Below are 55,579 nucleotides of genomic sequence, written 5' to 3'. Positions count from 1 at the left end.
CACTAAAATGACGAAGACGTCTTTGTGACACACTTTGAAGATACAACTTTTTGTTGGCCATAATTAATAGATTTTAAGTTTAAAATTTTACTTTTAAACGGTCAACCTATTTCAGGCATTGACAAATTATAATCTATAACCTATAATCTATAATTCTCTACTTGCTTGCTTCAAAGCTCAAAGAAACCGAATTGACACAATAACGTAAACCAGTTTCGGTGGGGCCATCGTCGAAAACGTGCCCTAAATGCCCTCCACATTTTCCACAGGTTATTTCTATGCGACGCATGCCTAAGGAATTATCCACGGTCTCTTTAATTACTCCAGCTTTGATTTCTTTGTCAAAACTAGGCCAACCACAGTGCGCATCAAATTTTGAATTGGAAGAGAATAAATGAGCGCCACAACCTCTACAGGTATACACTCCTTTTTCGCTGTGCATCAAAAACTTCCCAGTAAAAGGCCTCTCTGTACCTTTTTGACGTAAAATATAATATTCGTCTGGAGTTAATTTGGCCTTCCATTCGGCCTCTGAATGAGGTAGATCTTTCATAGGTATATTCGCTTGAGCAGCATCCTTGGGTCTTTGACCACAAGCTTGAAAACATAAAAAAACGATGCAAGAAATAAATAGAGATTTCATAAATGTTTTTTTTACAAATAACGAGAAAAAAAGAAGATTGTTTCAATTATACTGACAAAGTAGTCTTTGAAGAATGGCAAATGATAAATGCTGAATGATAAATTGTAAATGATTAATGGTGAATTGTGAAATAAAAAATATGAATAGAAAGAAACATTAAAAAATGAAAGAATAAAGAGTGATATATTTCAATTGGAAGAGTCTGCTTAATAAACTGTGTCAATTACTAACTTAATTAATAATTGACACAATCCATGGAAAAAGAGAAATTTGATTTTGAGGCCTTTGTCAAGCAAGCCGCAGAACAATTAAAACAAAAAAAGCCTTTCACGGGCAAGGATGGGGTATTCACACCTTTGATCAAAAAAATTCTAGAAGCCGCCCTTGAGGGAGAGCTAGATTCTCATCTTGAACAAACGCGTAAACCCGAAAAGAATCGTAGAAATGGTCGTATCTCGAAGAACGTTCAAAGTAGTTTAGGAGGTTTTGAAATCTTCTCACCACGAGACCGAAATGCCACTTTCGAGCCTCTTACGGTAGAAAAGCGTCAGACCAGTATTAGTAGTGATATCGACAAACAAATTATCAGCTTGTTTGGTATGGGCAATAGCTACTCAGATATACAGAAACATTTGTCTGATATGTATGGTGTAGACATCTCTGATGGCACCTTAACAGCGATTACAAATCTAATCATCCCCGAGATCAAAGAGTGGCAAAATAGGCCTTTAGAGAATGTTTATCCAGTCATCTGGCTGGATGCGATGTATTTTAAAGTCAGGGAAAACGGGATAGTTAAGACCAAAACCATTTACTCCATACTTGCTGTATCTTTAGAGGGTCAAAAGGAAGTGATCGGTATCTATTTTGGTGATAGTGAAAGTTCAGCCTTTTGGCGTCAAATATTGAACGAACTTCAATCTAGAGGTGTGCATGATATCTGTGTGGCTTGTATTGATAACCTGAAAGGTTTTGGAGATGCTATTGAAGATATGTTTCCCAATACGGATGTTCAGCTTTGTATCGTTCATCAAATGCGCAATAGTTTAAAATACATGAGCTGGAAGGATCAAAGAGCGCTAACTGCCGATTTAAAGAAAATATATCAAGCCAATTCATTAGACCTTGGATTACATTATTTGAATCAAGCAGAAGAAAAATGGGGAGCAAAATACCCCGTAATCTTTCGAAGTTGGCGAAATAACTGGGATAGGCTATCGAATTTTTACAAGTATCCAGCCACACTCAAAAAGATTATCTACACGACAAATCCCATTGAAAGCTTTCATCGGATGGTAAGAAAAGTAACCAAAACTAAGGGGGCATTTTCCAATGAGGATGCCATTATCAAACAGATTTACCTAGCTACCATCAATGCTAATACCAAATGGTCAGGAAAAATGTTTGGTTGGAATACGGTTAGAAACGAATTAAATATTTACTTCGCAGATAGATTATTAAACAATGACACAGTTCATTGAGCACTCCCAATTGGAATTAACAACTAAAAGATACTAAATTGAAAAACAATTTATCATTCATCATTTATCCTTTATAATTTGCTCAAATGTGCTACTACACCGACCAAACCAGCTCCAATAAGGCCTTGGAAATTAGGTTCAAAGCACAAGCTAAATACGAAGAATCATTGGCAAAAAAGGGCAAAATATCAGGCTTCACACGAGCTGGCTTGCCCATCATTACACAAGCCAAACCAGAACTCATCCAATTATTTCCTTGGGGCCTGATTCCAGCCTGGGCCAATGAAGAGCAAGCCAAAGAATTACCTAAAAATACCTTAAACGCTAAATCAGAAAGTATTTTTGAGAAAGCATCCTTTGAACCATCCATTTTAAAACAACGCTGTCTCGTGCTTGTGGATGGATTCTACGAATGGCAACATGTGGGTAAAGAAAAAATTGAATACCACATTCATCTAAAAACAAAAGGTCCATTCGCTTTGGCTGGAATCTATGCAATTTGGCATAATCCCAGAACAAAAAACCTAGAACCTTCATTTTCCATCATTACCACTCCCGCCAATGACCTAATGGAAACGATACACAATACAAAAAAACGAATGCCCTTAATTCTTTCCGCTGATCAAGAAAGAAATTGGTTAGCACCTATGTCTAGCGAGGAGATTAAAACCTTTTTCAAGCCTTTTGACAGCGCTAGTATGCAGGCTCAAAAGGTGAAAAATTTAGGTGAGCAAACTCAACTTTTCGCATAAAATTTCGCATTTTCCTCCAACACGTCTTCATTCACACAATTTTGCCATTGTAAAATCCTTTAAACTTCATCTTATGCTTACCGATATCCATCCTAAATTACCCATGAGAAGTAAAAAGGCTACCAGGGATTATTATATTCTTCAGCTAGGCTTTCAAGAAGTGGGGCAAGTTGATTATGAGGGATATTTGATGATACAAAAAGATCGAATTCAACTCCATTTTTTCGAGTTCAAAGACTTGAATCCTCTGGAAAATTATGGACAGGTATACATCCGAACTCAGGATATTAGCGGTTTTTATCAATCTTTATTGGATAATCAAGTAAAAATTCATCCCAATGGGTCTTTAGAATTAAAACCTTGGGGGCAAAAAGAGTTTTCTTTGCTTGACCCGGATCACAATTTGCTGACATTTGGGGAAGCGATGTAGGCGATGGAATCGATCAAGCTGATGACATGCTATTTTTTTGTAAATTAACTCCATTAAAAAAATAGGAACTATTCTAATAACTAATGACGATGAAAAAATTACTAATTGCTCTATTGGGATTACTTTCTTGGACTGCTCAAGCGCAACATACCTTAGAAAAAGTTTGGGAAAGTGATACGACACTCGCTGTACCGGAGTCGGTTTTATACCACCAAGGTGGACTTTATGTCGCCCTAATTGATGGACAACCTTGGGATGTGGATGGCAAAGGAGAAATTGCCAAACTAGATAAAAATGGTAAAATTCTGAATGCCTCTTGGGTCACAGGCTTAAATGCACCTAAGGGAATGGGTATTTGGAAGCAACAATTATATGTAGCGGATGTTTCTGAAGTAGTCGTTGTCCAATTGGCTACTGGAAAAATAACAGCTAAAATTGCCGTGGAAGGGGCAACTGGCTTGAACGATATCACCATTGACAAGCAAGGAATTGTTTATGTTTCTGATTCCAAATTAGGCAAGGTTCATCGCATTGAAAATGGCAAAGCAGCACTTTATTTAAGTGACCTCAAAGGGGTTAATGGACTTAAAGCGGTTGGTGATGATTTGTACATGTTGACTGCCAATGTGGTGTTCAAAGCTGGTGTAGATAAAAAACTGGTGCCTGTTGCTACGACAGAAATTGGTGGAGATGGCATTGAGCCAATTGGCAATGGAGATTTTGTGGTTTCTTGCTGGCCAGGCTTAATTTACTACATGGACCAAGCAGGGAAATTAACCACCATGCTGGATACGCGTGAAAAAAAATACAATACGGCAGACATTGGCTATAACCCAGAGCAGCGCATGGTCTACGTCCCTACTTTTTTCAAAAAGTCGATTGTGGCGTATAGGTTGAGGTAGAGTTATTAGGAGTTAGGGTTTAGTTATTAGGGTTTAGGGATTAGTTATTAGGAGTTAGGGGGTTAGAGGGCAATTGAAAATATCCCCGCTGTTTGACATATGCTATGTCGAATAGTGAATGAAAATGCTTGGATCTCAGTCAAGTGTATTGATGTCTTTATTTCATATTTGTCATTGGGTCCATTCTATTTTGCCTCTGAGTATATATCTAACTTTGCGATTTGTACCCTAAACTCTAATAACTAAACTCTAATAACTAATCCCTAATAACTAACTAATACCGTGGATCCGCTTTCCAACCCAGCTTGCGCATCTGTAAAACCCGCAAAGAGCGGTGACCAAATTCCTCCATAACTTGCCCCTGCATCCAGTAAACGCCTCCGCCCTTAAAAGTATATTTCTTTAAATCCGAAGGAAAATGTACCGTATCAAAAAAGGCACCTTGCGCATCCAAAAAATAGCCAAAATACATCCGCTCACCTTTTTTCGTCCAGGTAGGTTTTAAGGTTACCAGATAACCTAAAATATCGCCTCGATCGGCCAACAAGTGTGCATTCAAACTCGTAACAGGCCATTCTTCCAATAAGTCGAAAGGCGAACAAAGCGGAAAACCCAAGATTTCCCACTCATCAAAAGCATCTTCTAGCGGCTCATGTACCAGGGTGGGTAAAACACCAATCTCCGTACTATCCTCAAACATTTCCATAGCCACCACCTCGGACACTTTCCCCTGAAAACGAGCATGAGCCTCCCACATCAAATTCTTTTTTCCTGTTCCTAATCGCCGAAAAGCTCCCACGCGAATCAGAATGATGGCTTGTTCCAAACCTAAACTCACCCGCCGACCAAAATCCTCCCAAGATACAAAAGGGCCCTGCTTTCTGGCTTCCAACAATTCCCGTATCAATCCTTTCTCCAGACCTTTGACATGTACCCAACCCAAATACACCACTTGACCATCTAAGCGTGTCAAATACTCGCTTTCATTAATCTCAGGCGCCTCTATCCATCCTCCCGACCTACGCGCCTCATGCACATAAAACTCCGTCCGATAAAAACCACCAAAATTATTAATCACTGCCACCATGAATTCCAAAGGAAAATAGGCCTTCAAATACAAACTTTGATAGCTCTCTACCGCAAAACTAGCCGAATGCGCCTTGCTGAATGAATACCCACTGAAACTCTCCATTTGTCGCCATACCTCCTTCGCCACCGCCTCCTCATAGCCTTTTTCAGCACAATTCAGAAAAAACTGCTCCCTAATGCGCTCAAACTCTCCTCGTGAACGGTATTTACCCGACATCCCTCGACGTAAGACATCCGCCTCCGCCAAGCTCAAACCAGCAAAATAATGTGCCACTTTAATCACATCTTCTTGATACACCATCACGCCATAAGTCTCCTGCATCAACTCCCCCATCAATGGATGGACAGGCTGATACGAATGAGGCGCATGATGCCTTTCGATGTAGGCCTTCATCATGCCCGAACTAGCCACACCTGGGCGAATGATGGAACTTGCCGCTACTAAAGTCAGGTAATCCGAACAATGTAACTTCTTGATTAACTGCTGCATGGCCGGAGATTCTACATAAAAACAGCCCATAGTTTCATGACTTTCTAGCTGGATTTTGATTCGCTCATCCCGCTTAAAATCCGCCACCCGATGTATATCGATGTCGACCCCACGGTTTTGACGAATAATCTCCACGGCCTCTTTGATATGCCCCAAACCTCGTTGAGATAAAATATCAAACTTCGCAAAACCGATTTCCTCGGCTACATACATATCAAATTGACAAATAGGAAAACCCTTGGGCATAGGTTCTAAGGCGGTATATTCCGACAATGGTCTATCCGAAATCAATATTCCCCCTGCATGAATGCTCAGGTAATTGGGGAAATCAATCAATAGATTTCCGTATTTAATGATCCATTGATGAATTTGGGAATTCGACTGCCGCAATTCGGCCGTTGGGGCTATCCACGCATCAATCTCTGCCTTGGGTAAACCAAAGACCTTCGCCAGTTCTCGGTAAATTGAGCGATCCCGAAAAGTCACATAAGTCGCCAATAGGCAAACGTATTGCGCCCCATATCGTTTGAAGATATAATCAATAATCTCATCACGCTCATCCCAAGAAAAATCAATGTCAAAATCAGGAGGACTCGTTCGGTGGGGGTTAATGAAACGCTCAAAATACAAATCCAGCTCAATGGGATCCACATCCGTAATACCCAAACAATAAGCCACAATGGAATTGGCCCCACTTCCCCTCCCTACATGGAAATACCCCCTCGACCGCGCATAGCGAATGATGTCCCAAGTAATCAAAAAATAGGACTCAAAAGAAAGGTCATGAATCACCTGAAGTTCTTTTTTGATCCGCTCTTTCGCCTCTCTAGAGGAATGGGGATAACGATAAAGCATCCCCTCATAGGCCAATTTAGCCAGTAAAGCCTGATCGTCTTCCGGACTAGCACTAAATAATTTGCGGTTTTTGGAGGACCTAAACTCAAAAGAGAATTCACAACTCTCCAAGATACGGTCTGCTTCTTCCAGCAAGCTCGGGAAGTCCGCACAAAAATCCGTTAATTCCGCTGGACTATACAAACGTTCGTCGTCCTGGGCTTGTGCCTCCAATGGCAACTTACTCAATAAGACATTGTGGTCAATAGCCCGCAACAAACGGTGCATGGAGAATGCCCTTTTATCCAAAAAAGTAACAGGGTGACACCAAACCAAAGAAGCCCAGTCCTGCTCTTTCCACAATTTGTTTCGGTCACTGGCTCTGACTCCCCAGCGCTCCTGAGGACCTAAACTTTTTATTTGTTCTCGACGTGCCAAAGGAAAGATGGTCCATACATCTGGTGAACTAGGCGGCCTCTCTGGCCAAGGGGCAGAAGACAATAGATATTGACTCGCAAAAGCATTGATTTGAGCCAATCCTGAGGCATTTTTAGCCAAACAAATATAATAACAAGCATCTCCCTGCCGAAACTCCATACCCACCACCGGCTTAATGTTGGCCACTCGACAAGCCTGAAAAAAATCATAGATTCCCGATATGCGGTGTATGTCAGTCAATGCCAAGGCCTTAATACCCTGCGCAGCAGCAGCCTCCACCAGAGCCTCTGGCGACAGCGTTCCGTAACGTAAGCTATAATAGGAATGACAGTTGAGATACATTAATCTTCTGATTTAGGTAAGATATTTCGACGTTCATGGCGACCCATTAAACCACTAGCACGTACAATAGAGAATTCTCCAAATCTATTTTTCAAGCCATCCATGGCATGGTAGAGAGGTGCCAAACGAGCACCATCATCAAATAGATTCAACTGCTCCTGCCCTTGTAATAATTTTGAGAAACGCACGCCAATCAAACGTATCAACAAACGGCGATCATAGAGCTTTTCAAATAAGTCCACCACCGCTGGAATCAAGCGATGATCACTCGCCGTAGCAGGCAAGGTGATTTGACGGGTATGCGTATCAAAATTGGAATAGCGCAACTTCACCGTAACACAAGAAGTACATTGTCCCAAAGTCCGTAAATCATAGGTCAACTGCTCCGTCAATGAACCTAATATCCGTCTCAACAAAACCACATCCGTACTATCTTGATCAAAAGTCATTTCCTTCGACAAAGACTTTTGTTCTGAATAAGGCACCACAGGGCGTAAATCAATTCCATTAGCGCGCTCCCAAAGCATCACGCCCGACTTACCAAAACTACGCTCCAGGACTTTCAGGGGCATTTGACTCAAAGTTCCTACATGAACAATTCCCATATTCCGTAATGTCTGAGCCGTCACCGAGCCAATCATCGGGATTTTACCCACCGGCATAGGTGCCAAAAAAGCCTTTTCCTCTCCCGCCAACACCTGGTATTGACCCGCAGGTTTGACATGATTCGTGGCTACTTTAGATACGGTCTTATTGACCGACAAACCAAAGGAAATCTGCAAGCCTGTTTGTTTTTGAATTCGTTCACGTAAATCGGTGGCAAAACGATAAGCCCCAAAAAAGCGCTCCATACCCGTCATATCCAAATAAAACTCATCAATGGAAGCCTTTTCTACCAAAGGCGCACGCTCCATAATCAAAGATGTTACCGCTTCTGAATATTGAGAATAGGCTTCAAGATCGCCTCGTAGCACAATAGCATCCGGACAAAGCCGCATGGCCATCCGCATGGGCATAGCAGATCTTACCCCAAAAGCACGAGTTTCATAACTGCAGGCCGCCACGACACCTCGATCAGATAAGCCCCCAACAATGACAGGCTTACCCACCAAAGCACTATCTCGTAGTCTTTCGACAGAGACAAAGAAACTGTCCAAATCCATGTGAACAATGGCACGCTCTTGCATAAAATTGATAGATATTTGGGTATTCTGAATACCTTTTGTAATTTCGATACAAATGGTATCCATAAATGGATACGAATTTTATTCATTTTACATTAATAAGCAACATACATGAGCACTTTTTTTAGCCAGAATTTACGATTCTTACGCAGCAAAATGTCGGAGAAAACTTCCCAAGAAAAACTGGCTGAAATCTTACAAATAAAAAAACCTACTTTGGGCTCTTATGAGTCGGGAAGAGCAGAACCCAAATATGCGGATTTGATCTTATTGGCCAACTTTTTCGAGGTGGAAGTAGACGAATTACTCAAGGAAGATTTATCCAAAAGAATCCCTGGCCTATCCAATAAACCTAAGCTACGTATTTTAGCCACCACGGTTAACGACGATAATGAAGAGAACATTGAGATGGTACCGGTGAAGGCTTTGGCAGGATATACCACCTCTTATGACGACCTGGATTTTATCAAAGAATTACCGACTTTTCAAGTTCCATTTTTAACCAAAGACCGTAAATACCGTGTATTCCCCATCAAAGGAGATTCTATGTTGCCCTTACAATCCGGCTCTTTGGTATTTGCCGAATATGTAGAAGATTGGAAAGACATCAAAGATGGCACCATCTGTATTGTCGTGACCCGCGAAGACGGGGTGGTTTTGAAAAAAGTCATCAACCACTTACAAGAGAAAAATGTATTGATTCTGAAGTCGACCAACAAACTATACGACCCCTATCCTATCCTAGGCACTGAAATCCAAGAAATCTGGAAATTCGCAGGGTATTTCTACAATGAATTCCCTGAAACTAACGAATAAATTAAGGCCTTTCTCTTATTTCATTTATGTCCATTCCTTTTCAAAAAATAGCCGCTAGCTTACAGCTGAGCGAAAATGCCGTTCGTAAAACCATTGCCCTATTAGAAGAAGGCGCTACCATCCCTTTCATTGCCCGTTATCGAAAAGAGATGACAGGTAGTTTGGATGAAGTTCAAATCCGCGACATTCGGGATGCCATGGAGCTTTCCATCGAACTAGAAAAACGCCGAGAAGCCATTTTAAAGTCGTTGAAAGAACTGGATAAACTTAGTCCAGAACTAGAAAGAGCTGTTCGTGCAGCCGAAACCTTGGCGAAGCTAGAGGACCTATACCTGCCGTATAAACCTAAACGTAAGACCCGCGCCATGGCTGCTCGAGAAAAAGGTTTACAGGAATTAGCCAATACCCTATTTCAGCAAAGAAATCTTTCGCCAGAGGATTTAGCCGAGAAATTTTTAGATGAAGAAAAAGGTGTCCTCTCTTTGGATATGGCTCTTGCAGGTGCGCGGGATATTTTGGCGGAAGAAATGATGGAAAAAGCAGAAGCCCGAGAAGATGCGCGTCAGCTTTTTGCTCGTAAAACCCAAGTGAAATCCAAAGTCAGCAAAGGCAAACAAGAAGCTGGCATTAAATACAAAGATTATTTTGATTGGTCCGAATCCTTGGCTCAAGCTCCTTCTCATCGGATATTAGCTTTATTTCGCGGAGAAAATGAGGGTATTTTGACGCTATCTTTGGAAGGACCTGACCATGATGTAGTAGACCGATTGGAACGGCGATTCCTAACGGGTCGTAATGCCTGTGCCGATCAGGTGGAATTAGCCATACAAGATGGATATAAAAGACTCCTGCAACCTGCCATGGAAACGGAAATGCGAGCAGAGGCTAAAAAACGAGCCGACGAAGAAGCGATTCGGGTATTTGCTGAGAATGTACGTCAATTACTATTGGCTGCTCCCTTGGGACAAAAGCGTATTCTTTCCTTAGACCCAGGCTTTAGAACAGGTTGTAAATTGGTCTATTTAGATGAACAAGGTAACTTGATAGAGAATACCACCATTTACCCACATACTGGCCCTGGGCAGGCTCAAGAAGCCGAACAAACGCTACGTTCTTGGGTTAAGAAATATCAAATTGAGGCCATCGCCATTGGTAATGGTACAGCAGGTAGAGAGAGTGAAAGCTTTGTGAAAAACCTACGACTAGATGGCATCAGTATCATCATGGTCAATGAAAGTGGAGCTTCCATTTATTCCGCTTCCGAAGTAGCCAGAGAAGAGTTTCCTGATAAAGACATCACCGTTCGTGGAGCAGTGTCCATCGGTCGCCGACTCATGGATCCTTTAGCCGAATTAGTGAAGATTGACCCTAAGTCGATTGGCGTAGGGCAATATCAGCATGATGTAGATCAAAAGAAACTACAAGCATCTTTGGATGATACCGTTATTTCGTGTGTTAACTCAGTGGGTGTTGAATTGAATACCGCTTCCAAACAAATCCTATCCTACATTTCAGGTTTAGGACCGCAGTTGGCACAAAATATCATTGATTACCGACAAAAAAATGGCCCATTTTTACGTCGATCCGATTTAAAAAAAGTCCCTCGATTAGGGGAAAAAGCCTTTGAGCAAGCTGCCGCATTTTTACGTATTCGAAAAGCGAGTAATCCTTTGGATGCGAGTGCTGTTCACCCGGAACGCTATCCCATTGTGGAGCAAATGGCGAAGGATTTACAATGCAAAGTGTCCGATCTTCTTCAAAATGAAGCATTAAGAAAGGAAATACAAATTAGTAAATACGTAAGTTCGGAAGTCGGAATCCCTACCCTGACCGACATCGTTCAGGAATTGGCGAAACCCGGACGTGACCCTAGGGAGCAGTTTGAGGCTTTTGAATTTACGGAGGGAGTCAACTCCATCAAGGACTTACGCGTGGGAATGAAGCTTGCAGGTATTGTGACCAACATTACCAATTTTGGTGCTTTTGTGGACATTGGAGTACACCAAGATGGTTTGGTACATGTGAGTCAACTGGCTGACAAATTCGTGAAAGATCCCAATGAGGTGGTGAAAGTTCAACAAAAAGTAATGGTCACTGTTACCGAAGTAGACGAAGCGCGTAAGCGAATTGCCTTGAGCATGAAAGCTCGTTAATCCAACATTATCAAGTTATTGGACAACAAAATTGATTTGAAAAACGTTACAACGCTCAACGCTGTCAAGGTTTGGAACCTTGCCAGCGTTAGAAAAAGAGCGTTGATGTTGAGTTTTTTACTCGAATTAATGAGCTGATGCAGCAGCACCTTTCTTGCAACAAGAAGGTAATTTTTCATAGCTTTTGCTATCTGCTACAACTTCATCAGCATCATATCCCACTTCAGCAATGGCACGCTTGATAGCCGCCACATCTGTCTTTTTAGGGTTGTATTCTACCGAAATGGTCTTGTCTTTCAAATCCAAGTCTGATTTAGAAATCACTTTGCTCAATGCTAAATTCTTCTCAATGCGCTCTTTGCACATTTCACAAATAGCTGAGGTCTTGATTTTAACCGTTTGTTTAGGCCCCGCCAATGTAACAAAAGGCAAAGCCAATAAGGCTGCTAAAATTAACTTTTTCATTAGGCTGCTTTTTTAACTGCTTTTAATTCCATCGTGCAAGCTGGACACTTCCCTTTTTTAGCATAGGTCTTATTTCCCTCGCATTTCATCGGACATTGATAAACTTCTTTTTTATCCGCACCTGCTTTGCTGGTGTCGTGCTTATGCTCTTGCTTTTCTTGTGCCATCAAGCCATATGTTCCCAACATAAGACCTGCCATCATGATTACATTTTTCATTGTTTTTCTATTTATTGAATTTTATAACGCATTCCAGTATAAACCATTCGACCTACAATAGGCCCCCATACCATGGTAGCATCAAATCCCCGACTGAACGGATCTTTGGCAGACATGATTGGATTAGTTTGAGTAAAATTAAACAGATTTTCAGCACCTACATATATTTCCCACTTTTTGAATTGACGAGTTACCTGCGCATATACCGTAGAAAATGCGGTGGCTGACAAAGTTGGACTACCCACGTCATGCACATGTGTTATACTTCCGTTAGGAATTCTCCTACTGCCATTCCATTGCCAAGTTAAGTCATATTTCCACTTTTCATAAGGTGTGGAATAGGCGATATTCACCAATACCCGATCCTTATTTAAATAGGCCTTGGATAGGCGATTTATTGTCCCCTTCATTGTCAAATAATCAGCTTGCACATCTTGATAACGATAAGCAGCTTTCAGCTCCAATCGTTTCGCTGGACTATAATTTAATTCTGCTTGCCAGCTGTTTGCAAAGGAAACCCCAGGATTACTATACATACGAATCTCACCTCCATTTTCCATATCTACTATCCATTGCTTTTCAAAATCAGTACGGAAAGCATCCAATACTAGACTTCCTTTTCTAGTACCAATTTGGAAATTCTTTGTCAAAGTAGCCCCGAAATTCCAGGCTTTTTCCATGGGATTCAAATCACCTAAAAGCACCAATCTTCTTCCATTAGCCAAGAATCCCATATTTTCTGCCAAAGGATTTACTCGTCGCCAACCTTTTCCAGCTGATAAGCGCACAATCCAATCCTCCGCTGCATCCCACTTCAAATGCCATCTAGGTACCCACTGCGCTCCAAATTGATTATGCCAATCCATGCGATTCCCTAACACCATGGTTAAGTGATTGGGTACAGTCCAAGTATATTCAAAAAATGTCCCAGGTACTAATTCCGTCCGAGCAAAAGTTGAATCAATATATCGCTCTTGGTAGGAATCATATAAAAAACTGGCACCTGCTTTCCAGCTATGATTGGTATTGTCAAAGATGGATTGATAAATCAAATTGGCGTACATGCTTTGCTCCCTGCCCATATAGTTTTTAAATGCAAAATAGGAGTCATTTTGATGCTGTGCTGTATTCAAAATTAAGCCCAAACCTTGATAAGGCTTATCAGGAAACAATCTTGCAATCTTGGCAAAGGTTTCAAATCGAGATGTCCTACTTCCAAATCCATACACCAAAAAGCGGTTAGACGTATTTTCATCAAATTTATTTTGACCTGCCAAACGATTTTCATACAGGTACGATGCGCCCCATTGAACCATCCAACGATCCGTAGCATACTTCCAGCGATTCAGGACATTCCATAAATCGAAAAGCGGTAAATCCATGAACCCATCTCCATTCCCATCTAAACGAGCTGCTTGCTTGGAATAATGCGTGAAAATCCCAGTGGATAATCTTGAGTTGAATTTATGAGCCCCTTGTTGATTGATTTCAAATCGACCTTGGGAATTCGTATACACATTCAAAAAATACTTTTCAGAGGTATCTGGTTTGGCTAGCTCTACGTTAATTCCTCCGGTAATCGACTCATAACCATTGACTACAGAGCTTTGACCTTTTGCCAAATCAATGGATTTAATCCAAGTTCCAGGTAAATAATTTAAGCCATAAGTGGTTTTTAATCCGCGAATGGAGGGAATATTTTCTACATTGGTTTGCACGTAAGTACCCGATAAACCTAACAATTGAATCTGCTTGGCTCCTGTCACCGCATCTGCAAAGCTTACGGATACCGAGGCATTGGTTTCAAAGCTTTCCGACAAATTACAGCAGGCCGCTTTAGCCAAGGTCTTCATCGTTAAGATTTCCGTATGAAGTGTGGCCACATCATCATGATTACCTGGCGCAGCTACAACACGTACTTCGCTCAACTCTTTGTTCGCTGGCTTTAAATGAACATGCAAAAATTGATTCTTATCGACAAAAATAGAGTCGTTGATAAAGCCAGTTGAGCTGAAAATCATCCAACCTGTTTTACCTTGTACATCCAAAGAAAAAGCTCCTTTAACGTCGGTTAAAGTTCCCTTTTTGATGGGTTTGAAATAAACAGAAGCGCCGACAAGGTCTTCCATGTTTCCTTGAGCGTCTAAGCTCATAACTCGACCTTGGACCACTTGTCCAAAGCTATAGGGTAATGCTACCGAGAAGGTAAAAAGCAATCCCAACAATATAATTCGGTGAATTGACATATGATTACAATAAAAGATGAGAAATCATTCTAAATAGAATCGATGTTTCTCAAATATTGTAACGCTGTATAAATGCCAGTCGCTCATGCAATGGCTTTAAATAAGAGGATGCTTGAATTGGTTCTTCCGAATCAATGACAACGAAAGAAGCTGTATTAGAAAACCTTGGAACAAACACTTCAGAACACAACTGTGTCTGTTCAAGGGAATTTTGTACCTTTTTTACCTGTTGATCAAAACCAAATTTGACCTGAATGTGGGCATAATCATAACATGCTGCCCGAGAAATGCTTGTTTCTTTGGTTGAAGAAGGGGATTGCGGAGCATTGAGGGCAGTCCAGCTAATCTTCTTTTTTCCTGTAACCAAACAATCCGATATACGATAAGCAAAGCCTACATGACCCATTAGTAGCCATGCTGACAAGAACACCAAGAAAAAACGTTGGATAGCGCTTTTCATCAAAATATGTTTGAAACAATCAAATTTACACATTAATTAAATATATTAGCTTAATGTCTTTCATTAAACCACTTTATCTCCTTTTTTTTATCAGTTTACTGTTAAGCTGTAGCCATACTTGGGCTCAGAATGACAGCTACCGATACCTCATTTTATTTAAAGATAAAGCCAACTCTCCTTATTCTATTTCCCAACCTGATAAGTTTCTTAGTGCTCGATCGATAGAACGCAGGAAAAAACATAAGATTAGTCTGAAAGAACAAGACTTACCTGTAAACCCAGAATATTTATTAAATGTTCAAAAAAGCGGAGCTAAAATACTTTTTCCTTTGAAATGGATTAATGGAGCCTTGATTCAACAAAAACCAAAAGATTTAGCCAAGACCTTAAATCAGGCAGGTGTCAAAGGTTTATATTATGCTTACCCCATTGATTCCAGTTCCAGTTTTCAAATTTTAAAGAAAAAACCCAAACTAACTGAATTAGCCCAAGCATCCATCACCTTAGCTGATAGTTTAGATTATGGAAACTCCAGCATACAAATCAGTCAATTGGGCGTTAACAGTATGCATATCAAAGGTTTCCATGGAGAGGGCATACTGATTAGCTTATTGGATGAGGGCTTCCTAAATGCCAATAATACGCCCTATCTACAAAAGGCTTTTTCCGAAAAAAGAATCATTTCCACCCTGACTACAACACCGGGTTTGACTGACGTATATAGCCAGGGTTCACATGGGACGCATGTTTTAAGTACCATAGCTGGCTATACTCCCGGCAAACTCATTGGAACAGCCTATCAAGCACAATTGGCATTAGCTCAAACAGAAGAAGGAAGTACCGAAAAAATAGTGGAAGAAGTTAATTGGCTACGGGGCGCTGAATGGGCAGATAGTTTAGGTACCGATGTTATTAGCTCTTCGCTGGGCTATACCGTATTTGATGTAAAATCAAGTAATCATACCTATGCGGAAATGAATGGCAAAACAGCCTTAAGTAGTAAAGCTGCGGCTTGGGCTGCACAAAGAGGTATCATTTGTACTATTTCTGCGGGAAATGATGGAGCAGCTGCTTGGAAATACATTGCATCCCCAGCCGATGCAGACTCCATACTTGCCGTAGCGGCCGTGGATAAATCCCTACTTCGTGCCAGTTTTAGCTCTTGGGGACCTAGTTCTGATGGGCGAATCAAACCCGATGTGGCGGCGATGGGGCAGGCTACCGTTATTGGCACCTATTTGGGGACATATACATCTTCCAATGGAACTTCCTTTGCAGCACCCCTCATTGCTGGATTAGTGGCAGGTACTTTGCAAGCAAACCCCACAAAATCACCTTGGCAAATCATGAATGCCATTCGGCAATCAGGCCATCAAAGTAATAATCCAGATAATTCCTTAGGATACGGAGTTCCGAACTTTAACCGAATAGATAAACTGCTAAATCCTATTCTAAGTACAGCAGCTTTGGAAAAGCCAAAGATTCAAATCTACCCCAATGTGGTGTCCTTAGGAGAAGCTATTCATTTAGATCGAGAGCTATCTACAGAGATCAAAGTGGAGCTAATTAGCAATTGGGGGGCTATTATTCATGAATTTACTTGGACCAATTCCCAACAAGATTTTTACCCTCCTCCCCTCGTTTCTGGTAAATATTATTTTAGATTTACGGATAAAATCACCCAACAAGTGATTCCTTTTTATTTTTCAAACTAAACCTACATGAAAACACGCTTTCTTTCCCTAGACATTTTTCGGGGTATCACCTTAGCCATGATGATTTTGGTCAATACCTCTGGAAATGGAGAGTTTACCTATGCTCCTTTAAAACATGCTAGTTGGCATGGATTTACTCCAACTGACTTAGTCTTTCCTTCTTTCTTGTTCATGGTGGGGGTAGCCATGCGCTTTGCCTTTAAGTCATTTCAATTTCAATTGACACCTACATTGAGGAATAAGATTTTAAAAAGAACAGTCTTATTATTTCTCATCAATTACCTTATTTTTTACTTTCCATTCCTCGATTTTTCCTTAGAAAATATGCGTTTTCTCAACGTATTGCCTAGGATAGCGCTGTCATACTGTGCCATATCATTTATTGTTTTACTCATTGAGGAAAAATGGCTTACGGGAGTCAATGTGGCCATTTTATTGCTTTATTGGATTTTAATGCTTGTTTTCGGAGATCAAGGTGCTGCTTTTGATTTGGGTACCAATGCTGTTCGTAAGCTTGATTTATTCTTATTTGGTCCTTCACATTTATATCATGGCGACGGTATCGCCTTTGATCCAGAAGGCTTATTAAGTACTTTACCTGCCTTTTCTACCTGTTTGTTTGGTTATCAAGTAAGCCTCTTTTTAGAAAAAAGAAAAGCCGATGGAAAAGAAGTCACATTCCCGCTAGTAAGTGCAGGAGCAGGTCTTATTGTCTTGGCTTTGATTTGGGATTTAGCCTTTCCTATCAACAAAAAACTGTGGTCTAGCTCTTTTGTCCTCCTATGTGCAGGCATTGACTTTATCTTAATTGCCTTGATCTATTGGTGGATTGAAATCAAAGAAAGGAAATTTGCTAATACCTTTTTCTTGGTCTTTGGTACCAATTCTATTTTAGCCTATGGTATTTCAGAGCTCTTGGCCATTCAATTAAACAAATGGCAAATTGCGGAAGGAGATGGTACTACCTCGGCTAGTAATTGGATGTATTGGCACCTATTTGAACCTGTCCTAGGTAAGTACAATGGTTCTTTGGCTTATGCCATCAGTTTTGTAATGCTTTGCTGGATAATTTGTTATGTATTCTACCGCAAAAAATGGTTCTTAAAAGTGTAGAACTAGATTTACCAGTCATAAAAAAAGCTCATTAGTGATTCTAATGAGCTTTTTTATTAACGGGTATATTAATTAGCTATACAACATCGCCGCTCCAAACACCCCTGCACTATCCCCCAATTTGGGTTTAACCACAGGTGTATGCACCTCTCTAGAATTAAAAATATACTTTTTAATGCGCTCGTAGCCCTCTGAATACAATAAATCAACATTACCGACACCACCGCCAATCACAATAACATCTGGATCGAGCACATTGATTAAGGTAGAAATAGCCCTTCCAAAATAATCCACCATTCGCTCGACCGTCGCTTCGGCGTCTGCATCCGAATGGTCCTTGGCAGCCTGCAAAATCTCCTTTAACTTCATTTTTTTACCCGAATGCTTTTCATAATATTTCTCCAAAGCAGGTCCTGAAATGACCGTTTCCACACAACCCGATTTACCACAATAACAAGCATCGCCATCATCTTCCAAAATATTATGTCCCCATTCGCCACCAATGCCATGTAAGCCATTGATTATTTTACCATGAACCACTAAGCCTCCTCCTACTCCCGTTCCCATAATAACCCCAAAAGCGACTTCTGCATTTGGATTAACATCTTGCACGGCACCTAACAAAGTTTCTGCTAAAGCAAAGCAATTGGCATCATTGGCTAGCTTAACTTCACAGCCTAAGGTATTAGCTAAATCTGTGGCTAAAGCTTGTCCATTCAAACATACCGTATTACAATTTTTCATGGTATTGGTCAATGGATTTAACACACCGGGTGTAGCAAATCCTATGGCCTTAGGTTTTTCTCCAATGATACCCGTTACTCGGTCAACCAAAACCTTAATTTGTGCAATGATATGATCATATCCCTTAGCTGATTCAGTATCAATGCGTTCTCTTACAACTACTTGACTTGGATTCTGTTTATCCAAAACCGCACATTCAATCTTTGTCCCCCCCAAATCAATCCCCCATAATAATTCTTTGTTCATCGTTTTTTTAGGTTTAGCGTCTATTATCATTATTTTCAAGCATACTCAAATAACTAAAATACCTCGACTCTGCTATTTCACCCTCTTCTAATGCCTCTCGCACTACACAGCCAGGTTCCGACAAATGCATGCAATTATTAAACTTACATTTGCCTAGAAGTTCACGCATTTCGGGAAAATAATGCGCCAATTCTTCTTTTTCAATTTCTAAAATTCCCAATTCCTTTATTCCTGGGCTATCAATCAAATAGGTATTTTCCCCTAGCTCCCACATGGTGGCATAGGTAGTAGTGTGTACTCCTTTTTGAGCAAAATCAGAAACCTCCTTCGTTTTGATATGTAAATCGGGGGCAACGATGTTCATCAAACTGGATTTCCCTACACCAGAATGACCCGACATCAAGGATACCTTACCTTGAAACATGTCTTTAAACTCATCTATGCCTTGTTCTTTGGGTATGGAAGTAAACAATATTCCATATCCTAAGGATTGATATAAACCAGCCCATTCAAAAACCTGATCTTGCTCCTCTTCATTTAGCAAATCCATTTTATTGAATACAATTTGTACCGGGATGCGAAATGCCTCTGCGGTCACTAAAAATCGATCCAAAAAGCCCAAAGATGTTTTAGGCATTTTATACGTCATGATGAAAATGGCTTGATCAATATTGGCGGCTAACAATTGCCCTTGACCCGTTTTATGGACAGACTTTCGAATCAAATAGTTTTGTCGAGGTAAAATCTCCACTATCAAAACAGTTTGATGTACTTCATCTTCCATTTCGTAAATGACCCAATCCCCCACGGCAATGGGATTAGAGGTCTGAGGACCTTTTAATTTAAATTTCCCTTTCAAACGTCCATTATACACCTTTCCTTCTTCCGAACGAATCTCATACCAGGAGCCCGTGGAGCGAACAATCAATCCTTTTTTCTTTGGCTCAGTCATGTTGATTATTCTTTAAAATGTGCATAATGGCATCGGTTGCCCCTGTATTTTTAGCAATGAAAGCTTCCGATTTAGCCTTTATTAAGGTTCTTTGATTAGGATTATTCCACAAGTCTAACCAATATTTTTCTAATTCGTCTGTCGTGGAAATAGTCCGAGCAATGCCTTCTTCTATTAAGGCACAAGCCTCTCTAAATTTTAGGTAGTTCACATCTCCAAATGCAATCGCAGGACCAAATACCGCTGCTTCCAAAGTATTATGTAATCCATCTCCATAGGCCCCGCCAATAAAAGCAAAATCTGCTCCCTGATAAATAGAAGATAAGCGACCTACTTCATTTACGAATAACACTTGATGTTCGGCCCAGTTTACTTTGGAATTTCCACGAGAATATACAGAGGATAATTGTATTGCGTTTTTCCATTGCTCCAACTCAGCATCCTTAATTTCATGAGGAGCAATGACCCATTTAATCGGCAAAGATTGTTTATTGATCAAAGGTATAATTCGATCCATGTCGGCTTGCCAAACAGATCCCAACACGGCAAAGGCTTGTCCTTGTAGAAAATCCTCCAATATATCCCAAGAGCTTACTTGTTTAGACTGTGCTAAAACCCGATCAAAGCGGGTATCTCCAGCCACATGAACATGTTCAATTCCAATACTATGTAATAAATCTTTGGAAGTTTGATCTTGAACAAACAAATGATTGAATTGCTTCAATAAGTTGCGATAAAATCCCCCATACCAAGCGAAAAAAACCTGTTTGGGCCGAAATATGGCAGAAACTAACAATAAAGGGATTTGCCGCTCGGCTAATCCAGTTAAGTAAAAATGCCAAAATTCATATTTAACAAATATGGCTAATTGGGGTTTAACTAATTCCAAAAAACGCATGCTTGAACTAGCGCCATCGAAAGGTAAATAAGACACAAAATCCACTCCTGCGAAATTCTTTCTAACCTCATAGCCTGATGGGGAAAAGAAAGTGACTAAAATAAAATGATCAGGGAACTGCTTTTTATAGGCCTCCATGATTGGCCTTCCTTGTTCAAATTCACCCAAGGAAGCCGTATGAAACCAGGCCACTGGTTGATGTTGATGAGCAAACGCTTTTTCCAAACCTGCCCAAACTTCCTGTTGCCCTTGATGCCAAAGTTTCGCCTTGGGATGGAACTTTGACAAGCCTCTCAGGGTTTGACGATACAAAAACAAGGCAAAAGAATACAGCCAAACTCTCAAGTTTTTCTTAAATTTGAAGGTGAATCTTTAAAATTACGAAATAAGCAGAAAACCTGCATCATTCTTATGAACTGGAATACACTGAACGACGCTCAACAAATAGCAAACATCTTAGAAGATTCTCAAAAACAACCTGTTGTCATTTTTAAACATAGCACCCGTTGTTCCATCTCTGCAACCTCCTTAAATAGATTGGAAAGAGCTTGGGATCAAGATGAAACCCCAGCATATTTACTAGATTTAATTGCTTTTCGCCCTATTTCTAATCAAATTGCTGAAACATTTCAAGTAGAGCATCAATCTCCACAAATTTTAGTGATAGATGGAGGTCAATGTACTTATCATGCCTCTCATTGGGACATATCCAATGAAGATTTGAAACCATATACTAGCCGTTAATATGAAGCAGGCTTTACCTAAGTATATTTTGGCGCTTTTATTGATGCCTGGATTAGCCTGGGCTCAACGTAGTGGTACTTCCAACACGACGACTAGTCCCAATCAAACCAACAGTAAAGCCAATAGCACTTCGGTTAAATCAGGTAGCAATACAGCTGCAAATAGTACCTTGGCAGAACGAGGAACCTGGGCTATCGGTCTAACGACTACGACCAATTCCGGTATTTTTGGAGGCATCAACTTGAGAAAATCTTGGAATAAAAATACAAGTCGACAACCCATCATAGGCCTAGATATTGTCAATTTAAAAGATTACCGAGAGTTCACCTCCCCTTTTTCCTATAATGGACGAAGTTACATAGAGGGCAAAATAAACAACTTATTGATTGTGCGACCTGAATTTGGGATGCAATGGATGTTGTTTAAAAAATCCAGTGAAGGAGGTGCCGCATTAAAAGGCATATTAGCAACAGGACCTAGCCTAGGATTTAAAATCCCCTACTATGTAGATGTGTCATATTTGGACCCCAATACGGGAAGAACCATTATCAAGTCAATTCCTTATACCGAATCCATGACCAATACCACGGGCCGTTCAGTGATTATCGGTGAAGGTGGTTATTTTGCTGGCAGTGGTGATTCTAAAATGGTCCCGGGTTGGCATTTGAAATCCGGTTTTGACATTGAATTAAATACGATTAAGCACAATTATTTAAGTTTGGAAGTAGGCTTTATTGTGGATGTTTTCCAAAATCCTGTTGAAATCCTTAACCAAACGGCTCCTAGATCAGTTTACACAACTGGTTACTTAACTTTTTTCTTCGGAAGAACATATTGATATAAGATGATTGAATTACCCCAGATAAATCCCGCAGCAAACACACGTAAACCCGATTGGCTTCGTGTTAAACTTCCCATTGGTGAGAAATACACGAATGTTCGGAAGATTGTGGATGAATATAAATTGCATACCATTTGTCAATCAGGCAATTGCCCAAACATGGGAGAATGCTGGGGTGAAGGAACAGCTACCTTCATGATATTAGGAAATGTTTGCACGCGTTCTTGTACATTCTGTGCTGTTGCAACAGGTAGACCACCTGAGTATGACGAGGATGAACCTAGGCGTGTGGCTGAAGCCATTCGACTTATGCAAGTGAAGCACGCGGTCATTACATCTGTTAATCGAGATGAACTGAAAGACAAAGGAGCTGAAATTTGGTACCAAACGGTTCGTGCAGTGAAAGAAAGCACACCACAAACGACCATTGAAACCTTAATTCCTGATACCAAAGGAAATTGGGATGCCTTGATTCGCATGATAGAAGCGGGACAAGAAGTTGTTTCACACAACATGGAAACCGTGGCAAGCTTATACCGCTATGTACGTCCACAGGCTAAATACGAACGTAGTTTGGAGCAAATCCAACGAACAAAAGACTTTGGTAAAAGAACAAAATCAGGCATCATGTTAGGTTTAGGAGAAAAACAAGATGAAGTATTCAAGGCAATGGATGATTTAGTGGCTCACGGATTGGATGTGTTAACCTTAGGTCAATACCTTCAACCAACTAAAATGCATCATGAAGTGATTGAATGGATTCATCCTGACACTTTTGCCATGTATAAAGAAGAGGGATTAAAAAGAGGCTTAGCTTATGTAGAATCTGGGGCATTGGTTCGTTCCAGTTATCATGCAGAACGCCATATTTAATGCCTCATGACTATAGCTTACCCTTCCAGTAAAACCTATCGATACATTTTCGCTGGAGGGGGTATGTCTGCCCTATCTTTGGTTTATTTCTTAAGTCAAAGTAAAAGGGCCCATGAGCCCATGTTAATCATTGACCCATCGAACAAAACAGTCAATGATAAAATCTGGTGCTATTGGTCAGATAAGCCGGAAGTTTTTGATTCTTTGGCACAAAAAAGCTGGAAAAACTTATGGTTTCATGGACCCACAGGAAAAAGTATTGCAGTAGATATTGCTCCATTTCAATACCATAAAATCCGAAGTATAGATTGGTATACCTACATCAAAAAGGAGCTGAGTCAATTCCCCAATATCGAATTTTTACAAGCCGAAGTCTCCGAAATCAAAATAGAAGAAGAAACTACCCAAGTCAAAACTTCCCTTGGTGATTTTCATGCCACAGATAAAGTATTTGATTCTTATTCGGCATTTCCATGTGAAATCGACAATCCACTTCATCTAAAACAACATTTTTTGGGTTGGGAGATTGAGTGCCATTTCCCAATTTTCAAAGCGGAAGCGGTTCATTTATTTGATTTCAGAGTGGCTCAAGGTAAAGAAAGTGAATTCATGTACATTTTGCCTACCTCCTCCACAAAAGCATTATTTGAATATACCTTTTTCTCAGCTCAAGTGAGAGATGCTTCTTTTTACCGAGATAAGATTAAATCTTACTTACAAGCATTTTATGGCTTGGGTGAAGAAGACTACTTGATTAAAGAAGAAGAAAAAGGGATTATTCCGATGTGTTTAGATCCAAGGGATAGTCAAATGGTCTCTGAAAAAATCCTACGCATTGGCACTTCTGGGGCTTATGTGAAAGCATCTACTGGCTATAGTTTTTTGCGTACTCAGCGCATCAATCAAGCACTAGTTAAAGAGCTAGAAAAGGAGCATTCTCAAGCTTATGTGCTGCCTCAAAATGCATTTAAAACCTGGCTAGACAATGTCTTCATACAAGTACTTTTAGAACAATCCATTGCAGGAAGTGAGGTATTTGAATCATTGTTTCAGAAAAACACTGGAAGCAAAATGCTGCGTTTTTTGGATGAGAAAACCAGCTTCTGGGAAGATCTCAGCTTGATGACCACTGTTCCCTCCCTTCCTTTTATACGAGCTGTATACCACTTGATAAATCGCTCAAAATAAGTATTTAAAAGCTGCATTAGCATTTGTAGCTTCGTAAGATAAATTGTATTTTTGTCAGAATTATCACATCAAACATATAAACTGTTTCGCCAATGGCATATTTATTCACGTCTGAATCGGTATCTGAAGGACATCCAGACAAGGTAGCCGATCAAATCTCAGATGCACTTATTGACCACTTTATGGCTTTTGATCCAACTTCAAAAGTTGCTTGTGAAACACTAGTTACCACAGGTCAAGTGATTTTAGCTGGAGAAGTTAAAACGAATACCTACCTAGATGTACAAGCTATTACACGTGAGGTTATTCGTAAAATTGGTTATACTAAATCAGAATACATGTTTGAAGCCAATTCATGTGGTATTTTATCTGCCATTCATGAACAATCGGCGGATATCAACCAAGGTGTAGAACGTGCTAAGCCAGAAGAGCAAGGTGCAGGAGACCAAGGGATGATGTTTGGTTTTGCCACGAAAGAAACCGATAATTACATGCCTTTGGCATTGGATTTAGCTCATAAAATTCTTCAGGAACTATCTTACATTCGTAATAACGAGTCTGGATTAATTGGTTATTTACGTCCAGATGCTAAATCTCAAGTAACGATTGAATACTCTGATGATCATGTACCTCAACGTATTGATACCATTGTAGTTTCAACCCAGCATGATGATTTTGCTGCTGAACCAGAAATGTTAGCTAAAATCAAGAAAGATATTGTTGAAATCGTTATTCCACGTGTTAAAGCTAATCTAAAACCTGAATTACAGGCATTATTCAATGATGCGATTACCTACCACATCAACCCAACAGGTAAATTTGTGATTGGTGGTCCTCACGGAGATACAGGTCTAACAGGTCGTAAGATTATTGTTGATACATACGGTGGAAAAGGTGCTCACGGTGGTGGTGCATTTTCAGGAAAAGATCCTTCCAAAGTTGACCGTTCTGCTGCTTATGCTACGCGTCATATTGCTAAAAACTTAGTTGCTGCTGGTTTATGTGATCAGGTTTTAGTTCAAGTTTCTTATGCCATTGGTGTGGCTAAACCATGCGGTTTATTCATCGATACCTATGGAACAGCTAAAGTGAACATGACAGATGGCGAAATCGCTAAAAAAGTAGAAGCGATTTTTGATATGCGTCCATATTTCATCGAACAACGTTTGAAATTAAGAAACCCAATGTACTCTGAAACAGCTGCTTATGGACACATGGGACGTAAAAACGAAGTAGTTAACAAGACTTTCGTTGGACCCAATGGACAAAAAATCAGCCAAGAAGTAGAATTATTCACTTGGGAAAAATTAGATTATGTAGATGCGGTAAAAGCTGCTTTTCAAATCTAATAAACCATTTTAGAGCATAAAAAAAGGGGACAAATTGTCCCCTTTTTCATTACCTAATAAAACTACTCTGGTATATCAAGAGCCGTTTTTGCAGCTTTTACTTGCGTTATTTTAGCCTTAAAGCGTTTAATCTGTTCGGCGATGGCATTCAATGCCAAATCTAAGGCTTCTTCAAAGGACCTGGCTTTCTCTTTGACAAACAAAATAGCACCAGGTACAGCAATTTTAATTTCAAGTAACTTTTCTTTGACTTTCCCCTCCCCTTGTTCTAATTTAAGAAATACCTCTCCGCTGGTTATTCGATCATAAAAGGTTTCTAATTTGTTCAACTTAGCTTGGATACTCTCGACTAATTTACGATCCGCTGTAAAGTGGATGGCATGAACTTGCACTTTCATAAGCTTGAAATTTAAAGGTGAAATAATGCTTTGGGAATCCGACAAAGCCTACAACATAAAGAACGTTCTAGATTCATCAGAAATGTAGAATATTTTCAAAACGATGTCAAGCATTTCAAGAATAATTTTACAATTATCTTAAACGGCCAACAATCTATAAAAAAATACTAGACTACACCCATTCCACTCGGATGAGGCGAATGGCTATTTCCTGCTGCCTGAAAAAGTCATGCCAAAAATACTGTATGGCTGATAGATGATCATTGGGCGATTTAACTTCTATAAAAGCATATTCCTCCCCTTTTTGGATGAATAAATCAGGAAAACCTTTGGAATGAGTCGCCAAATGATGCCACATATAGGATACTACTTCCAATAAAGATGATTTAGGAATAACGTGTACCAGACGTTGAAGGAGATCAAAATCTAGATTTTGCCAATCCACCAAGGGGTTCATTTTCCCTTGATTTTTCTCCGCATTTTGCTTCATTAATTCCCACCAACTTCCTTCATCTTCGATGAGATTCAAATATGTCCTAAACTCATCAGCTAAATCTATGGCAAAATTTTCTCGGGCATAATGACTTGGAGCATATTGAAATGGATGATGAAATCCCGACTTATTTTGTTGAAATATCAATTCCCAAAACCAAAGTCCCATCAAATTCTTCCAAACTCGATTTTCCGTAAATGCGGCATAATAGCCTTGATTTCTAAAATAATCCACCACACCTTCCTCTACTTGGTCTTTCCATTCCATCGATATGGCCAATTTTTCCGCCTCTTTCAAACTTGCAGTAACTTGTTTTATCTGCTTTTTAGAGGCTTGTTTCAATAAGAAATCCTCAAAAAAATGCCTTTCCTTGGGATTTGAAATCAATTCCAAACCTGTTCTAGCCCACATCATGGCCTCATCGATTCGCTTTAGCTTAAGCAATAGTCGGACTCGCCGTTCCAAAGAGGCTCCCGCTAAACTTTCTTCATACAAGGATAGTGCCATTTCCAATTCACCTTGGCGTTCCAACCAACGCGCTACATGAAATAAGGTCCTTTCAAAACTACCTATACATAATTCCAATAATTCCGGTACCAAAGGCCACATATTCGCTTGCCAACTCGCCATGACTTCTTCTACGGCATTCTCTTCCTTTGACTTTTCAAAAAACCATTCCCGCCAAATACTGATACGCCATTTCTGAATGGCTTCCTCGCGATTGGAAAAATAAGGCACTAAATCTGCCTCATCAATATCAATAAATTGACGATGACCCAAATCTCGAACTACAAAATCCGTTAAATCATGATTGCGACTACCAAAAAATAAGAATTGAATGAAATGAAAATAGGTTGTCTGTAAAGGTCGAATTAGACTGATATGGAGCTGTTCTAAACGTAAAAGCAGCTCTTCTTCCCTGAGGTTTTCAAGTATATATTGAAGCAAAACTGGTTTTGAAACGGATTTCGGTACTGGACTTTTTTGCCCAGGTATTTGAATCAAATCGAAACAAATAGCTTTATTCAAATTAGCCAAACATGCATAGGCAGACTGTCCCTCGGTTTGACCTATTCTTTCCAACAGATTCAAATGGAATAACTCTCTTTTGGCATCTTCTAAAGATGGAATTTCAGGGTATTGTAGCAAGTCTTCTTGAAACCAAATGGTTCTCCGAGATGCTAAGCGTAAATACAAACATTGTGCAGCAAAGGATGAAGTTTCAAAATCATGAATAAAAGTCCTTTCATTTTCATCCAAAAGTTCGGCATAATGCTTTGTTACATAACGCAATACATATTGGAAATAATCCCAATAATAGGTGGGTGATAAATTAGGAATTGGACTGTTATCCATATACGGAGAAACCTTCAAAGGGTAAAAATTGTACTATTCGACTATTAATTTCGAGATTTTCAACAGAAAATTAGATTTTTTCAACAATTAACAAAACTTGGGTATATTTGCCTGCCTTATCTGAGGCATACGTATCCACTTACAATTTGAAACAAAAATAGTATGCAAACAGTCGCCAATTTCAATTTTTCTGGTAAAAAAGCCTTAGTTCGTGTTGATTTTAATGTTCCTTTGAACGAAAGGTACGAAATCACTGACGATACGCGTATAAAAGCCACGATCCCTACCATTCAGAAAATTCTGAAAGATGGAGGTTCGGTTATTCTGATGTCCCACTTAGGAAGACCAAAAGATGGTCCAACAGAAAAGTATTCTTTGAAACACTTAGTGACTCCCCTTTCCATCGTTTTTGGTATCAAAGTAAAATTTGCACCCGATTGCATTGGTGAAGAAGCGGTAAAATTAGCTAGCGAATTACAAGCAGGTGAAATCTTATTATTAGAAAATCTTCGTTTTTACAAAGAAGAAGAAAAAGGTGATGAGGAATTTGCTAAGAAATTAGCTAGTTTAGGCAATGTATGGGTAAATGATGCTTTTGGTACTGCTCACCGTGCTCATGCCTCAACAGCTGTTATGGGTAAATTTCTACAAGATCGCGTGAGTGGATATGTGATGCAAGCAGAAATTGACAATGCTAAGAAAATCCTAGAATTTGCGGATAGACCATTTACAGCTATCATGGGAGGTTCTAAAATCTCAGATAAGATCTTAATTATTGAACAACTATTAGATAAGGTTGATAATTTAATCATCGGTGGTGGAATGACCTATACCTTCTCCTTGGCAGAAGGCGGAAAAATCGGAAAATCCATCTCAGAGCCTGATAAAGTGGATTTAGCAAAAAGTTTGTTAGAAAAAGCAAAGGCAAAAGGGGTTAATTTATACATGCCTGTGGACAATGTAGTAGCGGATGATTTTAGTAATACTGCGAACAGACAAACAGTCAATAGAGGTGAAATTCCTGATGGCTGGGAAGGTTTAGACATTGGTCCTAAGACCATTGAGCTATTCACGAAAGTTGTTTCTGAATCTAAAACTATTCTTTGGAATGGACCTATGGGAGTATTTGAATTCCCAAATTTCGCTAAAGGAACCAATGCCATCGCTGATGCCGTAGTAAAAGCGACCGAAGAAAATGGGGCATTCTCATTAATCGGAGGTGGAGATTCCGCATCTGCCATTAATAATGCAGGTTATGGAGACCGTGTAAGTTACGTCTCTACTGGTGGTGGTGCCTTATTGGAATACATGGAAGGTAAAGTTTTACCTGGAGTTGCAGCATTAGAAGCATAATACCAATATAATTATTGAAAATAGCGTTAAAGGCGAGGGAAGTATTCCTCGCCTTTTTGTATTTTAGCTAATTGCCAATTTGATCTGCATACATGATTCATTTTTCATCGCCCATACAATTAAAATCAAGCATCTTAAGCCTTGATAGTCGTCAGATATATTTACCCCAACAAACGGCCTTTTTTGCGGTTAGAGGGGTACATCATGATGGACATCAATACATTGAGCCTTTGTACCATTTAGGTATCCGAGAATTCATTGTAGAAAGTGCTGCTTGGTCAGGCTTATTAGCAGAAAAAGCTAAAAAATGGACTCAGGCAGATTTTTGGGTGGTAGATAGCAGTATCAATTGCCTGCAAGAAATAGCGAGCATTCATCGTAAAAGCTTCTCGATTCCTGTCATTGGGATTACTGGTTCTAATGGAAAAACCACTTGTAAAGAATGGTTAGCAACCTTATTACAAAGTAAATTTTCAATCGTCAAAAGCCCCAAAAGCTTTAATTCACAAATCGGCGTCCCCTTATCTGTATGGGGTTTAAAAGCCCAACACCAAATTGCCATTTTTGAAGCTGGAATATCACGTGTAGGTGAAATGCAACGAATTGAAAAAATCATTCAACCAACCTGGGGGATTTTCACGCATTTTGGCGAAGCACATGGTCAGAATTTTGAGTCAGACCAACAAAAACTACAGGAGAAACTACAGCTATTTACACATGTTGAAAAATTAGTATATCGTCGGAAAAATACGGATCAGGATACCATCAATGCTGAGATGCAATCCATTAATCCAGCAGCAGAACTCATTGCTTGGAGTACAGAAGATGTAGCTAATTGCCTTTATGTATATTGGAAAATAAGTCCTAAAGAAACGCATATTCGTATCAAAAAACCCGCTCAAAGTGAAGCATTTCTAGATGTAAAAACGGAACTAACCGATGAGGCCTATTTAGAAAATCTTTGCCATTGCCTCATTATGGCCCATGTAGCTGGTTTAAGCGTAGAAGAAATACAAACCAGAACCAAATGGATAAGACCGATTTCCATGCGTTTGGAGATTAAGGAGGGACTAAGAAATAACCAAATCATAGACGATTCCTACAATAATGATTTAGATGGATTGCAATTAGCATTACCCCTACTTAAAAAATACGAGCATAAAAAACGCGTATTAATCATCAGCGATTTCATTGAGGCAGGCATAGCCGCACCAGAATTATATCCTAAAATTGCCGCCTTACTTCAATCACAAAAAATAGATCAACTGATTGGTGTCGGAGATCAATTGATCAAATACCAAGATTCTTTCAAAGAAATAGAAGTCTTTTACAATACAGAAGATCTCATCAATAGTGGAATTTTAAATCAAATTAGTGATGCAATTATCTTATTAAAAGGAGCACGTAAGTTCAATTTTGAACAAATCACCCAAATATTAGAAACAAAGACACACTGCACCAAACTAGAGGTCAATTTAGACGCCTTACAGAACAATTTAACTTATTTTAAAGAAACTATAGGTCCCGAAACCAAACTCATGGTTATGGTCAAAGCATTTGCTTACGGAGCAGGTGCTGTAGAAATTGCTCAGGTACTACAGCAACAGGGCATTGATTACCTGACAGTAGCCTATACCGATGAAGGTGTTCAATTACGTAAGAACGGAATTTATTGTCCCATCATGGTCATGAATCCACAGATTGGAGAATTAGATACCTTAAGCAATTTTGCTTTAGAACCCGAAGTATATTCCATGTCCATGCTAGAAGCTATCGATGAATATAGCCATGCACACAATAAAAGCATCAAAATTCATATCAAGTTAGATACTGGTATGAAACGACTAGGTTTTAGCTTAGAACAATGCAAAGAATTAACCGAGAAAATAGCTAGTATGCCACAAGTATGGGTGGCTAGCATATTGAGCCATTTGGTGGCATCCGAATCACCCAAACATCAAAAATTCACTGAAAAACAGATGAATTTATTTGAAAAAATGACACAAAAAATCATCCGTACCTTAGGATATACACCTTTGAGACATATTGCCAACTCAGCTGCCATCAAAAACTACCCCAATGCTCGCTATGAAATGGTACGATTAGGTATCAGTTTATATGGTATTTCAGAGAATAAAACTGAAATGAAATCACTAGAAAATGTATTAACCTTAAAAACCTACATTTCACAAATCAAAGACATCAAGAAAAATGAAACCATTGGCTATGGTAGAAAAGGAAAATTAAAGTCGAGCGGACGCATAGCTACCCTTGCATTAGGCTACGCTGATGGCTATTCAAGAAGCTTAGGAATGGGCAAAGGTATGTTCGAAATTAATGGCTATTTATGCCCTACAGTAGGAGCCATTTGTATGGATATGTGCATGGTAGATATCACACATTTACCAGTAGTTAAGGAAGGTGATGAAGCTATTGCCTTTGGCGGAAAAATACAATTAACAGATTTGGCTCATCAAGCAAAAACTATCCCATATGAACTCATGACTAACATCAGTGAGCGGGTAAAAAGAGTCTATGTGAAAAATTAAAAAGCAATCATTTTATATATAAAATAAGATTACATTTTAGAACCCATTAACATTACCTCAGAAGAAATTCTGGGGTAATTTTTTTTTGTCCAATCAGTTGATTTCTGGACTTTAGATTACTCATATAAAAATCAAATCTGTCACATAATATAGGTAATCAGCAAAAAGGTGAAAGAACAGCCACAAAAGAACGGATCAATAATATTTAGCCAAAATACTAATAATAATTATTCATGCAACTAATTAATTAGCTTTATGGCAAATTATAATTAGCTATATAGGTAATTATTTGTTTATCAAGCTAAATAAGCTATTCCAATTCCTCCAAAACATAGATTTTGGATAATACAACGAATTATACTAAATTAGCTAAATAGATAATTTTAATATGCAAGTTGAGTCTATAGCCAAAGCATTAGGTGATGAATCGAGGCGAAAGATAGTGGAGCTTTTGAAAGATGGTGAACTACCTGCTAGTACCATTTTTGAGCAATTTAACTATGCTGCGCCTACGATATCCAGGCACCTATCCGTATTAAAAGAAGCTGGTTTAGTGAGTACCCGAAGGAATGGAGTATTCATTTACTATTCCTTAGAAAAGGAAGCATTACAAGTGCTACAAAACTGGTTAGCTCCTCTCCTAGGCACACCTTTGGAAAAGCCCAAATCCGCTCCAAGAGAACGAAGTCAAAAACCAAAAATTAAAACAGAATCAAATCCCTTTGAAAAATTTCAAAGCGAATTTTAATCTTAGAATAATACTAATTTAATGAAACGATTTGTCATCATCATTCGGGGACCAGTAGCCGGAATTTCGGGTGAAAATTCCATGGCCACAGAAGAAGAATTGGAGCAAATTAGAACCTGGCTAAAGGGTTTAAAATCCAGCTATGAAGACATGTTGTATCAGAAATTTTCAGGTCAGCAATTGCACTTAACTGCCTCAGGAAATCTAGACTCCAAATTGATTAATCAAATTGACGGTGGAGAAATTTCCCAGATTGTTACCCTCATTTTATCCGACTGGGAAGAAGCCCAGAGAATTGCAGCTACCTTTCCTTTTGTTAACCCATTTTACAGCATTGAATTGCGCGAAATGGCATAATAACACAAAAAATGCCCTATACGAATCGTATAGGGCATTTTTCATATAAATCGCTGAGAATCGCGTATTTAGGAGCTATTTACAGATTAATTTCTCCTACCATATTCTCAGGGCGAACCCAAGCATCAAACTCTTCAGCACTTAAATAACCCAAGGAAATCGCTGTTTCCTTCAAGGTAGAGCCATTTTTATGGGCTGTTTGAGCTATTTCAGCTGCTTTGTAATATCCAATCTTCGTATTCAATGCGGTAACTAACATCAAAGAGTTATTTACGTGCTTTTGAATGTTCTCCTTCAAAGGTTCGATACCTACCGCACACTTATCATTGAATGCCACACAAACATCTCCTATCAATCGAGCCGAATGTAAGAAATTATAAATCATCACCGGCTTAAACACGTTCAGTTCAAAATGGCCTGAAGCACCACCTATATTGATAGCGACATCATTACCTAATACTTGTGCTGCAACCATGGTCATGGCTTCACATTGGGTAGGATTTACTTTACCTGGCATGATCGATGAACCTGGTTCATTATCCGGGATATAAATTTCCCCAATTCCTGAACGTGGACCCGAAGATAACATACGCACATCATTACCAATCTTCATTAAACTAACCGCTACTGTTTTTAAAGCTCCGTGAGCTTCGACAATAGCATCGTGTGAAGCCAAGGCTTCAAACTTGTTTTCAGCCGTTCTAAATGGCAATCCTGTCAATGTAGCAATGTGTTTGGCCACATTCTCAGAATAGCCCGCAGGCGTATTAATTCCCGTTCCAACAGCTGTTCCACCCAAAGCTAATTCGCTTAAGTGGTCTAATGTATTATTAATGGCCTTTAAACCATGATTCAATTGAGATACATAACCAGAAAATTCTTGTCCCAAAGTCAATGGAGTAGCGTCCATAAAGTGGGTACGACCAATCTTCACCACATCCTTAAATGCCTTCGCCTTGGCAGCCAAAGTATCACGTAATTTGGTAATGCCAGGTATCGTCGTTTCCATCAAAATTTGATAGGCAGCAATGTGCATAGCCGTAGGGAAAGTATCATTAGACGACTGAGATTTATTCACATCGTCGTTAGGATGCACTACTTTCTTTTCATCCATTAAATTTCCACCTTGCAAAACATGTGCACGGTAAGCGATTACCTCATTGCAATTCATGTTGGACTGGGTACCTGAACCCGTTTGCCATACTACCAAAGGGAATTGATCTGCCCATTGACCCGCTAAAATTTCATCACACACTTTTGAAATAAGCTCTTTTTTGGATTCATCCAATACGCCTGCTTCAAAGTTTGTGATGGCAGCTGCTTTTTTCAAGAAAGCAAAGGCCCGAATAATCTCTTTAGGCATTTTGTTGATGTCCTGAGCAATGGGAAAATTCTCAATGGAACGTTGGGTTTGTGCACCCCAATACACGTGTGCAGGTACTTTCACCTGACCCATCGTATCTTTTTCTATTCTGTACTCCATAAGGTAGCTTTGTGTTAAATTTGTAAGGAAAAAACAAAAATACCACCAAAACAAACAAGTCGCACACCTTTTTAAAATAAATAGCCAACATGATTGTCATTTACGGAATACCTGCCTGCAATACCATGAAAAAAGCCTTTGAATACTTGAAAAATCAAGGCATTACTTACGAATTTCACGATTACAAAAAGAAAGGAATTAGCCCTGATACACTCAGCTTATTCTTGGAAAAATTAGGACCTACCACAGTATTAAACAAAAATGGTAGCACCTATAAGCAATTAGATGATGACACTAAAAAAAGATTAGAAAGTCCAGAGTGCTTATTTGAATTTCTTCAACAAAAAACTTCTGCTATCAAAAGACCCATTTTAGTCGATGGAGATAAAATCATCGCTGGTTTGGATGAGGTAAAACTAGAAGCATGGTTAAAATCTTAAAAAAGCATCCCTAGAGGTGATAAGTTGCCTAAATTTAATTATCCGACTTAGGAGGTATGGAATGTAAGACTGGTAAATGAAGATGGAATCGAAATGCCAAAATTCTAACTGATATCACCACCGAAGCAGCAATAAGCTCTGTCCATGTGGTGGATAATTGTCCATACTGGCATGCGAAATACACCAAGCCTCCAGCAACGCAAGCCAAGGCATATATATCTTTTCGCAATAAAAGAGGGACTTCGTTCAATAAAACATCGCGTAATAAACCTCCTACTGAACCTGTGATGGTTCCCATAACAATACACACCCAAAACGGTAATTGTGCATCCATGGATTTGCTAATACCTACAATGGTAACGAGGCCTAAACCAATAGCATCAAATAGAAACAACATGTTCCACCATTTAACAAGGCGCTCTTTCAACAAAAGCATGGCAATTAATGCTATACCTGTTGTTAAAAAATAGCGTCCATCCAGCATCCAAAAAGGTCGAATTCCCAACAATAAATCACGGACTGTACCGCCTCCTATGGCGGTAACGAGTCCAATGATGTAGGCGCCGAACCAGTCTATTTGTTTCCCAGATGCCAAACGAATCCCACTGATAGCAAATGCGAATGTTCCGATGAAATCAATCAGAATGGTAAAATAATTTTCCAAGGGATGACAATTAATTGATGTGCTAAAGAAGTGTCAAATTACATAGGATTCAGGTAAAATAACGACAACTCAGGCACATAAATTCATACCAAAAGCAGAGATTCTGCCCTGGGCTGAATAAAACAGTCATTCAGTAACTTAATCTGCGGTGGTTGGGTCGATGATGGTAAACACCTCACTTACCAAATTCGCGGGAAATCCGCCTAGTCGGGCATGTTCCAAAATCATTTCAGGATTGGGAGCTTTATACACGCAATAAATTTTATCATTGGTTACATAACTCTGTAGCCATTGGATGGCAGGTCCCATGTTCTTCAATACACTACAAGAAGTTTGGGAAATGGATTTCAATTGATCATCAGACAGACTTCCTGCTCCAGGAATCTCTCTTTCTATTAGGTAAGTTGGCATAGTAATTATTATAGAACATGTCGCCTACTCGAAACGGTTTTCAGCATACCCGGTAATATCTTTTTGACTTTACATACGCTAATACTTAGTTGAAAAAATTAACATATCTATCTCAAAAACAAGACATTACACACAAAAGGTAGGACTCTTTTACTATTTAAACAAGAGCTTATTAACACCGATAAGAAATCATTAATAATTTTATTGAAAAAATAGCCCAAGAGCCCCTAAACTGATGTTTTCACCTCGACCGTTAGATAAATTTCTGAATTCATGAACACAAAAAAGAGCTAAGGAATCCCTAAGCTCTTTTTAACCATTGAGTCAAATATTTTTGAAATAGAATGAATATCAATTATTTATTTAAATAATTGTCTAAATAATTAACTATCCCTTATAAAACACCCATTTACTGATCTCTTTCCAGGTCATTTTCTTACCATACATCAAAATACCCACACGGTAAATACGGGAAGACAACCAGCTGCAAGCCAAGAATCCTCCTACTAGCAATACCATGGATAGGATAATCTCCCAAGCTGGTACTCCATATGGCAAGCGCACCATCATATTAATGGGAGATGTAAAAGGTATGATGGATGCCCAAAATGCAATATTACTATCAGGATCTTGCATGGTAAACTGAGCCAAAATGAATGCCAATATGATGGGTATCATCACCGGAAAAGTAAATTGCTGAGCTTCAGCCGCACTTTCCACTGCCGAACCAATAGCCGCAAAAAGTGAGCTATAAAGCAGATAACCAAACAAAAAGTAAAAGAAGAATGAACCTAAAATTAAAGGAATATTAGTACTTTCTATCACCTTATTTAACTCTTCCATCGGCTGTGCACTGGATTCTGCCTTGGCAACACTTTGCTTCAATTCTTCAGAATTACTCGTATTAGCGATTGTAGCCATCCTTGATGGAGCTTTATACAATTTACTTGTTGCTGTAGATAAACCCACAGTCAATACAATCCAAAGCAAAAACTGGGTCAATCCCACCATACCTACGCCTAAAATCTTCCCTAACATTAACTGATAAGGTTTTATGGAAGAAATAATTACTTCAATTATCCGACTACTCTTTTCTTCAATAACCCCATTCATCACTTGAGAGCCATATAGCAATAAGGTCAAATACAGTAAAAATCCCAAGATTGCAGCCAATATCATGGCCCCTCCTGAACTGGATGTGGTCTCTGCGCCTTGTTTAGAAACAGTAATGGTATCACTGGAAATATCCACTTGGGTTTCCTTGTATTTTACCGTTGAAATCCCCGCATTACGCAATAAAATCTCTCGCACTTTATCCTGTACCATTCGTTCAATATCATTCTTCAAAGACAGGCTCAAGTTCTTCTCTGAATAAATTTTCAAGCCTTGAGGATTCTTTAAAATATCTACTGGAATAGCTGCAAAAGCATCAAAACCTTGTTTATCAAAAGTCTTCTTTATCTGAGAAACATCTCCTTTCAATAATTGAAAAGCGATTTCTTTATCTGCCAAGTCTTTTTGCTCAAAAAGCCCACTTCCATCCCAAATAGCCACTTGTTTCACTTCTTTATCGCGGGTAGCTAACCAGATAGGTACTGCATAAATAGCTGTTAGTAACAATGGTGCAACCAAGGAGGCAATCCAAAAGGATTTCTTACTCACTCGAGTTAAATACTCCCTTTTTATAACTAATAATATCTTGTCCATGTTGATTCAATTAATTGGTTTCGTTGACTACTTGAATGAATATATCATTAAATGAAGGAATCAATTCCTGAAATTTTTGGATTTGAACTTGAGGAATTAATTGACCCAACAATTGATTTGGATTGACGGCTTCTTGCAATTTAAATACCGCTTTCTTCGAACTTTGATTACCCAACATCTCCAAACTTATTAGGTCCACTCCGTTTAAATCCTGCGTCAAATCACCTTCAAACAAGACTTCAAATTGATGTGCCTTAAATCGATTTCGGACTTCATCTTTTTCTCCGGTTAATACTACCTTAGAATGATTGATCAAGGCAATGGAATCACACAATTCTTCTACCGATTCCATACGGTGAGTAGAAAATAAAATACTGGTTCCTCGGTCTTTTAAGGCCAATATTTCATCTTTCAACATGTTTGCATTGATGGGGTCAAAACCGGAAAATGGCTCGTCCAAAATCAACAGCTTAGGCTCATGAACCACGGTTGAAATAAACTGCGTTTTCTGCTGCATCCCTTTGGATAAATCATCTACTTGCTTATCCCACCATTCTTTGATGTCCAAGCGAATAAACCAATCCTTCAATCGAGTTACAGCTTCCTGTCTGGATAGTCCTTTTAATTGAGCTAAATAAATCAATTGCTCTCCTACCTTCATTTTCTTGTATAAACCGCGCTCTTCTGGTAAATAACCAATTTGTTCGACATGCTTGGACGAAAGCTTTTCTCCATCGAAAAGAATCTGCCCTTCATCTGGAGCTGTAATTTGAGTAATGATGCGAATTAAAGACGTTTTTCCTGCTCCATTGGGCCCCAATAATCCAAAGATTTTTCCTTTGGGGATTTCGAGACTTACCCGATCTAAAGCCACATGGCTAGAATAACGTTTGACAACGTCTTGTATAGATAATATCATGTTAGGGTATGTTAAATTTCACCTAAAATAAAAAATGCGCTCATCCTATTTGTCTAAAAATGGATGAACGCAAAATTATAGGGATAAACGAAATAGCCTTATTTAGCTACTACCGTTCTCTTTTTTCTAGCTGGGCTAGCAGCTGTAGTTTTGGATTTTGCAGGTGATTTTTTAGGACTAACTGGTGCCGAAGATACTACATCTGAATTGGCTACTTTAGTTCCTTTGGTCAACAAGGCAATTTGCTTGTCTTTGGCAGCTTTCTTGGCTAATTTATCTTTCTTTTTAGCCTCTTTTTCCAATTGTTTTTTCGCTCTCTTAGCTTCCTTCTCTTTCAATTCCGCCAAGGCTTTTACTTGTTGGTCTTTTAATTTCTGGAATTTTTTAACAATTGTTTCAATGGCCTTATCTGCCGTATTGACCATTTTTTTAGCATTTTTATCATTTAAGCCACTTAATTTTGGCAAAATAGATAATGCTAGTTGTTCCATTAATGATTTGTCAGCTTTGCTCATACATGTTTATTACTATAGGCCTAAATCTAGAAAAGATTTACAGGAATAAAAATTTATTTGTGTTAAGTTTTTGAACAAAAAGTTAAATAAGAATGAATCTTATTTAAACTGGCTTTTTGAGACAAAATCCCAAACCACAATTCCCAGACTGACAGATACATTCAACGAATGTTTGGTACCAAATTGAGGAATTTCCAAGCAAGTATCACTCACTGCTATCCATTCATCTTGAACTCCAAACACTTCATTCCCAAAAACAAAAGCATACTTTACCCCTTCTTCCGGCATGAAATTTTGCAAGGATTGAGATGCTTCAACCTGTTCTACTGAGATGATTTTAAAACCTTGTGCTTGTAACAAAGCAATACAATCTGATGAGGTAGCGCAATATTCCCAATCGACGGATTCATCAGCACCTAAAGCTGTTTTAGTGATTTCACGATGTGGTGGTTGCGCACTGATGCCGCACAAATATATTTTCTCACATCGAAAAGCATCTGCTGTTCGAAAAGCAGAGCCTATATTGTTCATGCTACGAATGTCATCCATGACAAGCACATAGGGGAATTTTTCCAATGCTTTAAAAGCAGGAACATCGAGCCGATTTAGCTCGTCCATGGATAACTTCTTTGACATGTAGTAAACGAATTAATTAAGCAATCCAAGTAAATGGATAAGCTAATTCAGGAATTTTGATACGATCCGCCAAGCGCTCTAGTCGAGCCGGCAAAGCAGCTACATAATCTCTAGCTTTTTCTGCCGCATCATTCAAGCCCGTGATTTTTTCCACTTCCCAATCTTGGATTAAACCTTGCATGATGGTGACATAATCCTGGGTAGTATACACACCTATGCGCTGTGCGGCATCTGAAAAATGCTCAAATAAAGAACTTTTCTGACCATTGATTTCACGCAAGAAATGTGCAGGCATGACAATTTTCTTTTTCATCATATCGGCAAATGCCAACATCATTTCAGAAGGATCTAATTTGAAAATTTCACTTACAAAACGACGATAGGCTTTGGCATGGCGTAATTCATCTGCGGCTATTTGAGCACACATACGTGACAATTGTGGATTACCATGTTGCTTGGCCAAAGAAGCCGTTCTACGGTGAGAAATATTGGTCGCCATCTCCTGAAAAGAGGTATACACAAAATTTCTATATGGATCTGAAGATGTTCCAATGTCAAAACCATCGGCAATTAAATACTGTGTTGAAACAGCCATAGCACGCATATCTACTTTACCTGAAAGGTATAAATAGGTGCTTAATAAATTACCATGACGGTTCTCTTCGGCTGTCCAGCTACGAATCCATTGTACCCAACCTTGACCTTGGTCCTCTACTTGGTTTACAGAATCCATCGCCATTAACCACGATTCATAAGTAGGCAAAGCTTCCTCTGTAATCGTATCTCCAATCAATACCGCCCAATAATCATAAGGAAGTTCCTTAGCTGCTTCTTGCAATAATTTCACCTCATTCAAAAAGTTTTCTTTCGTTGAATCAGGTAACATATCAGAAGGCTGCCAATTGGAATCAATTGGATTCAAATACTCCTGGACATAAGCGTCCATGTTTTTGGCAAGTTCAGACATGACCTCCACACGATTAGCAAATTGAGACATGAGATGTGTTTAGTTTGAATTATTAAATTAAACGAAGATACGAAAATAAAGTGTGCGAATGAACCTTATTTCACCTCCCAAATCGTAATTTGTTTTAAATCTAATTTACCTTTCTCCGAAAAAACAGAAAGATTTTCCTTGATAGAATGAGGGAATCGAAGCGAAGAAATAGCCACAGTACCCTCCTGAGCCAATAGCTCGAGCATTGAATGGTCAACCAATACACGTACATGTTTTGCCTTCCCTTCAACCCATGGGGCAGCATCCAATTTGAAAAAACCAGGGCTTAGAATCTTCCCAGAATGAGAACGATCGATGAACCATTGTTTTTTATTCTCATCAAAAGCGACCACCGTATACTCTTTCGGATTATCCACTGATTGCCACTTTAATCCCCAACGATCGGCATTCGTTGACTCTATTTCTAAATCAATCAGATAAGATTTCCCTTGTAACATCTTCATCCCATTCAAGATTTTAGGCTTAGAAATAGAAATGTCCTTTGCCTGAAAAGTAGGTTCAAGTGAACTAAAATCGGGTTGAAAATCTTGTTTCAATCTCAAGCCTTCATGGGTATCGACCAAACTCAACTTTCTAACCGACGACATCTGGCCTTTCCAAGGGAAAGTTGGTTGCTCTTTGGCATATTGCCAACTCAGTGCCCATCCTAGCCACATAACTTCATTAGGGGCAGTGTTATAAAATGGAATAGCTGCATAAAAATCCTTACCATAATCAACAAATAATTTGGTATCACTTGTGTTTTCATTGATAAAGGTCTTACCATTGAATTCTCCCACAAAATATTGCATTCCCACAAAACCCTTTTGCACACCTTGAGAGGAGTTAAATAATACCCATTTGCTCTCCTTTTCTCTGCCTTCAATGGGTAATTCAACCAAGGAAGGACATTCCCATATCATTTCTAATTCCCCTTGATTACTGAATTCACTAAGTAAATCCCATTTCAATAAATTCTTAGATCCATAAAATTGAACGGAACGATCCAAGGGTTTTGCCACTGACATAATAAACTGCTTACTAGAATGATGCCAGATGATATTGGGGTCTCGGAAATTCAATAATTGAATATCTAAAATCGGATTTTGATCGTATTTCTTCCATGTCAAACCATCATCATTGGAATATGCGAGATGTTGTTCTTGTTTTTTATTGGGATAATCGGCCGTATAGATGGCAACTAATAGATCTTTGCTAGCATCTCCCAGACCCGACACATGGTCTTTATCCCAAACCACACAACCAGAAAAAATAAATTCTTCTCCGTGTGGAATAGCCACAGGAAGCTCTTCCCAGTGCCATAAATCTTTGCTTCGGGCATGTCCCCAGCTCATGTTCCCCCAGTCATTTCCCTTGGGGTTATGCTGAAAAAACAAGTGATAATATCCTTTAAAATAGATCAATCCGTTGGGATCATTCATCCAGTTCTTTTTCGGAGAAAAGTGAATGGATGGCCTCCAATGTTCAGTAGGGCTTTGAGCTGAAATAGTCAAAGAAATGAGCATCAATAAGCTAACTAGTATGCTAGGAAGCGGAATACTTTTGGAAAGAATTTTCATGAGCGTCAATACGTAAAAAGTAAGCATTACATAATGCTGGACTAAACCAATCCCCCAAGTTATAATATGTGGCATCAGTTCCTAGCTCCCATGCAACGGGATGATGCCGATGTCCAAAAATGTAACTGGAAGATACTTGATGTTGAATAAGGTCTTGTTGGTATTGATCCTGCACAAATTGAAGAATATAATCGGTTTCAGGATGAAAGGGTACAACTCCCTGGGTAATGGCATTGGTCTTTCGGGTATTGGACCAGGCATGTGCCAATCGAATTCCTAAGTCTGGATGTAGCCATTGAAATAAAAACTGAGCTAGCTTATTCGTAAATACATGCTTCAGGGCTTTATATCCATAATCTCCTGGCCCTAAACCATCCCCATGGCCCACCAAGATAGATTTGCTAGATCCATCGCTAAATGTCAAGAGAAAACGCTCAGGACGACGATAAATCTTAGCATCCAATTCTTCTTGAAAATAGTCATACATCCATAGATCATGATTCCCAACAAAAATGTGTAGTTCTATACCTGAATCAGATAATTCAGCAAGCTTCCCTAAGAAACGGATAAATCCTTTGGGAACGGCTTTTTGATATTCAAACCAAAAATCAAACAAGTCGCCCAACAAAAATAAAGCTTGGGCATCTGGTTTGACTTGATCTAGCCAGTTTAATAAATAAGTTTCTCGCTCCCTACTTTCCTTTTCATTCGGAAAACCCAAATGAAAATCAGAGGCGAAATAGACCTTTTTACCAACTGCTACCTGAATATGTTTCATAAAAAAAGGGGTGGCTTAGCCACCCCAACATTCGTTAAACGGCCGATTCGCTGGAATTGTCATTGGAAGCTATGGTTTCTTCCTTTTTTACAGCTTTAGCTCTAGGCTTTCTAATCGTTTTCTTGACTTCTTCTACTTGAGGTGCAGATTCTGCCTTTTCAGCTAAATCACGCTCATCTTTGGCTTCCTTACGCTTCTTTTCTGTCTCTCCTTTGATGTACTCTTGGTAGGAAGTTAATTGCTCAAATGGACGAGGACCCACCAAAGCTTCTAAATCGCTTTGGAACAAAACCTCTTTTTTCAACAATTGCTCTGCCAAAATAATCAATTTGGCTTTCTTAGAACGCAATAAAGCTAATGTTCTCTTGTAGGCTTCTGCAATAATCTTGCGAACCTCTTCATCAATTTCACGAGCCGTGGTTTCTGAATATGGCTTATTGAATTGGTATTCGGTCCCTTTGGAATCGTAATAAGAGATATTACCCAACTTATCATTCATACCATAAACCGTCACCATAGAATAAGCTAATTTGGTGATTCGCTCTAAATCATTTTGTGCTCCAGTAGATACTTTACCAAAAATGATTTCTTCAGCTGCACGACCTCCTAAGGTCACGCACATCTCATCCATCAATTGCTCGGTACGATACAAGAATTGCTCTTTCGGCAAGTACTGTGCATAACCCAATGCCGCCACCCCACGAGGAACAATAGACACTTTCACTAATGGGTTTGCATGCTCCAAGAACCAGCCCGCAATAGCATGTCCAGCTTCATGGTGAGCTACAATATTCTTCTCTTCTGGAGAAATCAATTTATTTTTCTTCTCTAAACCTCCAATCACACGATCCATCGCCTCTTGGAAATCGGTCATTTCCACCGCTACTTTATTTCTACGTGCAGCTATCAAAGCAGCCTCATTACACACATTGGCAATTTCCGCTCCAGCAAAACCTGGAGTTTGAGCCGCTAACTCTTTCACATCGACTCCATTCGCCAATTTTAGTGGCTTAATGTGTACTTTAAAAATAGCCTCACGACCGATGATATCAGGTTTGTCGATACTGATAGTACGATCAAAACGACCCGGGCGCAATAAGGCGGAATCCAAAACATCAGGACGGTTAGTTGCAGCCATGATGATAATTCCTGAATCCGTAGCAAAACCATCCATCTCCACCAATAGTGAGTTCAACGTATTTTCTCTTTCATCATTGGCACCTGGCATAGAACCTCGTCCACGAGAACGGCCTACTGCATCAATTTCATCAATGAAAATAATACAAGGTGCTTTCTCTTTGGCTTGCTTAAACAAATCACGTACACGAGCCGCTCCTACCCCAACAAACATTTCCACAAAATCAGAACCTGAAAGTGAGAAGAATGGTACACCAGCTTCACCTGCAACGGCTTTTGCCAACAAGGTCTTACCTGTTCCCGGAGGGCCTACTAATAAGGCACCTTTGGGAATTTTACCTCCTAAATCCGTGAATTTTTTAGGGAATTTTAAGAATTCTACAATCTCCTGAATCTCTTCTTTGGCTTCATCTAAACCAGCCACATCGTTGAAAGTTACGCGAACTTTAGACTCCCCTTCAATCAAGGTAGCTTTACTACGACCGATATTGAAGATTTGTCCACCGGCACCGCCACCTCCTCCCATGCGGAAGAAAAGGAAATAGAAACTTAGGCCCATTAAGATAAAGAAACCCCAAGTACCCAACCAATCCAAAGGTCCTGTACGTGTTTCTGGCTTGGCCATGATCTGCTCATTGCGAGGAAAGGCCTTTTGTCTATCCTCTAAAAAACGCTCAAAACCTTCTTTGGAAATAATTTGAAACTCAAAATGAGGACCTTGTTTTACTGAAATAAGGCCTTGAGGTGAGTTTTTGAAATACTTAGCAACAAAATTTGGTTTCAGATTAACTTCTACCAATTTATCATTGACAATGGTCACTCCTTCCACTTCTTTTTGAATCAACATCGACTCAAATTGTTTTTGGGAAATCTCTTGTAATGTGCGTTGTTTAGTAAAGAAGAACATACTCACGACAGCGATCATCAAACCAATGACCATCCAGCTTTGCATGCCTCCAACAGGTTTTTTAGGTAATCGAGGGGGAATTCCAGACCTCTTAGTATTCTTTGAATTGTTTACTTGTTTTGCCATTGGTTATCTATTTGGGCTTGTAACAATGTAGCGGAGTGATTAAGTTTCTTTTCGAGAAAAAATTCTACAAAATCCAGATTATAATTCCGGAATGATGGTGAATTTAGCATCTCCCCATAATTCTTCTAATTTAAAAAAGGATCTTTTTTCCTTTAAAAATACGTGAACGATGACATCATAATAATCCATCAAAATCCACTCACGATTGGCCTTTCCTTCAATGGAATGGGCATGTAATTTACCTGCCTCCCAAATTTCTTTATCGACAGAATCCGCAATAGCATCAATCTGAGTATCTGAAGTACCGGAACAAATCACAAAAAAATCCGTGAATGCATTTTGTACACCGCGTAAGTCCAATACCATGATTTCCTGTGCCTTCTTTTCTTGCATCCCCTTGACTACCCAATTCACAATTTCTTCCGAGATATCTTCTTTGGGGGACTTAATGGAACTTTTACGCATATATTGTTTTGATCTAAATGTTTATAGAGAACTATCTTAACGATTAAAAATTTAAATTTGTTCTACACAAGCTTAAAATTACAAATAAATTTGAACAATTACCACGCACCAACCCGGTTCATAGGCAAATTGGCGAAATACATTCCCAGCTGCCCTTCCACCAATTCCATGGCTTTTCAAGAGTCATTAGAAAGCAATATTCCCGAAGGATTTGCTTGGGTAGCAGGTCATCAAAGTGCGGGTAGAGGTCAAAGAGGAAATACCTGGCAGGCAGAACCAGATCAAAACCTATTGCTGTCTTATTTGCTCAAGCCACCTCATGCTTTACTCGAAAATCAATTTTACCTCAGTAAGGCTGTAGCCCTAGGTATCCTACATGGTCTACAAAATTGGGCGATCGAAAACTATGGAGAAAAGCTCCCACTAAGTATCAAATGGCCCAATGACTTGTACCTAGATGGTAAAAAATTAGGTGGCATATTGATTGAAAATAATTTCCAATCAGGCCAATGGACCTTTTCCATTGTGGGAATTGGACTAAATATCAACCAAACCAACTTCGCAGATTTACGTGCATGCTCCTTAAAGTCATGGATGAAGTCACCTCAATCCTTTGACCTGCTTGACATCTACAAGCATATTTCAGCTGGCATTGAACAAGAATATTTACATTTTTTAGAGCAAAAATTCCATTTGCTAGACGAAGTCTATCATCAGAAATTATTCAGATTCCAAGAATGGCACACATATCAAGATATTCAACATGAATTTGTTGGTAAAATTCTAAGAGTCAATGCTCAAGGCCTTTTAATCATGGAAAAACACATAGGCGAACAAGTATATGAAATAAAGGAATTAAGTTTTATTTTTAAGGACTAACCTTAGAAATACCTCTTGCTCATGATTGACCATTACCGCAGTAACCTGGATAATTTTCTTTATTGGGCAGAACATCGTCCAGAGGCTGTTTACTTAAAGCAGCCTATTGGCACCCATTTTAAAGATTATACCTACCAAGAGGTCGCTTTTCAAATCAGTAAAATAGCTAATTACCTGCGTCAAAACTTAGATCATTCTCGCCCCAATCACATTGGTATATTATCCAAAAATTGTGCGCATTGGATTATGGCTGACTTGGCAATTGCAGCAGCAGGGGCTGTTTCCGTTCCATTTTATCCTACTTTAACTGCTGATCAATTGAATCAGGTTTTGGTGCATTCCGACTGCCAAATACTCTTTGTGGGAAAACTTGATCAATGGGAAAGTATTCGAGCTGGTATACCTGAACACATCACTTTAATATTCACTCCTGAGCACTCCAGCCCTCTTTCCGAATCGCATTGGACTAGCATTGAGGCTCAATATGACCCCATCGATTCCTTTCATCAAGCTGATGCAAGTGAACTTTGTACCATCATTTACACATCGGGCACTACAGGCTCTCCCAAAGGTGTCATGTTGCATCACCAAGGAATTATTCAAGTAATCAACATTGCCAAAGAAGCTGCTCTATTACAAGAGCCTAATAATCGGTTTATCTCCTATCTACCTTTGAGCCATATTGCCGAGCGTAACTTCGTTGAATTTGCGGGCACAGCATCGGGTGGAACCATCTACTTTGTTGAAACTTTGGATAGTTTTAAAGATAATTTAGTGGCCTGTCGTCCTACCCATTTCTTAGCTGTACCACGAATTTGGGCAAAATTCAGAGAAGGTATTTTACAAAAAATTGGGGGGCAAAAACGCTTGCAACTCTTACTTTCTATCCCTTTGCTAAGTACTTTCATCAAAAGGAAAATCGTCAAAGGCTTAGGTTTGGATCAAACCAAAATGAACGTTACCGGCGCAGCACCTATGCCCACGGAATTATTGCAATGGTTTCAAAAGATTGGCTTATGCATTCAAGAAGCCTATGGGATGACAGAAAACATGGGTTTCAACTCGCTGATGCCTCGAGACCAAATTCGATTGGGTACGGTAGGAAAACCATGGCCGACCTGTGAAGTTAAATTGGATCCTGAATCGCATGAGTTACTCATGAAAGCGGCATATATGACTTCCGGTTATTACAAAGAACCCACATTGACGCAAGAACTTTTTGATGGCCCTTGGCTAAAAACAGGGGATATGGCCGAATTGGATTCCGAAGGATTCATTTCCATCATTGGCCGAGTAAAAGATAATTTTAAAACCAGTAAAGGTCAATACGTAGCACCCGCCCCAATCGAAAACATGATTTTATCCCATGAATGGATAGAACAAGCTTGCGTAGTTGGAACAAACTTACCTCAACCCATCGCTTTGATCATCTTAAATGCAGAAGGTAAAAAAGTCGACAAGGACATACTAGAAATAGCTTTAGATGGCATCAAATCCAATTTAAAACCGCACTTTAAAAAGTACGAACATTTGTCAAAAATGGTTGTCTTGCGAGAAGATTGGACCATTGAAAACAATTGCATGACTCCTACTTTAAAAATCCGAAGGCAAGCGATTGAGAAAAAATTCCAAGACCAAATAGAAGCATGGAATCAACATCCAGCTTCCATTCTTTTTGAATAATTCATTCCAAGGTAAAATAATAGCTGTGCTTTTTGACTAAATTAGCTGCATGAGACGTTTATTGCCGCCTAATGCTTTCATTTTCAGCATGATTATTTGCCTCGGACTAGGTTTATCCAACCGTCTATGGGGTCAAATGGTGGAGGTAGATAGCATTCAATTCAAAGGAAATGAACGCAGCAAAAGAAGTATTCTTAGACGTGAGCTGGATTTCAAAGAAGGTGATTTACTGGATTTAAATGAAATAGACAAAAAACTGGAATTCAGTCGGAGGAAACTCATGAATACCAATTTATTCATTTGGGTTCGTTCTGAATATCACTTAACTAAGACAGGGAAATTGGCAATCAATTTTGATGTATTAGAACAATGGTATTTTTTAGCCTATCCTGTATTCCAATTAGCAGACCGAAATTTAAATGAGTGGTGGGCCCGTGGTCATCCATTGGATCGAGCGATTTATGGGATACACTTGTTGCATACCAACTTTCGAGGGAGAGCTGAAAAGCTCATGTTAAAAGCAGAAACAGGTTTTTCTCAGCGATTGGAATTTTCGTATAACAACCCTTATGTAGACCGCAAAAAAACCTTGGGCGTTGGATTTAATTTGGATTACTTAACAAGCAAAAATATCGCTTACAAAACACAAGCAGATACGCTGGTCTATTTAGGCTCAGAGAATATTTTACGTGAAAAATGGAGTGGAGGAATTACGCTAAGGAAACGATTTCGATTTTATGATTTTCAAACCTTGGAAATCAAATACAGCCATAATTTAGTAGCAGACACGATTACCAAGCTTAACCCTGTCTATTTTCAAGGAAAATCCAATGAGCAAAACTTCATGCAATTGGGCTATACTTTCTCCTATGATTTCCGTGATTATGTGGTTTACCCTTTGGTAGGTAAAAAAATCGACATCAGTTTTCAAAAATTTGGAGTATTGCCTCAAGATGAAATCAACTTTTGGGAGATGAATGCAGGACTTTCCTACTATTTTGATTTAGGTAAAAAGTTTTATTTCAGTAGTCAATTCAAAGGAAAGATTACCCAAGAGGGCGCTACGGTCCCTTATGCAAACCAACGTGGATTAGGATATCGAAATGAAGTGGTACGTGGTTTTGAATTAAAAGTAGTGGATGGTACCGATTATTTCTTGTCGAGAAACACCTGGAAATACCAATTGTATAAACAAATCATACCTCTTCCTTTCATTCCTTACAAGCAATTTAACCAAATGCCTTTATCCATTTACCCGACTGCATTTTTGGATTTGGCCTATGTAAATCAAGCAAACCGGGTGGAGACGAAAAGTCATTATGCCAACAAATGGTTATTTGGATATGGAGTTGGACTCGATATCGTTACTTATTACAACTTTGTTTTGAAGATGGCTCTCCCTTTTAACAATGGGGGCAAATATGGCTTTGTGGTAGGATTAGGACGTGAATTCTAAAAAAAAAGCCAGTCAAAGACCGGCTCCTTTTTAAAATACCTAACCACTAATAATCTTAAATATTGTTAGTTTGACGAATCAAACGTAAAAATCGTTGAACAAAAATAACACTATTTTTCTAAAAACAGAATATATCAAATTTGAATTTTTTTAATTTTAGTAATTCAAATACATCACATTGCTGATTCTCACTCAAATGAACCCTAAAACAAGCTTAATACAAAAGTTTTTCGCCTTTGCACTCATTATCAGTTTCTTGATAATTAATAATGCATGTCAAACTACTACCGACAAACAAGAAGCCAATCCGAATAATCAAGAACCAAAAAAGCAGGCTAAGCAACAAGCATGGGATGCAAGCACTCCCCTACTTCAGCGAATCACCTTGGGGTCTGAAGGAGTGATCAGAAATGTTACTTGGGGGCAAGATATGTCGACGATAGCTGAGAAAGTGGAATTATCCGAAACACAGCCTAGCGTAGGAAAATCCTACACTCAGTTCTTTGATGATACGGATTTAAACTTTGTGGACATCACCTATTTACCCGATGAGAACAATAAAGTAAAAGGAATTATATTGAATATCTTTTTGGAAGAACAAGATGAGGTGTTGGACTTAACGGCCAATTTTAAGGAATACTTGGGCAGTTTATACGGAAATGGCCGAGGTAATGCCAAAAAGATAGTTTGGAAAAATGAAAATACCCAGGTCATTTTGGAAGATGTAGGTACACCCAAAGACCCAGGTATTCAATTAGTATTTTCTAAAATAAACTAGACTTTCCAAATCCAATGGCGGGTATCCGCTACCTCACCTAAACGGATATGATTGATTTCATGAAAAACTTTCGATGAGAAATCACTTTCTTTTCTAGCAGGCAATTCGTAATCCTTTCCTTCAAAAGCAATCACTTGAATTGGGGCAATCACGGCCGCTGTTCCTGCACCAAAGGCCTCAGTTACAGCACCTGATTGAATACCTTCAACCAATTCCTTCACTGAAAGGGGTCTTTCTTCCACTTTCATGCCCCAATCTTTGGCTATCTGTAAAACCGATTTCCTGGTAACACCATCTAAGATAGTATCACCTGTCGGTGCAGTAACCAATGCGCCATTCACCACAAACATCAAATTCATGGTTCCTGCTTCTTCTACATATTGATGGGTAGCGGCATCTGTCCAAATGATTTGATCGTAGCCTGCTTTATTTGCTTCTTGCGTTGGAAATAAAGATCCACCATAATTTCCTGCATTTTTAGAGAATCCTACACCCCCCTTGGCCGCACGAATGTATTCTGTTTCCACCCGCACGCGCAATGGCTTAGCATAGTAAGAACCAACTGGACAAAGGAAAATAATAAACTTATAGGTATTGGAAGGAGATACACCCACATACTCATCCGTAGAAAACATGAAGGGACGAATGTATAGAGAACAACCTTCTTTGGCTGGGACCCAAGCCTTATCCAATTGCAATAACTGTCTCAAACCACCCATAAAAATCTCTTCTGGGACTTCCGGCATACACATCCGAAGGGCAGATTTATTGAAACGTTTGAAATTCTCCTCAGGACGAAAAACCAAAATATCATCCTGCTTCGAACGATAAGCTTTCATTCCTTCAAAAATAGCTTGACCATAATGCAAAGACATCATGGCTGGCTGATAGCTCAAAGGTCCGTAAGGCTGAATGCTTACTTTCTGCCAAGCGCCATCGGCATAATCCGCGACTAACATGTGGTCTGCGAAACTGCGACCGAAAACTAAGTGATCAAAATCAACCTCATTGATTCGAGATTGGGCTATGGGTTTTATTTCTATTTGCATCATATTAAATCGTATTGGCTATCTGCCCGAGTTCCAAGGAATTTCAGGAATTCCTAATGAATGGTGGAGATAGCGGCACATCATGAATAAATAATCCGATAATCTATTTAAATAAGCGATGGATATTTGATAAGCTTCTTCTTTTTCTTCAGCTTGAACCCACCTGATTAGGCTGCGTTCTGCACGGCGGCAAACAGTGCGGCAAACTTGTGCCAAGGCAATTGTCTCGTGACCACCGGGCAGAATAAAGACTCGCATGGGTATTAGAACTTCATCCATCTCGTCAATTAAACCTTCCAGAGCCACAATGTCATGTAGTTCAATGAGCTTCATGTTACCTAAAAATTCGGTAGAATCACTAGCCACATGGGCTCCGAGGACAAACAAACTCGTTTGAATACCGAGTACTTTGGCATTCAAAGAATCTGACAGCTGTGTATTCAATAAACCTAAATAGGAATTTAACTCGTCGATATCCCCAATGGCATCAATTCGCAAATCCGATTTAGATACACCATTCCCATCAGCAAGCCGAGTAAAACCCTTATCTCCGTTTTTTGTATAGATTGCCATGGCTATTTAGTATAAGGTACAAATCTACTTTTTTCAAGCCTGAATAACAAGAATGAGGCATAATTATCATTTTCCTGATGGAAAGAAAACAAAGATTAGGTCAGTTAGATTTTCAGACCTAATTTTGTGGACATTTTAATCAACGTATGTCGATCGATCATTTCTTTTCCCGAGTATGGCGCATCATATCCATCATTGGATTTGGGGTCTCTCTCCTATTTATATACCGTGGCTTACCGGATCCAACGGCTGTGCATTTTGGCGAGACCGGTCGTGGCGATGGATTTCTACCTAAAGAAGAAGTATTTTATTTGACGGCAGGCATCATGACCTTGATTAATATGCTTGCCTTACTTTTGATCAAAAACATCCAGAAAATACCTGATTTTCAATTCACCCTATTATTTTCAATCTTCAAGAAAAAAGGTGGAACTAAGATTAAAGAAACACTAGGGCATTGGTTACACATGTTACCTGCTTTGATTAATACCTACATGATTTTGGTATTAAGGGCTTTACTTTTATTGAACGACGAAAGAACATATAACCAAGATTTCTCCTACTATCCTTATATAGGCATCATCGCATTGCTTATTTGGATCGCCTACCTACCTGTTCGTTTATTAACCTATTCGGATTATTTGGAAGAATAATGAAGCTTGAATTAGCCCCTTTATCGATTCAGGCATTTGATTATCATTTACCTGAATCCAGCATCGCTTTACATCCTAGTCCAAGCAGAGATGCTTCCCGACTATTGGTTTCCAAAAACGGCCAAATTTCGCATCATCATTTTTATGATATTTTAGAGGTATTGCCCAAAAACAGTTTACTTGTTTTTAATAATACTCGCGTAATTCCGGCTAGAATTCATCTCAAAAAACCTACTGGATCTACCATTGAGCTCTTTTTATTAAAACCTTTAGCTTCGCAAATTGCTACCCAACTTACTATGGAATCACAGCATGTAGTGGAATGGGAATGTTTGGTAGGAAATAAAAAACGCTGGAAGGAAGGAGAAATACTGCAACAAGGGCTTCGGATTGGTGATGAAGATATTCAAATAGATCTACATTGGATAGACCGAGAAAAAAATTGGGTAAAAATCACCTGGAACAGTTCACATTTATTTGCTGAGATATTAAATACATTTGGTCAAATCCCCCTACCTCCCTATTTAGGTAGAGATTTAGATGAAGAAGACCAAGAAAGGTATCAAACCATATTTTCCAAAGAATTAGGTGCGGTAGCGGCTCCTACGGCTAGTCTTCATTTCACCCAAGCATTATTGGATCAAATTCCAAACAAAGGTCACCAGAGTACCTTCATTACATTGCATGTCGGAGCAGGTACTTTTCTTCCCGTTAAAGAAGAAAACGTGGCCAACCATCCCATGCATCGGGAACAGTTGATTTTCTCCATTCCTATGATGGAAGCCATTCTGAAACATGAAGGTCCCATTGTGCCCGTAGGTACTACGGCTTTGAGAGCCTTAGAAAGCTTATATTGGTCAGGGATATATCTATTAGAAGAAAGAGACATACCAACAGAGGGTTTTGTCTTAGCCAAAGAATTTGCCTACCTACCAAGAGCTAAATCTTTTACGGCCAAAGAATCCTTGGAAAAAGTCATCGCTTATTTACGAGCCCATGGGCAAGAACAATGGATTGCGGAAACGGAATTATTGATCATGCCGGGTTATGAATTACACCTTTGCGATGCCTTAATCACCAATTTCCATCAGCCTAAATCAACCTTATTGGTATTGATTGCGGCCTTGATTGGCGACCATTGGAAAGAGGTCTATGCCGAGGCCCTAGATCAAGGCTATCGCTTTTTAAGTTATGGAGATACGTCATTGTTATTCAAACAGTAGACGAATTCAAGCAAATATGCTTATTTTTGCAACCCTTTTATTTATGACAACCCAAGAAAATGCAAGGTAATTTTATCGAGGAATTGAGATGGAGAGGCATGTTACACGACATGATTCCCGGCTTAGAAGAGCAATTAGCCAAAGAAATGACAACGGCTTATATTGGCTTTGACCCAACTGCACCTAGTTTGCACATCGGAAACTTAGCGGCCATTATGTTGTTAAAGCATTTCCAATTAGCTGGCCATAAGCCCATTGCTTTGGTGGGCGGTGCTACCGGTATGATTGGAGATCCATCTGGAAAAAATGCAGAGCGGGAATTTTTATCGGAGGATACCTTGCGGGAGAATCAAGTTGGGATTCAAAAGCAATTAGAGAAGTTTTTAGATTTCCATGCAGGAGCTAATTCGGCGGAAGTAGTAAATAATTACGATTGGTTCAAAGAATTTAGTTTTTTGGGATTTTTACGCGAAGCAGGTAAGTTTTTAACGGTAAATTACATGATGTCGAAAGATTCAGTAAAAAACCGCTTGGAAACGGGACTCTCTTTTACGGAATTCTCCTATCAGCTATTACAAGGTTACGATTTTTATCATTTGTACAAAACCAAGAATGTCCGTTTACAAATGGGTGGTTCTGACCAGTGGGGTAATATTACTACGGGTACGGAAATTATTCGTCGGAAGGAAGGTACTGGAGAAGATGAAACGGATCGCGCATTTGCTTTGACTACTCCATTGGTAACCAAAGCGGATGGAACTAAGTTTGGTAAATCGGAATCGGGCAATGTATGGTTAGATCCAAGCAAGACAAGTCCTTATGAGTTTTATCAATTTTGGTTAAATACGGCAGATGCAGATGTGCCGAGGTTATTGCGTGTGTTTACCTTGTTTACGCAAAAAGAGATTGAAAACATGGAAAAACAACATGCGGAGGCTCCACATTTACGCTTGTTGCAAAAAGCCTTGGGCCAGGAGGTTACTACGCGGGTACATGGTGCTCAGGTATGTGAGGAAGTAATGGAGGCATCTACTATACTATTTGCGAAGGATGCGATTGAGCAATTGGAAGCGGCGTCGGAGAGTGTATTCCAACAGCTCCCGATTTATCATGTGAGTCCGGAGGCAATGGCGGAGTGCCAAAATTTGACAGATTTAATCAGTGTGGGATGTAATCAGTTAATTTGTAGTTCCAAAGGAGAAGCGCGCAAAGCGATCCAAGGAAATGCGATTAGTGTGAATAAAGTAAAAGTAAATAATCCACAAGCAAATATTGATTTTCCGTTATTGCGTAATAAATACTTATTAATTGGAAACGGAAAACAAAAAAATTACATTCTGGCTATCAGCTAGTTGCTGCGATATTGGCGAATTAATTCAAAAAAAAGTAAAAAATTTCTTCGCCAATATTTGCACAAAATAAATAAACCGTGCATCTTTGCACTCCCAATCGCTAGCTAAACGAGCAAGCGCAATAAACGAAGCGAGTACAAGGACAGAGTTTCGACGAAGTTCAAAATGCAAAGCCAGTTTAAAAGAGTTCTTTGACGTGTTGATAAAAGGAAAAAGTTCATAACCAGTTAAAATGGTTATGAAGAGAAGAAATAGCATTCAAGACAAGGATAATGACAATTCTTATTTTAATAGTAAGAGCAAAGTCA

At 39.2% G+C, this 55,579-nt stretch carries 51 protein-coding genes; 25 read left to right on the top strand and 26 right to left on the bottom strand.

The annotated features are described in order from the left end of the window. Positions 1–157: 157 nt before the first annotated feature. On the bottom strand, positions 158–643 hold the full coding sequence (gene msrB / locus G9H60_RS12265; protein ID WP_109322619.1) for a peptide-methionine (R)-S-oxide reductase MsrB: 486 nt from the start codon (positions 641–643) through the stop codon (positions 158–160). Between the two features lie 254 nt (positions 644–897). Between msrB and G9H60_RS12260 the strand changes: the two genes are divergently transcribed. From G9H60_RS12260 to G9H60_RS12245, 4 genes are all read left to right on the top strand, one after another. Beyond that, a complete protein-coding gene (locus tag G9H60_RS12260) occupies positions 898–2,124 on the top strand; it encodes an IS256 family transposase (protein WP_223144344.1) in 1,227 nt (408 codons plus the stop codon). An 86-nt stretch (positions 2,125–2,210) separates the two neighbouring features. After that, entirely contained in the window at positions 2,211–2,876 is a 666-nt protein-coding gene (locus G9H60_RS12255; protein WP_223144343.1) for an SOS response-associated peptidase, read from the top strand. A 73-nt stretch (positions 2,877–2,949) separates the two neighbouring features. Further along, positions 2,950–3,306: a bleomycin resistance protein gene (locus G9H60_RS12250; protein WP_223144342.1), complete on the top strand. Its 357-nt coding sequence runs from the start codon at positions 2,950–2,952 to the stop codon at positions 3,304–3,306. 89 nt (positions 3,307–3,395) lie between these two features. Continuing rightward, complete coding sequence (locus G9H60_RS12245; protein ID WP_262900033.1) at positions 3,396–4,208, top strand: SMP-30/gluconolactonase/LRE family protein; 813 nt, start codon at positions 3,396–3,398, stop codon at positions 4,206–4,208. A 274-nt stretch (positions 4,209–4,482) separates the two neighbouring features. Here the strand turns inward: G9H60_RS12245 and G9H60_RS12240 are convergent, their stop codons facing one another. After that, positions 4,483–7,401, bottom strand: a complete 2,919-nt coding sequence (locus G9H60_RS12240; RefSeq protein WP_223144340.1) for a DNA polymerase III subunit alpha — start codon at positions 7,399–7,401, stop codon at positions 4,483–4,485. After that, positions 7,401–8,651: a DNA polymerase IV gene (gene dinB / locus G9H60_RS12235; protein WP_317197234.1), complete on the bottom strand. Its 1,251-nt coding sequence runs from the start codon at positions 8,649–8,651 to the stop codon at positions 7,401–7,403. Before dinB ends, G9H60_RS12240 begins: the two co-directional genes overlap by 1 nt. Before the next feature lie 45 nt (positions 8,652–8,696). On the opposite strand from dinB, the gene G9H60_RS12230 reads away from it, so the two are divergent. Together G9H60_RS12230 and G9H60_RS12225 are read left to right on the top strand one after the other, a co-directional pair. Beyond that, positions 8,697–9,401 carry an XRE family transcriptional regulator gene (locus tag G9H60_RS12230; RefSeq protein WP_223144339.1) on the top strand — a complete coding sequence of 235 codons (705 nt, stop codon included), beginning with the start codon at positions 8,697–8,699 and terminating at the stop codon, positions 9,399–9,401. Positions 9,402–9,427: 26 nt separating this feature from the next. After that, complete coding sequence (locus G9H60_RS12225; RefSeq protein ID WP_223144338.1) at positions 9,428–11,554, top strand: Tex family protein; 2,127 nt, start codon at positions 9,428–9,430, stop codon at positions 11,552–11,554. 126 nt (positions 11,555–11,680) lie between these two features. Here G9H60_RS12225 and G9H60_RS12220 read toward each other — a convergent pair whose 3' ends face one another. The 4 genes from G9H60_RS12220 to G9H60_RS12205 are packed head-to-tail and all read right to left on the bottom strand — an operon-like array spanning position 11,681 to position 14,943. Beyond that, entirely contained in the window at positions 11,681–12,019 is a 339-nt protein-coding gene (locus G9H60_RS12220) for a heavy-metal-associated domain-containing protein (RefSeq protein WP_223144337.1), read from the bottom strand. Beyond that, entirely contained in the window at positions 12,019–12,237 is a 219-nt protein-coding gene (locus G9H60_RS12215; protein ID WP_166232825.1) for a heavy metal-binding domain-containing protein, read from the bottom strand. Before G9H60_RS12215 ends, G9H60_RS12220 begins: the two co-directional genes overlap by 1 nt. An 11-nt stretch (positions 12,238–12,248) precedes the next feature. Beyond that, a complete protein-coding gene (locus G9H60_RS12210) occupies positions 12,249–14,483 on the bottom strand; it encodes a TonB-dependent receptor (RefSeq protein WP_223144336.1) in 2,235 nt (744 codons plus the stop codon). 49 nt (positions 14,484–14,532) lie between these two features. Beyond that, on the bottom strand, positions 14,533–14,943 hold the full coding sequence (locus tag G9H60_RS12205) for a hypothetical protein (protein ID WP_223144335.1): 411 nt from the start codon (positions 14,941–14,943) through the stop codon (positions 14,533–14,535). A 53-nt stretch (positions 14,944–14,996) separates the two neighbouring features. Here G9H60_RS12205 and G9H60_RS12200 point away from each other — a divergent pair, with 53 nt between their 5' ends. After that, a complete protein-coding gene (locus G9H60_RS12200; RefSeq protein ID WP_223144334.1) occupies positions 14,997–16,658 on the top strand; it encodes a S8 family serine peptidase in 1,662 nt (553 codons plus the stop codon). A gap of 6 nt (positions 16,659–16,664) precedes the next feature. Continuing rightward, entirely contained in the window at positions 16,665–17,771 is a 1,107-nt protein-coding gene (locus tag G9H60_RS12195) for an acyltransferase family protein (protein ID WP_223144333.1), read from the top strand. A gap of 72 nt (positions 17,772–17,843) precedes the next feature. On the opposite strand, the gene G9H60_RS12190 is transcribed toward G9H60_RS12195, so the two are convergent. The 3 genes from G9H60_RS12190 to G9H60_RS12180 are packed head-to-tail and all read right to left on the bottom strand — an operon-like array spanning position 17,844 to position 20,899. After that, complete coding sequence (locus tag G9H60_RS12190) at positions 17,844–18,761, bottom strand: ROK family protein (protein WP_223144332.1); 918 nt, start codon at positions 18,759–18,761, stop codon at positions 17,844–17,846. A gap of 13 nt (positions 18,762–18,774) precedes the next feature. Further along, positions 18,775–19,713: a ribosome small subunit-dependent GTPase A gene (gene rsgA, locus G9H60_RS12185; protein ID WP_223144331.1), complete on the bottom strand. Its 939-nt coding sequence runs from the start codon at positions 19,711–19,713 to the stop codon at positions 18,775–18,777. After that, positions 19,706–20,899, bottom strand: coding sequence for a 3-deoxy-D-manno-octulosonic acid transferase (locus G9H60_RS12180; protein ID WP_223144330.1), 1,194 nt, complete (start codon positions 20,897–20,899; stop codon positions 19,706–19,708). The genes rsgA and G9H60_RS12180 overlap by 8 nt, the downstream gene beginning before the upstream one ends. A 123-nt stretch (positions 20,900–21,022) precedes the next feature. Here G9H60_RS12180 and ytxJ point away from each other — a divergent pair, with 123 nt between their 5' ends. The 5 genes from ytxJ (at position 21,023) to metK (ending at position 25,606) form a co-directional block, all read left to right on the top strand. Further along, the gene (ytxJ, locus tag G9H60_RS12175; protein ID WP_223144329.1) at positions 21,023–21,355 is read left to right on the top strand and encodes a bacillithiol system redox-active protein YtxJ; all 333 of its coding nucleotides are present in this window, start codon (positions 21,023–21,025) and stop codon (positions 21,353–21,355) included. Position 21,356: 1 nt separating this feature from the next. After that, a complete protein-coding gene (locus G9H60_RS12170; RefSeq protein ID WP_223144328.1) occupies positions 21,357–22,193 on the top strand; it encodes a hypothetical protein in 837 nt (278 codons plus the stop codon). Positions 22,194–22,199: 6 nt separating this feature from the next. After that, entirely contained in the window at positions 22,200–23,069 is an 870-nt protein-coding gene (lipA, locus tag G9H60_RS12165) for a lipoyl synthase (protein WP_223144327.1), read from the top strand. Between the two features lie 6 nt (positions 23,070–23,075). Next, entirely contained in the window at positions 23,076–24,257 is a 1,182-nt protein-coding gene (locus G9H60_RS12160; protein ID WP_223144326.1) for a lycopene cyclase family protein, read from the top strand. 92 nt (positions 24,258–24,349) lie between these two features. After that, positions 24,350–25,606, top strand: a complete 1,257-nt coding sequence (metK, locus tag G9H60_RS12155) for a methionine adenosyltransferase (protein WP_223144325.1) — start codon at positions 24,350–24,352, stop codon at positions 25,604–25,606. A 62-nt stretch (positions 25,607–25,668) separates the two neighbouring features. Here the strand turns inward: metK and G9H60_RS12150 are convergent, their stop codons facing one another. Both G9H60_RS12150 and G9H60_RS12145 read right to left on the bottom strand, forming a co-directional pair. After that, a complete protein-coding gene (locus tag G9H60_RS12150; RefSeq protein WP_223144324.1) occupies positions 25,669–26,004 on the bottom strand; it encodes an HPF/RaiA family ribosome-associated protein in 336 nt (111 codons plus the stop codon). 172 nt (positions 26,005–26,176) lie between these two features. Further along, positions 26,177–27,853, bottom strand: coding sequence for a VRR-NUC domain-containing protein (locus G9H60_RS12145; protein ID WP_223144323.1), 1,677 nt, complete (start codon positions 27,851–27,853; stop codon positions 26,177–26,179). 162 nt (positions 27,854–28,015) lie between these two features. On the opposite strand from G9H60_RS12145, the gene G9H60_RS12140 reads away from it, so the two are divergent. From G9H60_RS12140 to G9H60_RS12125, 4 genes are all read left to right on the top strand, one after another. Continuing rightward, positions 28,016–29,206 (top strand): phosphoglycerate kinase, encoded by a 1,191-nt coding sequence (locus G9H60_RS12140; protein ID WP_223144322.1) that lies wholly within the window; start codon positions 28,016–28,018, stop codon positions 29,204–29,206. 92 nt (positions 29,207–29,298) lie between these two features. Next, a complete protein-coding gene (locus tag G9H60_RS12135) occupies positions 29,299–31,755 on the top strand; it encodes a bifunctional UDP-N-acetylmuramoyl-tripeptide:D-alanyl-D-alanine ligase/alanine racemase (protein WP_223144321.1) in 2,457 nt (818 codons plus the stop codon). Positions 31,756–32,143: 388 nt separating this feature from the next. Further along, positions 32,144–32,503: an ArsR/SmtB family transcription factor gene (locus tag G9H60_RS12130; protein ID WP_223144320.1), complete on the top strand. Its 360-nt coding sequence runs from the start codon at positions 32,144–32,146 to the stop codon at positions 32,501–32,503. A gap of 21 nt (positions 32,504–32,524) precedes the next feature. Further along, positions 32,525–32,860 carry a hypothetical protein gene (locus G9H60_RS12125; protein WP_223144319.1) on the top strand — a complete coding sequence of 112 codons (336 nt, stop codon included), beginning with the start codon at positions 32,525–32,527 and terminating at the stop codon, positions 32,858–32,860. A gap of 79 nt (positions 32,861–32,939) precedes the next feature. Here G9H60_RS12125 and fumC read toward each other — a convergent pair whose 3' ends face one another. Next, positions 32,940–34,343 (bottom strand): class II fumarate hydratase, encoded by a 1,404-nt coding sequence (gene fumC, locus G9H60_RS12120; RefSeq protein ID WP_223144318.1) that lies wholly within the window; start codon positions 34,341–34,343, stop codon positions 32,940–32,942. Positions 34,344–34,432: 89 nt separating this feature from the next. Between fumC and G9H60_RS12115 the strand changes: the two genes are divergently transcribed. Then, entirely contained in the window at positions 34,433–34,783 is a 351-nt protein-coding gene (locus G9H60_RS12115; protein WP_223144317.1) for a Spx/MgsR family RNA polymerase-binding regulatory protein, read from the top strand. 34 nt (positions 34,784–34,817) lie between these two features. On the opposite strand, the gene G9H60_RS12110 is transcribed toward G9H60_RS12115, so the two are convergent. The 11 genes from G9H60_RS12110 to rsfS all read right to left on the bottom strand — a co-directional run bounded on the left by G9H60_RS12110 (position 34,818) and on the right by rsfS (position 45,625). Further along, positions 34,818–35,447 (bottom strand): trimeric intracellular cation channel family protein, encoded by a 630-nt coding sequence (locus tag G9H60_RS12110; RefSeq protein WP_223144316.1) that lies wholly within the window; start codon positions 35,445–35,447, stop codon positions 34,818–34,820. Positions 35,448–35,585: 138 nt separating this feature from the next. Continuing rightward, complete coding sequence (locus G9H60_RS12105) at positions 35,586–35,858, bottom strand: DUF4242 domain-containing protein (RefSeq protein WP_223144315.1); 273 nt, start codon at positions 35,856–35,858, stop codon at positions 35,586–35,588. 387 nt (positions 35,859–36,245) lie between these two features. Continuing rightward, the gene (locus G9H60_RS12100) at positions 36,246–37,565 is read right to left on the bottom strand and encodes an ABC transporter permease (RefSeq protein ID WP_223144314.1); all 1,320 of its coding nucleotides are present in this window, start codon (positions 37,563–37,565) and stop codon (positions 36,246–36,248) included. A 10-nt stretch (positions 37,566–37,575) separates the two neighbouring features. Next, on the bottom strand, positions 37,576–38,484 hold the full coding sequence (locus tag G9H60_RS12095; protein ID WP_223144313.1) for an ABC transporter ATP-binding protein: 909 nt from the start codon (positions 38,482–38,484) through the stop codon (positions 37,576–37,578). Positions 38,485–38,582: 98 nt separating this feature from the next. Beyond that, entirely contained in the window at positions 38,583–38,975 is a 393-nt protein-coding gene (locus tag G9H60_RS12090) for a hypothetical protein (protein WP_223144312.1), read from the bottom strand. Between the two features lie 123 nt (positions 38,976–39,098). Next, a complete protein-coding gene (locus G9H60_RS12085; RefSeq protein ID WP_262900032.1) occupies positions 39,099–39,635 on the bottom strand; it encodes a TrmH family RNA methyltransferase in 537 nt (178 codons plus the stop codon). Between the two features lie 16 nt (positions 39,636–39,651). Beyond that, positions 39,652–40,632 (bottom strand): acyl-ACP desaturase, encoded by a 981-nt coding sequence (locus G9H60_RS12080; RefSeq protein WP_262900031.1) that lies wholly within the window; start codon positions 40,630–40,632, stop codon positions 39,652–39,654. Positions 40,633–40,697: 65 nt separating this feature from the next. Further along, the gene (locus G9H60_RS12075) at positions 40,698–42,212 is read right to left on the bottom strand and encodes a glycoside hydrolase family 32 protein (protein ID WP_223144311.1); all 1,515 of its coding nucleotides are present in this window, start codon (positions 42,210–42,212) and stop codon (positions 40,698–40,700) included. Continuing rightward, positions 42,178–42,990: a UDP-2,3-diacylglucosamine diphosphatase gene (locus G9H60_RS12070; RefSeq protein ID WP_223144310.1), complete on the bottom strand. Its 813-nt coding sequence runs from the start codon at positions 42,988–42,990 to the stop codon at positions 42,178–42,180. Before G9H60_RS12070 ends, G9H60_RS12075 begins: the two co-directional genes overlap by 35 nt. Before the next feature lie 34 nt (positions 42,991–43,024). Beyond that, positions 43,025–45,160 carry an ATP-dependent zinc metalloprotease FtsH gene (gene ftsH, locus G9H60_RS12065; protein ID WP_223144309.1) on the bottom strand — a complete coding sequence of 712 codons (2,136 nt, stop codon included), beginning with the start codon at positions 45,158–45,160 and terminating at the stop codon, positions 43,025–43,027. A 78-nt stretch (positions 45,161–45,238) separates the two neighbouring features. Then, positions 45,239–45,625, bottom strand: a complete 387-nt coding sequence (gene rsfS / locus G9H60_RS12060) for a ribosome silencing factor (protein WP_223144308.1) — start codon at positions 45,623–45,625, stop codon at positions 45,239–45,241. 57 nt (positions 45,626–45,682) lie between these two features. Here rsfS and G9H60_RS12055 point away from each other — a divergent pair, with 57 nt between their 5' ends. The 4 genes from G9H60_RS12055 (at position 45,683) to G9H60_RS12040 (ending at position 50,421) form a co-directional block, all read left to right on the top strand. Then, entirely contained in the window at positions 45,683–46,504 is an 822-nt protein-coding gene (locus G9H60_RS12055; RefSeq protein ID WP_317197233.1) for a biotin--[acetyl-CoA-carboxylase] ligase, read from the top strand. Positions 46,505–46,525: 21 nt separating this feature from the next. Next, positions 46,526–48,187, top strand: a complete 1,662-nt coding sequence (locus tag G9H60_RS12050; protein WP_223144306.1) for an AMP-binding protein — start codon at positions 46,526–46,528, stop codon at positions 48,185–48,187. A gap of 49 nt (positions 48,188–48,236) precedes the next feature. Continuing rightward, a complete protein-coding gene (locus tag G9H60_RS12045; protein ID WP_223144305.1) occupies positions 48,237–49,643 on the top strand; it encodes a BamA/TamA family outer membrane protein in 1,407 nt (468 codons plus the stop codon). Between the two features lie 196 nt (positions 49,644–49,839). Continuing rightward, the gene (locus G9H60_RS12040; protein ID WP_223144304.1) at positions 49,840–50,421 is read left to right on the top strand and encodes a hypothetical protein; all 582 of its coding nucleotides are present in this window, start codon (positions 49,840–49,842) and stop codon (positions 50,419–50,421) included. On the opposite strand, the gene G9H60_RS12035 is transcribed toward G9H60_RS12040, so the two are convergent. Further along, positions 50,418–51,473: a branched-chain amino acid aminotransferase gene (locus tag G9H60_RS12035; RefSeq protein WP_262900030.1), complete on the bottom strand. Its 1,056-nt coding sequence runs from the start codon at positions 51,471–51,473 to the stop codon at positions 50,418–50,420. The genes G9H60_RS12040 and G9H60_RS12035 overlap by 4 nt on opposite strands. Before the next feature lie 15 nt (positions 51,474–51,488). After that, complete coding sequence (locus tag G9H60_RS12030) at positions 51,489–52,043, bottom strand: cob(I)yrinic acid a,c-diamide adenosyltransferase (RefSeq protein WP_223144303.1); 555 nt, start codon at positions 52,041–52,043, stop codon at positions 51,489–51,491. Positions 52,044–52,189: 146 nt separating this feature from the next. Here G9H60_RS12030 and G9H60_RS12025 point away from each other — a divergent pair, with 146 nt between their 5' ends. From G9H60_RS12025 to tyrS, 3 genes are read left to right on the top strand one after another with little or no spacing between them, the layout of a single operon-like run. Next, positions 52,190–52,696 carry an SdpI family protein gene (locus G9H60_RS12025; protein ID WP_223144302.1) on the top strand — a complete coding sequence of 169 codons (507 nt, stop codon included), beginning with the start codon at positions 52,190–52,192 and terminating at the stop codon, positions 52,694–52,696. Then, positions 52,696–53,919: an S-adenosylmethionine:tRNA ribosyltransferase-isomerase gene (locus G9H60_RS12020; protein WP_223144301.1), complete on the top strand. Its 1,224-nt coding sequence runs from the start codon at positions 52,696–52,698 to the stop codon at positions 53,917–53,919. Before G9H60_RS12025 ends, G9H60_RS12020 begins: the two co-directional genes overlap by 1 nt. 59 nt (positions 53,920–53,978) lie before the next feature. Then, positions 53,979–55,271: a tyrosine--tRNA ligase gene (gene tyrS, locus G9H60_RS12015; RefSeq protein WP_223144300.1), complete on the top strand. Its 1,293-nt coding sequence runs from the start codon at positions 53,979–53,981 to the stop codon at positions 55,269–55,271. Positions 55,272–55,579: the final 308 nt, after the last annotated feature.

The sequence above is a fragment of the Aquirufa aurantiipilula genome, assembly GCF_019923745.1.
GTDB classification, from domain to species: domain Bacteria; phylum Bacteroidota; class Bacteroidia; order Cytophagales; family Spirosomataceae; genus Aquirufa; species Aquirufa aurantiipilula.
Note: the sequence above shows the minus strand (reverse complement) of the source record. Positions and strands in the feature narration are given on the sequence as shown.

Excerpts from the sequence above, each read along its gene's own strand:
- G9H60_RS12245 (WP_262900033.1), top strand. The coding sequence starts at position 3,396 with ATGAAAAAATTACTAATTGCTCTATTGGGATTACTTTCTTGGACTGCT.
- G9H60_RS12105 (WP_223144315.1), bottom strand. The coding sequence starts at position 35,858 with ATGCCAACTTACCTAATAGAAAGAGAGATTCCTGGAGCAGGAAGTCTG.
- G9H60_RS12135 (WP_223144321.1), top strand. The coding sequence starts at position 29,299 with ATGATTCATTTTTCATCGCCCATACAATTAAAATCAAGCATCTTAAGC.
- G9H60_RS12160 (WP_223144326.1), top strand. The coding sequence starts at position 23,076 with ATGACTATAGCTTACCCTTCCAGTAAAACCTATCGATACATTTTCGCT.
- G9H60_RS12080 (WP_262900031.1), bottom strand. The coding sequence starts at position 40,632 with ATGTCTCAATTTGCTAATCGTGTGGAGGTCATGTCTGAACTTGCCAAA.
- G9H60_RS12045 (WP_223144305.1), top strand. The coding sequence starts at position 48,237 with ATGAGACGTTTATTGCCGCCTAATGCTTTCATTTTCAGCATGATTATT.
- G9H60_RS12210 (WP_223144336.1), bottom strand. The coding sequence starts at position 14,483 with ATGTCAATTCACCGAATTATATTGTTGGGATTGCTTTTTACCTTCTCG.
- G9H60_RS12070 (WP_223144310.1), bottom strand. The coding sequence starts at position 42,990 with ATGAAACATATTCAGGTAGCAGTTGGTAAAAAGGTCTATTTCGCCTCT.
- G9H60_RS12095 (WP_223144313.1), bottom strand. The coding sequence starts at position 38,484 with ATGATATTATCTATACAAGACGTTGTCAAACGTTATTCTAGCCATGTG.
- G9H60_RS12195 (WP_223144333.1), top strand. The coding sequence starts at position 16,665 with ATGAAAACACGCTTTCTTTCCCTAGACATTTTTCGGGGTATCACCTTA.
- G9H60_RS12255 (WP_223144343.1), top strand. The coding sequence starts at position 2,211 with ATGTGCTACTACACCGACCAAACCAGCTCCAATAAGGCCTTGGAAATT.
- tyrS (WP_223144300.1), top strand. The coding sequence starts at position 53,979 with ATGCAAGGTAATTTTATCGAGGAATTGAGATGGAGAGGCATGTTACAC.
- G9H60_RS12260 (WP_223144344.1), top strand. The coding sequence starts at position 898 with ATGGAAAAAGAGAAATTTGATTTTGAGGCCTTTGTCAAGCAAGCCGCA.
- G9H60_RS12140 (WP_223144322.1), top strand. The coding sequence starts at position 28,016 with ATGCAAACAGTCGCCAATTTCAATTTTTCTGGTAAAAAAGCCTTAGTT.
- G9H60_RS12205 (WP_223144335.1), bottom strand. The coding sequence starts at position 14,943 with ATGAAAAGCGCTATCCAACGTTTTTTCTTGGTGTTCTTGTCAGCATGG.
- fumC (WP_223144318.1), bottom strand. The coding sequence starts at position 34,343 with ATGGAGTACAGAATAGAAAAAGATACGATGGGTCAGGTGAAAGTACCT.
- G9H60_RS12085 (WP_262900032.1), bottom strand. The coding sequence starts at position 39,635 with ATGTCAAAGAAGTTATCCATGGACGAGCTAAATCGGCTCGATGTTCCT.
- dinB (WP_317197234.1), bottom strand. The coding sequence starts at position 8,651 with ATGGATACCATTTGTATCGAAATTACAAAAGGTATTCAGAATACCCAA.
- G9H60_RS12130 (WP_223144320.1), top strand. The coding sequence starts at position 32,144 with ATGCAAGTTGAGTCTATAGCCAAAGCATTAGGTGATGAATCGAGGCGA.
- G9H60_RS12115 (WP_223144317.1), top strand. The coding sequence starts at position 34,433 with ATGATTGTCATTTACGGAATACCTGCCTGCAATACCATGAAAAAAGCC.
- G9H60_RS12220 (WP_223144337.1), bottom strand. The coding sequence starts at position 12,019 with ATGAAAAAGTTAATTTTAGCAGCCTTATTGGCTTTGCCTTTTGTTACA.
- G9H60_RS12230 (WP_223144339.1), top strand. The coding sequence starts at position 8,697 with ATGAGCACTTTTTTTAGCCAGAATTTACGATTCTTACGCAGCAAAATG.
- G9H60_RS12100 (WP_223144314.1), bottom strand. The coding sequence starts at position 37,565 with ATGGACAAGATATTATTAGTTATAAAAAGGGAGTATTTAACTCGAGTG.
- G9H60_RS12025 (WP_223144302.1), top strand. The coding sequence starts at position 52,190 with ATGTCGATCGATCATTTCTTTTCCCGAGTATGGCGCATCATATCCATC.
- G9H60_RS12040 (WP_223144304.1), top strand. The coding sequence starts at position 49,840 with ATGAACCCTAAAACAAGCTTAATACAAAAGTTTTTCGCCTTTGCACTC.
- msrB (WP_109322619.1), bottom strand. The coding sequence starts at position 643 with ATGAAATCTCTATTTATTTCTTGCATCGTTTTTTTATGTTTTCAAGCT.
- G9H60_RS12190 (WP_223144332.1), bottom strand. The coding sequence starts at position 18,761 with ATGAACAAAGAATTATTATGGGGGATTGATTTGGGGGGGACAAAGATT.
- G9H60_RS12145 (WP_223144323.1), bottom strand. The coding sequence starts at position 27,853 with ATGGATAACAGTCCAATTCCTAATTTATCACCCACCTATTATTGGGAT.
- G9H60_RS12125 (WP_223144319.1), top strand. The coding sequence starts at position 32,525 with ATGAAACGATTTGTCATCATCATTCGGGGACCAGTAGCCGGAATTTCG.
- G9H60_RS12240 (WP_223144340.1), bottom strand. The coding sequence starts at position 7,401 with ATGTATCTCAACTGTCATTCCTATTATAGCTTACGTTACGGAACGCTG.
- G9H60_RS12035 (WP_262900030.1), bottom strand. The coding sequence starts at position 51,473 with ATGATGCAAATAGAAATAAAACCCATAGCCCAATCTCGAATCAATGAG.
- G9H60_RS12090 (WP_223144312.1), bottom strand. The coding sequence starts at position 38,975 with ATGGAACAACTAGCATTATCTATTTTGCCAAAATTAAGTGGCTTAAAT.
- rsgA (WP_223144331.1), bottom strand. The coding sequence starts at position 19,713 with ATGACTGAGCCAAAGAAAAAAGGATTGATTGTTCGCTCCACGGGCTCC.
- ftsH (WP_223144309.1), bottom strand. The coding sequence starts at position 45,160 with ATGGCAAAACAAGTAAACAATTCAAAGAATACTAAGAGGTCTGGAATT.
- G9H60_RS12075 (WP_223144311.1), bottom strand. The coding sequence starts at position 42,212 with ATGAAAATTCTTTCCAAAAGTATTCCGCTTCCTAGCATACTAGTTAGC.
- G9H60_RS12200 (WP_223144334.1), top strand. The coding sequence starts at position 14,997 with ATGTCTTTCATTAAACCACTTTATCTCCTTTTTTTTATCAGTTTACTG.
- G9H60_RS12225 (WP_223144338.1), top strand. The coding sequence starts at position 9,428 with ATGTCCATTCCTTTTCAAAAAATAGCCGCTAGCTTACAGCTGAGCGAA.
- G9H60_RS12050 (WP_223144306.1), top strand. The coding sequence starts at position 46,526 with ATGATTGACCATTACCGCAGTAACCTGGATAATTTTCTTTATTGGGCA.
- G9H60_RS12020 (WP_223144301.1), top strand. The coding sequence starts at position 52,696 with ATGAAGCTTGAATTAGCCCCTTTATCGATTCAGGCATTTGATTATCAT.
- G9H60_RS12215 (WP_166232825.1), bottom strand. The coding sequence starts at position 12,237 with ATGAAAAATGTAATCATGATGGCAGGTCTTATGTTGGGAACATATGGC.
- G9H60_RS12170 (WP_223144328.1), top strand. The coding sequence starts at position 21,357 with ATGAAGCAGGCTTTACCTAAGTATATTTTGGCGCTTTTATTGATGCCT.
- G9H60_RS12150 (WP_223144324.1), bottom strand. The coding sequence starts at position 26,004 with ATGAAAGTGCAAGTTCATGCCATCCACTTTACAGCGGATCGTAAATTA.
- lipA (WP_223144327.1), top strand. The coding sequence starts at position 22,200 with ATGATTGAATTACCCCAGATAAATCCCGCAGCAAACACACGTAAACCC.
- rsfS (WP_223144308.1), bottom strand. The coding sequence starts at position 45,625 with ATGCGTAAAAGTTCCATTAAGTCCCCCAAAGAAGATATCTCGGAAGAA.
- G9H60_RS12250 (WP_223144342.1), top strand. The coding sequence starts at position 2,950 with ATGCTTACCGATATCCATCCTAAATTACCCATGAGAAGTAAAAAGGCT.
- G9H60_RS12030 (WP_223144303.1), bottom strand. The coding sequence starts at position 52,043 with ATGGCAATCTATACAAAAAACGGAGATAAGGGTTTTACTCGGCTTGCT.
- ytxJ (WP_223144329.1), top strand. The coding sequence starts at position 21,023 with ATGAACTGGAATACACTGAACGACGCTCAACAAATAGCAAACATCTTA.
- metK (WP_223144325.1), top strand. The coding sequence starts at position 24,350 with ATGGCATATTTATTCACGTCTGAATCGGTATCTGAAGGACATCCAGAC.